At 40.2% G+C, this 57671-nt stretch carries 62 protein-coding genes and 10 tRNA genes (1 of these 72 running past the window's edge); 39 read left to right on the top strand and 33 right to left on the bottom strand.

Going from position 1 to position 57671, the window contains the following annotated elements; genetic code table 11:
• The 5 genes from HYT61_00360 to HYT61_00340 form a co-directional block, all read left to right on the top strand.
• A protein-coding gene (locus tag HYT61_00360; GenBank protein MBI2062685.1) for an ATP-dependent metallopeptidase FtsH/Yme1/Tma family protein crosses the window boundary here: on the top strand, positions 1-741 show its 3' portion. Its footprint begins 1080 nt before the window's first position; only the last 741 of its 1821 coding nucleotides appear in the window; its start codon lies off the left edge, out of view; the stop codon is at positions 739-741.
• Between the two features lie 80 nt (positions 742-821).
• Positions 822-896, top strand: a tRNA-Ile gene (locus HYT61_00355).
• A complete protein-coding gene (locus HYT61_00350; GenBank protein MBI2062684.1) occupies positions 896-1105 on the top strand; it encodes a hypothetical protein in 210 nt (69 codons plus the stop codon). Before HYT61_00355 ends, HYT61_00350 begins: the two co-directional genes overlap by 1 nt.
• A tRNA-Val gene (locus HYT61_00345) sits at positions 1096-1168 on the top strand. Before HYT61_00350 ends, HYT61_00345 begins: the two co-directional genes overlap by 10 nt.
• Before the next feature lie 230 nt (positions 1169-1398).
• Positions 1399-2079 (top strand): hypothetical protein, encoded by a 681-nt coding sequence (locus tag HYT61_00340; protein MBI2062683.1) that lies wholly within the window; start codon positions 1399-1401, stop codon positions 2077-2079.
• Between the two features lie 35 nt (positions 2080-2114).
• Here HYT61_00340 and HYT61_00335 read toward each other — a convergent pair whose 3' ends face one another.
• On the bottom strand, positions 2115-3110 hold the full coding sequence (locus HYT61_00335) for a hypothetical protein (protein MBI2062682.1): 996 nt from the start codon (positions 3108-3110) through the stop codon (positions 2115-2117).
• 77 nt (positions 3111-3187) lie between these two features.
• Here HYT61_00335 and HYT61_00330 point away from each other — a divergent pair, with 77 nt between their 5' ends.
• Entirely contained in the window at positions 3188-4072 is an 885-nt protein-coding gene (locus HYT61_00330; protein ID MBI2062681.1) for an RluA family pseudouridine synthase, read from the top strand.
• A gap of 15 nt (positions 4073-4087) precedes the next feature.
• On the opposite strand, the gene HYT61_00325 is transcribed toward HYT61_00330, so the two are convergent.
• Entirely contained in the window at positions 4088-4789 is a 702-nt protein-coding gene (locus HYT61_00325; protein MBI2062680.1) for a hypothetical protein, read from the bottom strand.
• A gap of 270 nt (positions 4790-5059) precedes the next feature.
• Between HYT61_00325 and rplS the strand changes: the two genes are divergently transcribed.
• From rplS to HYT61_00245, 16 genes are all read left to right on the top strand, one after another.
• On the top strand, positions 5060-5476 hold the full coding sequence (rplS, locus tag HYT61_00320) for a 50S ribosomal protein L19 (GenBank protein MBI2062679.1): 417 nt from the start codon (positions 5060-5062) through the stop codon (positions 5474-5476).
• A gap of 9 nt (positions 5477-5485) precedes the next feature.
• Positions 5486-5569: transfer RNA gene (locus HYT61_00315), tRNA-Leu, on the top strand.
• A 47-nt stretch (positions 5570-5616) separates the two neighbouring features.
• Positions 5617-5691: transfer RNA gene (locus tag HYT61_00310), tRNA-Val, on the top strand.
• 364 nt (positions 5692-6055) lie between these two features.
• A complete protein-coding gene (locus tag HYT61_00305) occupies positions 6056-6739 on the top strand; it encodes a hypothetical protein (protein ID MBI2062678.1) in 684 nt (227 codons plus the stop codon).
• Positions 6730-6800, top strand: a tRNA-Phe gene (locus HYT61_00300). Before HYT61_00305 ends, HYT61_00300 begins: the two co-directional genes overlap by 10 nt.
• Before the next feature lie 11 nt (positions 6801-6811).
• Positions 6812-6882: transfer RNA gene (locus HYT61_00295), tRNA-Gly, on the top strand.
• Positions 6883-7017: 135 nt separating this feature from the next.
• Positions 7018-7440 carry a CMP deaminase gene (locus HYT61_00290; protein MBI2062677.1) on the top strand — a complete coding sequence of 141 codons (423 nt, stop codon included), beginning with the start codon at positions 7018-7020 and terminating at the stop codon, positions 7438-7440.
• Positions 7441-7628: 188 nt separating this feature from the next.
• Complete coding sequence (locus HYT61_00285; GenBank protein MBI2062676.1) at positions 7629-7889, top strand: GIY-YIG nuclease family protein; 261 nt, start codon at positions 7629-7631, stop codon at positions 7887-7889.
• A gap of 128 nt (positions 7890-8017) precedes the next feature.
• Positions 8018-8368 (top strand): hypothetical protein, encoded by a 351-nt coding sequence (locus HYT61_00280; GenBank protein ID MBI2062675.1) that lies wholly within the window; start codon positions 8018-8020, stop codon positions 8366-8368.
• 140 nt (positions 8369-8508) lie between these two features.
• Positions 8509-8991, top strand: a complete 483-nt coding sequence (locus HYT61_00275; protein ID MBI2062674.1) for a hypothetical protein — start codon at positions 8509-8511, stop codon at positions 8989-8991.
• Between the two features lie 111 nt (positions 8992-9102).
• Positions 9103-9705: a 3D domain-containing protein gene (locus HYT61_00270; protein MBI2062673.1), complete on the top strand. Its 603-nt coding sequence runs from the start codon at positions 9103-9105 to the stop codon at positions 9703-9705.
• A 53-nt stretch (positions 9706-9758) separates the two neighbouring features.
• Positions 9759-9831, top strand: a tRNA-Arg gene (locus tag HYT61_00265).
• Positions 9832-9941: 110 nt separating this feature from the next.
• Complete coding sequence (locus HYT61_00260) at positions 9942-10805, top strand: hypothetical protein (protein MBI2062672.1); 864 nt, start codon at positions 9942-9944, stop codon at positions 10803-10805.
• Positions 10802-11671 (top strand): hypothetical protein, encoded by an 870-nt coding sequence (locus HYT61_00255; GenBank protein MBI2062671.1) that lies wholly within the window; start codon positions 10802-10804, stop codon positions 11669-11671. The genes HYT61_00260 and HYT61_00255 overlap by 4 nt, the downstream gene beginning before the upstream one ends.
• A 16-nt stretch (positions 11672-11687) precedes the next feature.
• The gene (locus tag HYT61_00250; protein ID MBI2062670.1) at positions 11688-12296 is read left to right on the top strand and encodes a sortase; all 609 of its coding nucleotides are present in this window, start codon (positions 11688-11690) and stop codon (positions 12294-12296) included.
• 132 nt (positions 12297-12428) lie between these two features.
• Positions 12429-12501, top strand: a tRNA-Lys gene (locus HYT61_00245).
• 5 nt (positions 12502-12506) lie between these two features.
• Here the strand turns inward: HYT61_00245 and HYT61_00240 are convergent.
• The 6 genes from HYT61_00240 to nusA all read right to left on the bottom strand — a co-directional run bounded on the left by HYT61_00240 (position 12507) and on the right by nusA (position 18258).
• Complete coding sequence (locus tag HYT61_00240; GenBank protein ID MBI2062669.1) at positions 12507-13697, bottom strand: cysteine desulfurase; 1191 nt, start codon at positions 13695-13697, stop codon at positions 12507-12509.
• A gap of 72 nt (positions 13698-13769) precedes the next feature.
• Positions 13770-14072 (bottom strand): hypothetical protein, encoded by a 303-nt coding sequence (locus HYT61_00235; GenBank protein ID MBI2062668.1) that lies wholly within the window; start codon positions 14070-14072, stop codon positions 13770-13772.
• Between the two features lie 5 nt (positions 14073-14077).
• Positions 14078-14848, bottom strand: coding sequence for a DsbA family protein (locus tag HYT61_00230; protein ID MBI2062667.1), 771 nt, complete (start codon positions 14846-14848; stop codon positions 14078-14080).
• An 88-nt stretch (positions 14849-14936) separates the two neighbouring features.
• Entirely contained in the window at positions 14937-15314 is a 378-nt protein-coding gene (locus tag HYT61_00225; GenBank protein ID MBI2062666.1) for a DoxX family membrane protein, read from the bottom strand.
• A gap of 264 nt (positions 15315-15578) precedes the next feature.
• Positions 15579-16886: a trigger factor gene (gene tig, locus HYT61_00220; GenBank protein ID MBI2062665.1), complete on the bottom strand. Its 1308-nt coding sequence runs from the start codon at positions 16884-16886 to the stop codon at positions 15579-15581.
• Positions 16887-16890: 4 nt separating this feature from the next.
• Entirely contained in the window at positions 16891-18258 is a 1368-nt protein-coding gene (gene nusA / locus HYT61_00215; GenBank protein ID MBI2062664.1) for a transcription termination/antitermination protein NusA, read from the bottom strand.
• A gap of 295 nt (positions 18259-18553) precedes the next feature.
• Here nusA and HYT61_00210 point away from each other — a divergent pair, with 295 nt between their 5' ends.
• The 5 genes from HYT61_00210 to ruvC all read left to right on the top strand — a co-directional run bounded on the left by HYT61_00210 (position 18554) and on the right by ruvC (position 23358).
• Positions 18554-20221: a type II/IV secretion system protein gene (locus HYT61_00210; GenBank protein ID MBI2062663.1), complete on the top strand. Its 1668-nt coding sequence runs from the start codon at positions 18554-18556 to the stop codon at positions 20219-20221.
• Positions 20222-20472: 251 nt separating this feature from the next.
• Entirely contained in the window at positions 20473-21501 is a 1029-nt protein-coding gene (ruvB, locus tag HYT61_00205; GenBank protein ID MBI2062662.1) for a Holliday junction branch migration DNA helicase RuvB, read from the top strand.
• A gap of 34 nt (positions 21502-21535) precedes the next feature.
• Complete coding sequence (locus HYT61_00200; protein ID MBI2062661.1) at positions 21536-22210, top strand: hypothetical protein; 675 nt, start codon at positions 21536-21538, stop codon at positions 22208-22210.
• Between the two features lie 9 nt (positions 22211-22219).
• A complete protein-coding gene (locus HYT61_00195; protein MBI2062660.1) occupies positions 22220-22753 on the top strand; it encodes a YebC/PmpR family DNA-binding transcriptional regulator in 534 nt (177 codons plus the stop codon).
• A 122-nt stretch (positions 22754-22875) separates the two neighbouring features.
• Positions 22876-23358, top strand: a complete 483-nt coding sequence (ruvC, locus tag HYT61_00190; protein MBI2062659.1) for a crossover junction endodeoxyribonuclease RuvC — start codon at positions 22876-22878, stop codon at positions 23356-23358.
• A gap of 273 nt (positions 23359-23631) precedes the next feature.
• On the opposite strand, the gene tyrS is transcribed toward ruvC, so the two are convergent.
• Entirely contained in the window at positions 23632-24825 is a 1194-nt protein-coding gene (gene tyrS, locus HYT61_00185) for a tyrosine--tRNA ligase (protein MBI2062658.1), read from the bottom strand.
• Between the two features lie 49 nt (positions 24826-24874).
• Between tyrS and HYT61_00180 the strand changes: the two genes are divergently transcribed.
• On the top strand, positions 24875-27055 hold the full coding sequence (locus HYT61_00180; protein ID MBI2062657.1) for a penicillin-binding protein: 2181 nt from the start codon (positions 24875-24877) through the stop codon (positions 27053-27055).
• Positions 27056-27063: 8 nt separating this feature from the next.
• On the opposite strand, the gene dnaN is transcribed toward HYT61_00180, so the two are convergent.
• Both dnaN and dnaA read right to left on the bottom strand, forming a co-directional pair.
• Positions 27064-28161 carry a DNA polymerase III subunit beta gene (gene dnaN, locus HYT61_00175; GenBank protein ID MBI2062656.1) on the bottom strand — a complete coding sequence of 366 codons (1098 nt, stop codon included), beginning with the start codon at positions 28159-28161 and terminating at the stop codon, positions 27064-27066.
• Between the two features lie 282 nt (positions 28162-28443).
• Positions 28444-29814, bottom strand: a complete 1371-nt coding sequence (gene dnaA / locus HYT61_00170) for a chromosomal replication initiator protein DnaA (GenBank protein ID MBI2062655.1) — start codon at positions 29812-29814, stop codon at positions 28444-28446.
• A 121-nt stretch (positions 29815-29935) separates the two neighbouring features.
• Here dnaA and rpmH point away from each other — a divergent pair, with 121 nt between their 5' ends.
• The 6 genes from rpmH to HYT61_00140 all read left to right on the top strand — a co-directional run bounded on the left by rpmH (position 29936) and on the right by HYT61_00140 (position 33719).
• The gene (gene rpmH, locus HYT61_00165) at positions 29936-30073 is read left to right on the top strand and encodes a 50S ribosomal protein L34 (protein MBI2062654.1); all 138 of its coding nucleotides are present in this window, start codon (positions 29936-29938) and stop codon (positions 30071-30073) included.
• A gap of 55 nt (positions 30074-30128) precedes the next feature.
• Entirely contained in the window at positions 30129-30464 is a 336-nt protein-coding gene (rnpA, locus tag HYT61_00160; protein ID MBI2062653.1) for a ribonuclease P protein component, read from the top strand.
• A 129-nt stretch (positions 30465-30593) separates the two neighbouring features.
• On the top strand, positions 30594-30830 hold the full coding sequence (yidD, locus tag HYT61_00155; GenBank protein ID MBI2062652.1) for a membrane protein insertion efficiency factor YidD: 237 nt from the start codon (positions 30594-30596) through the stop codon (positions 30828-30830).
• 3 nt (positions 30831-30833) lie between these two features.
• Positions 30834-31550: a membrane protein insertase YidC gene (locus tag HYT61_00150; GenBank protein ID MBI2062651.1), complete on the top strand. Its 717-nt coding sequence runs from the start codon at positions 30834-30836 to the stop codon at positions 31548-31550.
• A gap of 12 nt (positions 31551-31562) precedes the next feature.
• Positions 31563-32081: a hypothetical protein gene (locus HYT61_00145; protein MBI2062650.1), complete on the top strand. Its 519-nt coding sequence runs from the start codon at positions 31563-31565 to the stop codon at positions 32079-32081.
• Between the two features lie 192 nt (positions 32082-32273).
• Complete coding sequence (locus HYT61_00140; GenBank protein ID MBI2062649.1) at positions 32274-33719, top strand: flippase; 1446 nt, start codon at positions 32274-32276, stop codon at positions 33717-33719.
• A gap of 16 nt (positions 33720-33735) precedes the next feature.
• Here HYT61_00140 and HYT61_00135 read toward each other — a convergent pair whose 3' ends face one another.
• The 15 genes from HYT61_00135 to HYT61_00065 form a co-directional block, all read right to left on the bottom strand.
• Positions 33736-34812, bottom strand: a complete 1077-nt coding sequence (locus HYT61_00135; protein ID MBI2062648.1) for a hypothetical protein — start codon at positions 34810-34812, stop codon at positions 33736-33738.
• Between the two features lie 13 nt (positions 34813-34825).
• Positions 34826-35248 (bottom strand): hypothetical protein, encoded by a 423-nt coding sequence (locus HYT61_00130; protein MBI2062647.1) that lies wholly within the window; start codon positions 35246-35248, stop codon positions 34826-34828.
• Between the two features lie 100 nt (positions 35249-35348).
• Entirely contained in the window at positions 35349-37133 is a 1785-nt protein-coding gene (locus HYT61_00125; GenBank protein MBI2062646.1) for an ATP-binding protein, read from the bottom strand.
• 2 nt (positions 37134-37135) lie between these two features.
• Complete coding sequence (locus HYT61_00120; protein ID MBI2062645.1) at positions 37136-37777, bottom strand: hypothetical protein; 642 nt, start codon at positions 37775-37777, stop codon at positions 37136-37138.
• A gap of 11 nt (positions 37778-37788) precedes the next feature.
• Positions 37789-38076, bottom strand: a complete 288-nt coding sequence (locus HYT61_00115) for a PrgI family protein (GenBank protein ID MBI2062644.1) — start codon at positions 38074-38076, stop codon at positions 37789-37791.
• A gap of 35 nt (positions 38077-38111) precedes the next feature.
• Complete coding sequence (locus tag HYT61_00110) at positions 38112-38468, bottom strand: four helix bundle protein (protein ID MBI2062643.1); 357 nt, start codon at positions 38466-38468, stop codon at positions 38112-38114.
• An 85-nt stretch (positions 38469-38553) separates the two neighbouring features.
• Entirely contained in the window at positions 38554-39060 is a 507-nt protein-coding gene (locus tag HYT61_00105; GenBank protein MBI2062642.1) for a hypothetical protein, read from the bottom strand.
• Positions 39060-41279, bottom strand: a complete 2220-nt coding sequence (locus tag HYT61_00100) for a hypothetical protein (GenBank protein MBI2062641.1) — start codon at positions 41277-41279, stop codon at positions 39060-39062. The genes HYT61_00105 and HYT61_00100 overlap by 1 nt, the downstream gene beginning before the upstream one ends.
• Before the next feature lie 4 nt (positions 41280-41283).
• Positions 41284-42435, bottom strand: coding sequence for a hypothetical protein (locus HYT61_00095; GenBank protein ID MBI2062640.1), 1152 nt, complete (start codon positions 42433-42435; stop codon positions 41284-41286).
• Entirely contained in the window at positions 42435-43415 is a 981-nt protein-coding gene (locus HYT61_00090) for a hypothetical protein (GenBank protein MBI2062639.1), read from the bottom strand. Before HYT61_00090 ends, HYT61_00095 begins: the two co-directional genes overlap by 1 nt.
• A 13-nt stretch (positions 43416-43428) precedes the next feature.
• A complete protein-coding gene (gene lnt, locus HYT61_00085; GenBank protein MBI2062638.1) occupies positions 43429-45156 on the bottom strand; it encodes an apolipoprotein N-acyltransferase in 1728 nt (575 codons plus the stop codon).
• Positions 45157-45218: 62 nt separating this feature from the next.
• On the bottom strand, positions 45219-46082 hold the full coding sequence (gene rsmA, locus HYT61_00080; protein MBI2062637.1) for a ribosomal RNA small subunit methyltransferase A: 864 nt from the start codon (positions 46080-46082) through the stop codon (positions 45219-45221).
• The gene (locus HYT61_00075; protein MBI2062636.1) at positions 46060-48033 is read right to left on the bottom strand and encodes a UvrD-helicase domain-containing protein; all 1974 of its coding nucleotides are present in this window, start codon (positions 48031-48033) and stop codon (positions 46060-46062) included. Before HYT61_00075 ends, rsmA begins: the two co-directional genes overlap by 23 nt.
• 24 nt (positions 48034-48057) lie before the next feature.
• Positions 48058-48129: transfer RNA gene (locus HYT61_00070), tRNA-Ala, on the bottom strand.
• A 134-nt stretch (positions 48130-48263) separates the two neighbouring features.
• Positions 48264-48334 (bottom strand) — tRNA-Ile (locus HYT61_00065).
• On the opposite strand from HYT61_00065, the gene HYT61_00060 reads away from it, so the two are divergent.
• Positions 48327-48941 carry a uracil-DNA glycosylase gene (locus tag HYT61_00060; protein ID MBI2062635.1) on the top strand — a complete coding sequence of 205 codons (615 nt, stop codon included), beginning with the start codon at positions 48327-48329 and terminating at the stop codon, positions 48939-48941. The two genes, HYT61_00065 and HYT61_00060, sit on opposite strands and share 8 nt — an antisense overlap.
• Positions 48942-48952: 11 nt before the next feature.
• On the opposite strand, the gene HYT61_00055 is transcribed toward HYT61_00060, so the two are convergent.
• From HYT61_00055 to gap, 4 genes are read right to left on the bottom strand one after another with little or no spacing between them, the layout of a single operon-like run.
• Positions 48953-49939: a transketolase family protein gene (locus HYT61_00055; GenBank protein MBI2062634.1), complete on the bottom strand. Its 987-nt coding sequence runs from the start codon at positions 49937-49939 to the stop codon at positions 48953-48955.
• Between the two features lie 55 nt (positions 49940-49994).
• Positions 49995-50273: a hypothetical protein gene (locus tag HYT61_00050; GenBank protein ID MBI2062633.1), complete on the bottom strand. Its 279-nt coding sequence runs from the start codon at positions 50271-50273 to the stop codon at positions 49995-49997.
• A gap of 36 nt (positions 50274-50309) precedes the next feature.
• Positions 50310-51170 (bottom strand): transketolase, encoded by an 861-nt coding sequence (locus tag HYT61_00045; GenBank protein ID MBI2062632.1) that lies wholly within the window; start codon positions 51168-51170, stop codon positions 50310-50312.
• Complete coding sequence (gene gap, locus HYT61_00040; protein MBI2062631.1) at positions 51170-52174, bottom strand: type I glyceraldehyde-3-phosphate dehydrogenase; 1005 nt, start codon at positions 52172-52174, stop codon at positions 51170-51172. The genes HYT61_00045 and gap overlap by 1 nt, the downstream gene beginning before the upstream one ends.
• Positions 52175-52394: 220 nt before the next feature.
• On the opposite strand from gap, the gene HYT61_00035 reads away from it, so the two are divergent.
• On the top strand, positions 52395-52985 hold the full coding sequence (locus HYT61_00035; GenBank protein ID MBI2062630.1) for a hypothetical protein: 591 nt from the start codon (positions 52395-52397) through the stop codon (positions 52983-52985).
• 420 nt (positions 52986-53405) lie between these two features.
• On the opposite strand, the gene HYT61_00030 is transcribed toward HYT61_00035, so the two are convergent.
• On the bottom strand, positions 53406-53744 hold the full coding sequence (locus HYT61_00030) for a four helix bundle protein (GenBank protein ID MBI2062629.1): 339 nt from the start codon (positions 53742-53744) through the stop codon (positions 53406-53408).
• Positions 53745-53826: 82 nt separating this feature from the next.
• Here HYT61_00030 and HYT61_00025 point away from each other — a divergent pair, with 82 nt between their 5' ends.
• Positions 53827-54744 (top strand): hypothetical protein, encoded by a 918-nt coding sequence (locus tag HYT61_00025; protein ID MBI2062628.1) that lies wholly within the window; start codon positions 53827-53829, stop codon positions 54742-54744.
• Here the strand turns inward: HYT61_00025 and HYT61_00020 are convergent.
• Together HYT61_00020 and HYT61_00015 are read right to left on the bottom strand one after the other, a co-directional pair.
• Positions 54736-55332: a ribonuclease HII gene (locus HYT61_00020; protein MBI2062627.1), complete on the bottom strand. Its 597-nt coding sequence runs from the start codon at positions 55330-55332 to the stop codon at positions 54736-54738. The two genes, HYT61_00025 and HYT61_00020, sit on opposite strands and share 9 nt — an antisense overlap.
• 123 nt (positions 55333-55455) lie before the next feature.
• Entirely contained in the window at positions 55456-55983 is a 528-nt protein-coding gene (locus HYT61_00015; protein MBI2062626.1) for a TrmH family RNA methyltransferase, read from the bottom strand.
• On the opposite strand from HYT61_00015, the gene HYT61_00010 reads away from it, so the two are divergent.
• Both HYT61_00010 and HYT61_00005 read left to right on the top strand, forming a co-directional pair.
• Positions 55954-56547 carry a hypothetical protein gene (locus tag HYT61_00010; protein MBI2062625.1) on the top strand — a complete coding sequence of 198 codons (594 nt, stop codon included), beginning with the start codon at positions 55954-55956 and terminating at the stop codon, positions 56545-56547. The genes HYT61_00015 and HYT61_00010 overlap by 30 nt on opposite strands.
• 2 nt (positions 56548-56549) lie before the next feature.
• Positions 56550-57314 carry an SIMPL domain-containing protein gene (locus HYT61_00005; GenBank protein MBI2062624.1) on the top strand — a complete coding sequence of 255 codons (765 nt, stop codon included), beginning with the start codon at positions 56550-56552 and terminating at the stop codon, positions 57312-57314.
• Positions 57315-57671 lie beyond the last annotated feature (357 nt).

Here is a 57671-nt window from a genome sequence, read left to right as displayed (position 1 = left end):
AAAGTCGTCTCTGAACGCACACCGGGATTTTCAGGCGCAGACTTGGCCAATTTGCTCAATGAAGCTGCAATTTTAGCCGCTCGTAAAAACCAAAAAGAGATCACGCAAGAAAATCTTTTGCAATCAATCGAAAAAGTCATGCTCGGTCCGGAGCGAAGATCGCATGTGTTTACCAAAAAAGAAAAAGAGATAGCCGCTTATCATGAAGCCGGCCACGCTTTAGTTGCCACCGCCTTGCCGCACACCGATCCGATACATAAAGTTTCCATCGTATCGCGTGGACGAGCCGGCGGATATACACTTAAATTACCCCTCGAAGACAAACACTTGCGATCGCGTTCAGAATTTGAATCGGAATTGGCAGTGCTTTTGGGTGGTTACGCCGCAGAAAAATTAATATTTAATGAACTAACAACTGGTGCCTCAAATGATTTAAAAGTTGCTTCGGAACTTGCACGCAAAATGGTCACGCAATATGGCATGTCTGACAAATTGGGGCCAATAACTTTTGGCGAAAAAGAAGAACTGGTATTTCTCGGCAAAGAACTCGGCACCGAAAAAAATTATTCTAACGAAATTGCCTTCCAAATAGACGGTGAGGTTAAGAGTTTTATTACAAAAGGACTTAAGAAAGCCCAGGAAATAATAAACAAAAAAATGGCTACTCTTGAAAAAATAGCCAGAAAACTCATAGAAAAAGAAACTCTTGAACAAAAAGAGTTCTACGCGCTAGTCAGTTAAACGTATCAAAATTCATGGTCTTGTCTTTTTTACAATTGTCCGCAACTGTCTTTTTTGTTAGATTTGAGAATGAAATCAGCGCGGCCGTAGCTCAATGGCGGAGCAAGGTCCTTATAAGACCGAGGCTGTTGGTTCGAATCCAACCGGCCGCACCATGCAATTCAAAACAGGAATTAAAATTAGCTTCGTAGGGACAGGTGTTGAAGCGGTTGGCATGCTTCTAGATATTTTGCATCACTTTGATATAGGGATAAAATCTCCCGAAGGTCTTATCACTCCGTTCCACATAATCATATTTATTGGCTTTTTGATTAACTTCGCAGGAGTTTGCATTTCATGGTTATCAAATAAAAAGGGCGCTTAACTCAGTGGCCAGAGTGCTTCCTTTACACGGAAGAAGTCGGGGGTTCAAATCCCTCAGCGCCCACCGCTAGCAAGCAAATTTATTTGCTTGCGTGAGGATTTGAAGACCGCAGCGATGTTTTGCCGACAATTGGGAGGCAAAACCGCGAGGGACAGCCTGTGAACAAATTTTCGGAAGAAAATTTGATTCGTAGGCAAATCTCTCAGCGCCCACACTTAATTTTGTTTATTGCTTATTTTTTTTAAGCATGCTACTACTCTTTTAGATTCGAACTTTTAAATCAGGGGGCACAAATGAATCCTACAAAAAAAGCTTATGTCGACTATACTCTTGTATATCCGGATACGACATTGGCAGATTTTAAACGTTTCTGCGAAGAAGCTCTGCAGGAAGAAAATCGAACTGTTATTAGATCTGTTTGCGTTTTGCCAGATCCAAACGTAATAAAACTGTGTAAGGTGATTCTCGAAGGAAGCGGAATCTTGGTATCCGTTGTAAATGATTTTCCTCTAGGAAGAGGTGGAATATCTTTAAAACATTGCGCGGCAATTATTGCAAGTGATGCCGGAGCCAATGAAATTGATACTGTACTAAACACCGCCTTTCTCCGTGAGGGCAAATTTGCTGAAATTATTGACGAGCTCACTTGTTTAGTAGAAATATTTCCGGACGCCACTAAAGTTATCATAGAAAGCGGACATCCCTGGTATGATGAAAATAAGATAAAATTAGCGACCGAGTTGGTTGCAACCAGTAAGGCTTTTTGTGTAAAAACTTCCACAACGATGGTTGATAACGTGCCACCAGAAGTAAAAATTCAACATATCAAATGGATGCACGAAGCCGCACCCAATTTGATTAAAAAACTGTCTGGCGGTGTAAGAAAGTTAAGTCAAGTAGAACCACTCTGGGACTTTTTGCCACCTGAAAAATTAATTGTTGGCGCTTCTACGCCATTCTGGAAAAATCCTTAAACAAACAAAAAAAACGGCATTATTGCCGATTTTTATTAACTTTTTAGTATTAATACTGGTTTATTCACCAAAGCAACCATCGCTTCTAGCGCTACCTTAATGCAAACATGGACCCGCTCTTTGGCAAAATCCGAATCGATCATCTCGTCGGTTTGCAAATTATCCAAAACCGCGCAAATCGCCCCCGCCCGCCAGCCGAGTATTTCATTGGCAAGACGGAAAAGAATGCTTGTTTCCATTTCCATATTAACAATCTTCAAACCGTGGCTTTCAAAATTTGAAATTGTCTCAACAAAATCATGCTGGGTAAATAAGGTCTGTATACGACCGATTGCTCTGCCTTCAGGGCCAAAAAATCCGGGTGAGGCAAGGGTAATGCCGCCTGCAATCATTGCCAGTTCATCAATCTCGCAGGCTTTATTTTTCAACACCCAAGCGATTTCACGGTCAGCAGGAGAAACATAAGAGGACTTGATGAGCTTTCCAAGTTGAGTTTTTTGAAATTCATTTTCCAAACTTATTGCCATATTTTTTAAAAGCTGATATTGCCTATCACAATACCGGTAACAGCAATAAAAATTATCTAAATTATCCAAACCTAAACCGTAAAAAGAAATTGCTAGCGTCCCTATGGGAATTTCTTTCAATGTAGTTCCGGCAGTACCTACCCTGATGATATTTACCTTAGCGGGCGCGCCGCTCCAGCAATCTTTCACATGATCATATTCGAAAAGGGCATGTAATTCATTGAGTGCAATCTCAACATTGGCCACGCCTATACCAATAGACATAGCCGCCATTGACACGCCTTTATATATGCCTGATACAATATAAAATTCGGGGCGCTCTTTGTTGCGATGTGAAAAAGTTACTTGGTTAAAATATTTGGCAATTTCATCAACACGTCCAGCCGCTCCAACCAAGAAAATATTCAACGGGATATTATCCGAACGTTTGAGGTCTATATGATAAAGTGTCCCGTCTGGATAAAGAATCAGTTGGGAACTCTTGGCTTTTCCTTTGTGCATCATTATTCCTCTTTTACTTGTCAAAGCACAATTATTGCCGCATAATATTCTTTACTATGGAAAAGTCAACACCGAGCCTAATGGCTCGAATCAAAATTATTTACGAAAACCGCGATTTCTTAATTATTGATAAACCCGCTGGGCTTTTAACGCATCCCGTTAGAAGTCTCGCTCGCGCCAAAGGCGCGAGTCCGGAGGACCTCGGCGAGGCTACTTCTAACGGGACGCATCCCGTTAATCGCCAGGACAAAAGTGAAAGCGTGGTCGGCTGGCTCTTGGAAAAATATCCGGAAGTAGCCAGTGTATGCGACCCCTATGGCACAGGAGTCGGCTCGTCCAGCACCAGTTTGGAAGAGCCCAAACTGGTGCTGGATAAATGGACGGATTTGAGGCCAGGTATCGTTCACCGTCTAGACCGAGAAACCTCTGGGTTATTATTAGCTGCAAAAACACAATCAGCTTTTGACTATTTTAAAAAACTTTTTCAAGAACACAAAATTAAAAAAACATATCTAGCCTTAGTCTACGGCCACCTCAAAAACAAAAGCGGCGTGATAGAAACACCGCTTGCTAAACTTCCAGGCCGGACAGGCAGTACCCGACAAACCACCAAAGTCCACGGAAAACACGAACTTAAAGAAAAATCAGCTATTACCCAATACAAAGTTTTAAGTTACCACTTGCTACACACCGCGAGTTATTCTCTCTTGGAAGTTTCCCCGCAAACTGGGCGCACTCACCAAATCCGCGTTCATCTAAAATCAGTTGGCCATCCAGTTGTTTGTGATGCGCTTTATGCCGGCAAAAACAACACCTGCCCCCCGGGGCTGGGACGGTTATTTCTACATGCGCAAAAGCTGTCTTTTGTATCTCCGGCTGGTGAAGCGTTAACGGCTGAAACCGACCTTCCACAAGAATTAAATGAATTTTTATCTACTCTAGAAGTGGCTACAAAAGATTACTAAACTGTCATACTTTTATTAATGTTTATCAATCTCATCAACTATAGATTTTACCCAGCCAGAAATTTGTCTGGCCAGCATAGAACTCGCTTTTATTCTCACCCTTAATAAACCGTGATGCGCCCTTTTTGAACTTTTTTTCTTGGTTCTTTTTCTTCTGTTCTTTTGAAAATAAACACGGGGAAAATAGTCCTTGGGTAAGTCAGTAATTTGCGACCAGTAATCAATTGCTTCCGCTGCTACTTTTCCATTAATAAGAAAGATGTCAAATCCAATTTCTTCTTTTTCCAACTGACCAATATCTTGTAACCACTTCAAAAAGAATTTTATAATACTGGGATCGGAACTTGTGAAACGGACGCCTTTACGCAAATCACTTTCGTTGTTGTGCAAAAGTCTTTCTCTCCAATAAAGCACAACCCCCATCAACCAAAGTTCTCTTTTAGAAATTTTCTTTAAATCTTTAGCTGAAGAATTTTTTATTTCTTCGATTTTTTGAGAGGTTATTAAAATTTTTTTCTGGGAATTATCTCTGGCAATTTTAAGCCGTCTATTTTTTAGTTTTTGGATCTGGGATTCGCTTAATTTTATCTTCTTAAGCCACGTGGAAAGGGTAGATTTGGGTACTAAAATCTCTCTTTTAATTTCAGCATACGAAAGTCCCTTCTTACGGAGGTCGATTGCCGCGTTTTTTTGTAAGTTTTTACTAAACTGAACCACGGTGATTATTTATTACTAATATACTAGCATAGTCCATCGTAACACCCAAATTAGTTATCCCCCGTTTGATTTTCTAGACTTATACATAAATTCTTGCTATATATAACAAGGCGTTTAGACTAATAAAATTAAATTTACTTTAAAAATTGTTTTTGAAGTATTTTGGTTTATAATATAACTTATAATACAATGTAATTCTTGGTTAATTTGACTGCTGGAAGCTGACTTTTTTCTTGCAATAAAAAGTAGGTTAATATATAGTGTTTACATATGAATATACTGCATCATTTTAATTCAACTTTATCGACTAATAAAACGCTACCGGATATTCGCTCCGGTCAAACGGTTAAGGTTTACCAAAAGATAAAGGAGGGCGCGAAAACAAGGACTCAAATCTTTGAGGGTATTGTTATTGCTCAAAAACACGGCTCAGGATCTAGTGCGACAATTACTGTTCGTAAAATATCAAACGGCGTTGGCGTGGAGCGTATTTTTCCATTGCATTCCCCTGCCGTTGAAAAATTTGAAATTATTAAAACCGCAAAAGTTCGCCGAGCCAAGCTTTATTATCTTCGCCACAAAACTGCACGCGAAACCCGTAAAAAAACAAAGCTTATCGAACCAAAAGTTTCTGGCTCTAAATCCCAAAACAAAACCCGAGAAACCAGCTCAATCCAAGAATCTTAAGAAAATTATGCGCGGGTGGCGAAACTGGTAGACGCACTACCTTGAGGTGGTAGCGCTCGCAAGGGCATGGAGGTTCGAATCCTCTCCCGCGCACAGTAGAAAAACCTCAAACAAATCCTTATTTTTAAGATCTACTGTGAGGGCGGTTAGCTCAGTGGTAGAGCATCTCATTGACGTTGAGAGGGTCATAGGTCCGAATCCTATACCGCCCACCATAACAAAAACCACCGATTCGGTGGTTTTTGTTATGTCTGTGCCGCGGGTCAGCGATTGAGCTGAACTGCTTCAGCTCAATCCAGAATTTTAGACTTGCCTTGTACAAAAGTACGGCAAGTCGTTAAAAAATTCAGTAGAACTTGTCGAGCTTGGCTCGACTTGTTCGATTCAACCTCGCAGAGGTTTATTAATTAAAAAACCCACGGTGGGTTTTTTAATTAATATGGCCTGTGCCGCGGGTCAGAATCGAACTGACAACGCCTGCCTCTTCCGAAGCAATTTGGACTATATCACAACTTAAACGATCTGGATTTATTTTTTAGCTCGGTGGCAGTTATTTAAAATTTTTGATATAATATTTTTATGGGTCGAGTTCAAAGAAAAGTTAGCACTATGTGGTGTAATGATTTAGCATATGCGATCGGGCTTATTACGGCCGATGGGTGTTTGAATAAAGACAGAAGGCATATATGGTTCTCTTCTAAAGATTTACAACTCATTGAAACATTTAAAAAATCCCTACATCTAAGTAACAAAATCGGTAAATATGCCAGAGGTGGTGAAACGGAAAAAAGATACTATTGTATTACTTTTGGTGACATATATATCTACAGATTCTTAAATGATATTGACCTAACTCCGGCTAAATCTAAAACTATAAAACGTGTTAAAGTACCCCGACTTTATTTTCCTGATTTTTTGAGAGGTCTCTTTGATGGAGATGGCACTTTTTATACTTTTAGGGACAAAAGGTGGCCTAGTAGTTTCTCTTTTAAATTATCCATAGCTTCGGCAAGTTTAGATTTCCTGACTTGGCTTAAAAATAAATTAACGCAATATTATAGCGTTATGGGTTATCTACATAAAGGCTCTGGGGTATGGAATTTAGAATATGTAAAGGGAGACACTAAGAAACTTTTTTCTACAATGTATTATCCCTCTCATCGTTTGCGTCTTAATAGAAAGTATCGTAAAATAAAAGACGCGATTGAACAGGATAAATATCTAGGACTTCCCTATCTACAAAAACCAAGAAGGCCGGAGTAGCTTAATGGTAAAGCAGGCGCCTGAAGAGCGTCTGAAGGCAGTTCGATTCTGCCCTCCGGCACTAAAGAAATCGCGGGTATGGTATATCGGCATTACGCGTCCTTGCCAAGGACGAGAGAGGGGTTCAATTCCCCTTACCCGCTCAAGACGGAAAACCTAATTTTTACTTATCTATTTTTTATACAGGTAATAGCGGGTTAGAACCTATTTGTTAATTTGACACTGTTTGCTAAAAAAACTACTCTTGTCATATACGTTCTTTAATTAAGGAGGTTGTCGTGTCCGAAAAATGGGACAGACGTTTTTTAGCTCTTGCTGAACATATTGCTCAATGGAGTAAAGATCCGTCAACAAAAACTGGAGCAGTTATTGTTGATCCCAACAATAGAGTCGTGTCTATTGGGTATAATGGTTTCCCGCGTGGTGTAAATGATTTACCAGAACGGCTGGAAAATCGAGAAATTAAATACAAAATTATAGTACATTGCGAGCGGAATGCGCTGCTATTCGCACGAGAGCCAGTAGTTGGGTACCGATTATATACGTGGCCGTTTATGTCTTGTGCTCCTTGCACCGCAATGGTAATACAAGCTGGAATTGCTGAAGTTGTTGCTCCAGTTTCAGATAACTCGCGCTGGATAGAAGATTTCAAATTGGCTCAAACGCTGTTCAATTTAATTGATTTTAACCGCTTCTGCTGATAAACTAGGTATATAAAATAAGTCAGTTGATGACTGGAAATAGGTTCTAACATCATTCACTATCCCGCTCCGAGTCATACTCGGTTGCGCCCGAGGATGACGAGAACCAAGTTTGACTTGGCCATCGTCTTCTCTATATAAGTTATATATGATTTTGGCTACGAAGTCAGACTTCGCAGTGTTTAATTATGGAACGATTTTACGTTTACACCCTGCTATCCTTGAAAGACAATAAACTCTATGCTGGTTTTACTACAAATCTTAAAAACAGATTACAGCAACACGCTCGCGGTGAAGTTAAATCAACAAGAGATCGTAGGCCATTAAAACTTATTCATTACGAGTACTTTATCAACGAACAAGATGCTAAAGCCAGAGAAGTATTTCTAAAAAGTGGTTTTGGAAGGAATCAGCTCAAACAAGCCTTGAAAAGAACCCTTCTGAAATAATCCACTAAATGCTGGGTTATTTTTGTTACTCATAAAGATGGTTAGAACCCGCGCTTTTTTGGGCAGGCCTTGACATATTCAAATCGTTTGATAGTATATGCTTGCGTACATTGAAAAAGGAGAAAAATATGACAATTTTGGCAAACTTTCTTACAGCCATTGGTTTCATTGGCGGAATCTTTTTTATTTGCATTCCAACTTTAGGAATTGCCCATAACTGGGACTATTTAAGCAGGCCCGAACATAAATCTGACTTGAAAGGTTTTCTAATTATGTGGTTAATTTCTGGATTGCTGACAGGAACTTCATTTACATTTTTCTGGATTTGGCCAGAACTGTCGAAGCTAACTGGTAACGGATTTGACTGGGTTCCATATTTTTTGTTTCCGTTAATGCTTTTTCCCATAGTGTTTGTACTTATTATGACATTACGTGGCAAGATAAAGTGGGAAAAGGGCACAGGATATTACGTAGAATAAGTTTTAACAAGTTTAATTGATTTTAACCGCTTCTGCTGATAAACTAGGTATATAAAATAAGTCAGTTGATGACTGGAAATAGGTTCTAACATCATTCACTATCCCGCTCCAAAAATATGCTTTTCTCAATTTTTCAAAAAATGAGAGATGGTATCCGCAGAAAAGTCGAAACCGACGAACCGGGTCTTTACGTTGCTTTGCTATTTCCCATATTGGTCGCTTTTATTCTTACTTTTATTGGTTCTCGCATAATTGGTTATCTCATAACTTACAATGTAATCCCCCATCTCTATTTAGAACTTGAGCCGGGCCTTCAAGTCCACCACTATACTTACGGCGTTTTTATTCTTTTTTTGGCCGGGTACCTCGCTTTAATAACTAGGCATTCGGCTAGAGGAAAATTTTATGTTGCTCTCCTGCATGGTTTTGGACTTGGTTTAGCCATGGACGAATTCGGCATGTGGCTCAAATTGAGGGATGACGACATTTCACGCTGGAGTTATGATGGTTTCAATATCATAATTGGTTTGTTTTTATTCATTCTAACAGTAAAACCTGGCCTTTTAATGCTAAAAAAACTTTGGCCGATGTGGCCTTTTAGAAAATCAACCTCCTTGGACTAGACTTGACTTTGGGGTAGGTAATTTGCTATACTTACAAAATGAAGTAATAAATCCGCTATGGCGGGTTTTTTAGTTGAAAAATAGCCAAAAAGGCTGTTTTTTATTACAAAAATGAACAAAAATATAACAAAAATTAAACAAACGATGGTATTAGTGACGCTTTTAACTTTAGTGTTTTCGGTTGGTTTCCCTGTGGCCAATGCGGCCCTTTTTAACTGGACTTCTGAAGACTCAAAAGATTCAACAATTCAGATATTCAATTTTGTGACCTCTTACTTAAACGTTAATAGCGAGTTACCCAACAGCCAGAAAGAACCGGAAAATTTGCCGCTGGTTCAAAACAACTCTCTGGTTTCTATTGGCTCTCCAGTAATACAAAAAGTGATAAAATCAGTTCAGACAAAAAACACTAACCAACTGATAAGAGAAATGGTAGTTCATGCAACGGCTTACTCTTCAACCCCTGACCAAACAGATGACACACCATTTATAACGGCTTGGAACACTACGGTTCGTGACGGTATTATTGCTGCCAACTTTTTACCATTTGGCACAAAAATAAAAATTCCGGATATTTACGGCGATAAAATTTTCACAGTTGAAGACAGAATGAATCGCAGATATTGGTACAGAATAGATATTTGGTTTCCAGATCGCACAAGCGCCTTGGACTTCGGGTTGAAGCAAGTAAAAATTCACGTTCTGGAATCCTAATCTATGAAACAAAATCTTGCCGAAAGGTAAGATTTTTGTTTTAATAAAGGCAGGCGCCTGTAGCTCAATTGGAAGAGCGGCTCCCTTCGAAGGAGTAGGTTCCGGGTTCGAGCCCTGGCAGGCGCACATGCTTGACTTCATAAATAAAACATGCTATTATTATATAAATAGGGTTCCAAACCCTATTTATATTTAACTACTATCTACTAATTTATTACTATTTACTTATTATTTATATGAAAAAAATAACTTTTACTTTCCTATTAATTATCTCCATATTGCTCGGCGTTTATGTTCCCCTAGCTAACGCTGCTGAGTTTTCTTTTTCAGATAATTTTTCAGAAAATTACAATATAGATACCAGCCGTAGCAATTACAAATTTGCTAATGGCATGATAAGTGCTCCCGACAATGTTATTTCTACAAATATAGTTTCGGTACCGTTAATAAATACCTACTACAATATTGGCTCCGCCCGACTGGAGGTTTCTGATTATTCCCCCGCTGGTGGAAGAATCGTATATTTTATCAGCAACAATAACGGCAACACTTGGACTGAAACTACTAAAAATGTTTTTGTAAATTTTTCTAGTCTAGGTAACAGCGCACGCTGGATGGCGACAATAGGACGCGCAAACATCAATTCAGCTAGCCCAGAAATACATTCAATTAAACTTACCGTGCGTGAATCCGGGTCTGTGGTTTCAAGTTATTACTATGGTACCTCGGCTACAACAGACTTTGGAAATTTTGCTTTCAAGCAAAATGTAGTTCCAGATAACGAACTAAATAGCGTCCTTGGCAGACAAGTTTTTACACGCAGCGGTTTTTTAGCAACAAATTCAATCCTAAATACTACAGTAGTCCAAAATAATACAAGCAATGCCAACAATAACACCCAGGTAGCCGGTGCTTCTATAAATAAAGTTTCTGGGGTTGCCACTGGAACTACTTCCAGTTTGGTATTGTCGCTATTGATTAGTACTTTTGCTACAATTATATATATGACCTACACCCAAACCGACTTATTCAAAAACCGTGAAGCATTGGCAGTGGTCAAAAAACATCGCTCTGACAAAAACCGGTTTAATTTCTTATGATAAGAACCGGGCGGCTCAAATCCAAAGCCATGAGGATACTTTGGAAAAACAAATTCTTAGTTTGGAATTTGGCGGCCCTAATTTTCATTAAGGTATTTTTTTCTTACTCGGGTCTACAATTCGCGAGTTTGGTTGATAGTCTAGCAACATTCTCCAAAGAAGAGGTAATCAGCCAAACAAATACGCTACGCCAGAATTTAGGATTGGGCATACTAAAAGAAAACCCCGTCCTCGATGTTGCTGCACTGCAAAAATTGCAGGACATGATACAGAACCAATACTTCGCCCATTCCAGCCCGGCTGGTGTTTCACCCTGGTACTGGATGGATACTAATCAATACAAATATAACTACGCGGGAGAAAATCTAGCCATAGGATTCCTGACAGCCAAAGATACTGTAGATGCGTGGGCTAACTCGCCATCACACAGGGAAAATCTGCTCAACTCAAATTATAAAGAAATAGGCATAGCTATAGCTCCTGCAAAAATTGCAAATAGCCAAGGTTTTCTGGTGGTACAGCTTTTTGGAACACCAAAACCAACAGTACCCTCAAAAACTATCGCTCAAACAAGACCTCCTATTAAAACCCCGGATGCTACTCCAATAGCTATTTCATTATCACCAAAAGAACCTGTTATTTCCAAGATCGACAATATCAGTTCACGATTTAATAAAATAACTCAAATTTTCAATGCTACTTTCATACTTTACGCTCTGGCTGCTTTCTTATTCTCAATTGTATTGTTATCGCTTTACGGCTTAAAAAGGGCATCTGCCATAAGAACTGCGACAAGTTTCGCGATATTAATTTTGGCCGTGGCTATCCCCGTGTTACAAACGACACATACTGCTCTAATAATATAATTCATTATTTTAAACTATGAAATTACGCTTTCTAAAAGTTTTTGTAATTTTATTCGTGCTAACTTTTACCATATTAAACGGCAGATTTTTATCTGCTAACGTAAATTACTGGCTAAAAATAAATACCGAATTACCAGACTTAGTCCAATTACCACCAGCTAAAGATAAATCCCCCGTACCACTGCCAAATATGACAACATTAACTGTTGGTAAAATAGGCATTACTGCACCAATAGTTTTTAATGTCGCCAGTGACAACGATAAAATATTAAAAAATCTGGAAAACGGCGTAGTCCATTACTCGAATACCCCAAAACCCGGTCTTGATGGTGTTTCAGTGATATTGGGCCATAGTTCCGCTTATCCGTGGTATAGAGGTAAGTATGGTTCTGTGTTTGCACTTTTGGGCAAATTGGAACCGGGAGATAAATTTTCAGTTAAATATAGCGATGGCCGGACGTTCAATTTTAACGTTAAACAATCGCTCATCTTCTCCCCTTTTTCTGACGACTTGCAACTAAAACAAATAGAAAAATATCCCGGTTCGTCTTTGGTTCTTATCAGCTGCTGGCCGATAGGCACTAACTATAAGCGCATTGCGGTACAGGCAGAACTAGTTAAATAGATATAAAACTCCGCCAACTGGCGGAGTTTTATATTGAAAAAAATATATTTTTTTGTTATCCTCAACAAATAACCCAAACCATTTTGCTTCGCAAATTGATCGGGCGATTAATTTGTTTACAAATTAATTTAGCCGCCCTTAGCTCAGTTGGTAGAGCTGCTCCCTCTTAAGGAGAAGGTCGTAGGTTCGAATCCTACAGGGCGGACAATGTTAATGTTTTGACAAAGTTTTTTGGATAAGCGACGCGAGTATTTTCAGGACACTATCAATGTCCTTTTTTGTTGTTTGCCGGCCAAGAGTAATGCGGATATTTCCCTTCGCAAGCTCGTTAGATAAATCTAGCGCTTTAAGCACGTGTGACGGCTCTGTTGAAGTTGAAGTGCAAGCAGATCCTGTTGAGACCTGGATGCCTTTTTGATCAAGCGCGAGCATGAGCATCTCGCCGTCTACGTTTTTAAATGAAATATTTATATTATTAGGCAAACGTTTGATTGGGTCGCCATTGAGACGGCTATCGGGAATTGTTTTTAAGACTTGGCGTATCATATAATCGCGAAGTTTAACCAACCGCTTTCTCTCCCCAACCTTGCTTTTGTCAGCCAACTCCAACGCTTTGGCAAAACCCGCAATTAACGCCGGGTTTTCAGTGCCGGCACGAAGTCCCCTTTCTTGAGAGCCACCAACTATCTGCGGCACAAGTTCGGTACCCCGTCTGATAAAAAGACAACCAGTTCCCTTGGGACCATATATTTTAGATCCGTTTAGGGTTAATAGATCAATTCCAAGCTGGTTAACATTCAAGTTTAACGCTCCGGCCGCTTGGCAGGCATCGGTATGGAAAAAAGGTTTTAGGTTATAGGTTATAGGTTTTAGGTTTTGGCGAAAATTTCTAATAATTTTGGAAATCTCCGTAATGGGTTGTATTGTGCCGATTTCATTATTGGCATACATAATCGAAACTAGTATTGTATCTGATCGCAATGCACTGCGTAAAACTTCTGGGTCAATTAATCCGTTTTTGTCTACATCTAGATAAGTTACCTTAAACCCTTCGTTCTTATCCAAATATTCACAGGCACGCAATACGGCAGGATGTTCGATTTTGGAAGTTATAATATGCTTGCCGTATTTTTTATAAGCCCTCGCTACTCCGAATATCGCTAAATTCGCCGACTCCGTGCCTGAACCGGTAAAAATTATTTCTTCTGATTTTACTCCAAGCACCCTTGCCGTTGCTTTGCGTGAATCTTCAATAACCTCTCTCGCCTGTCGTCCAATCTCATGTACCGACGAAGCGTTACCCCAGCTCTCCCGCAAATGCTTCAAAACCACCCGTTCCACCCGCGGATCTATCGGTGTCGTCCCAGCATAATCTAAATAGATTGTTTTTCTTTTAGCCATAATAAAAGCCAGCTTTTGCTGACCCCTTATTATACAAATAAAAAACTAAAAAGCTAATCCTATATTCATAATTTAATTTTCAGAATGCTTTTTAACGATACTACCGGTGAACCCAATCTCTTTCATGATAGCAATTTCCTCTTGTTCGGTAAGACCAAGGGCGACCACCATTCCATTAATAAAAAAATGCCTACGCAAACTTTCCCGAGCCATTTCAGGTGTATCCGTATTCCCTTTGTCTTCTTGTTCTTGCAACCAATCCCTGTAAGCTAATAACACTTTTTTGTATGTTTCAAGACCCTCTCTGTATTTGTCAGAGTCAGATTTTTCCTCCAATTTGGCATGTGTTTTTTTATCTCTCTCAATATTTTCCATAATTTTTATTTTAATAACCCCTCGATGACTGCCTGAAAATTAGCAAACGGCTGGGCGCCAACGATTTTTTGGCCGTTAATGAAGGTGGTCGGTGTACCCCCCACGCCAGCCTTGCTTCCCTGGGCCATATCATCACTTACATGCTGGGCATATTTGCCGGAATTAAAACATTCGTTGAACTGGGACATATTGAGCTCAATCACCCCCGCCCATTTAACAATTTCGGGTTTGCCGAATTGTATTGTTCCTTGCCCAAGCTTCGCTTGCTCTTCAAAAACCTTATCATGAAATTCCCAAAACTTGCCTTGGTCGTTGGCACATTCGGACGCTTCCGCCGCCGGACGCGCTCCGGAATGAAAATCCAATGGATAATGCTTATAAACGAACTTGGCCTTGCCGGTATCAACGTAATCCCTTTTAATCTGGGGCAAGGTACCACTCCAAAACGACCTGCAAAACGGACACTGAAAATCGCTGAATTCCACGATGGTAACTTTTGCATCCTTATTCCCCAATACGTGATCGCCGGATCCAATTTTAACATCCACCCTTTCTGTTTTTGTGCCAGAGTCTCCAATTTGTGCCGTACCCATGCCGCCACGAGTATAAAATAATGTTCCTGAAATAATTAAAGCAGCAAGCAAAATCGCTCCGGGCAAAATAAACTGGGTATAGTTCAGTTTGGTTTCGTTTGGCTTTAGCGCATCTGCGGCTGTAATCTCGGCAACCGCCTCGCGAGAGTCCTCTGTAATTTCCGGCTTTGTTTCTGAATCCATGATGAGTTAATGCTAACAATAAACTGTAACGGGGGTCAAATCTTAATTACCGATATCGAATGTCCTTTGGACATTCGATATCCAAAAGTTAAAATCTTCTATTTCCATTTGGCCAAAACACGATTGCTATAAATCCTCCTATCATTGCGAAATCGCGGACAGTCACCTCGCTTATTCCAACAAAAATTAAAACGCTTAACAAAAACAGGATAGCCAAGACTGAAAAAAATTTGGCAAACACTCCGGTAATCAAACTCAATCCAACAAGAATTTCAAAAATACCATTAAGATAAATAAATTGCAAACCGGTAACGCTAAACTGCGCTATAAGTGTCTGAATATTCTGCGGCACCCAAGCATTAAGCCAATAGGCTGGACGAAACATCTTGTCTATACCGAACCACAAAAAAACCACAGCTAAGCCAAGTCTCAAAGCTAGATATGAATAACGAGAAGAGGTAAACATAGCGGCCTAAATCAATCTTTAACTTCTTACTATTGACATTAATAAATTATAAGTGTATAATACAGATAGTGGCTACTGGGATAGCGTGGCTTTGCAGTAACTTCAGGTCCCGCCTAGCGGGACCCTTATAAGACCTATTATATAATAAAACGGCCTTATCTCTACTGCAAGGGAAAACTGTTGGTAAACCCGATAGAAAATCGCCATCTTGGTTCCCACGAAGTTTTAGTAAACTAAAATCCCGCATTTATGCGGGATTTTAGTTTAAATAAATTTTGTGTGTTTTTCCAAAAACTCAAACACTTTTTCATTGAGTAACGCATTATGAATTTTGCTTTTCATCTGCTCCGGATCAATATTTTGTAAAATTTCCTGCCCGCCTGGTCCACCGTCGGCGCCCCCTCTTGCCATATATTGCTGGAGCACAAGTTCCAGCTCTCTGTTAATTTCGCTTTCGCTAACCTCAAAACGTTCCTCTTTGCCAACTGCCCTAACTATCAAACTTATTTTTACCTGCTCCTCCGCCTTGTTGCGCCAATCACGGCGAAGATCTTCCTGGGTCTTTTTGATGTGCGCTAAATACAACCCGAGTTCCATGCCTTTTTCATGCAATTCGTTGTCTAGCCCCTGTACCATGGAATCCAGGTGTTTTTCAACCAGCATCGACGGAACGTCAACTTTTGTTTTATCGGCTATTTCGTTCAAAATGGTCAACCTCATCCGGTCTTTTTCTTTCGCTTCTTTTTCCAGGGTCAGTCCTTGTTTTATGCTAGCCTCAAGTTCTGCAAGCATTTGAAACTGCCCTAGGCTCCTGGCAAAAGAATCATCCAGCTTCGGCACGGTTCTCTCCTCTACACGCTTAAGCACTATCTCAAAATCTAAATTCTTTCCGGCAATTGATTTCTGATAAAAATCATCCGGAATTTTGAGTGAAAAACTCTTTTTTTCACCGGTTTTTAACCCGATAATTTGGGCTTCAAAACCAGGAATAAACTTATCCTCGCCAATTACTAAAGGATGATTTTCACTTTTGCCGCCATCTATTAATGCGCCGGCATCTTTAACTAAAAAATCCACCTCCACGCGATCGCCCGTCTTGGCCGGCTTTTTTACCTCTTTTAATATAGCCCGGGAGCTGACAATTTCTTGCAATATCTTTTTAACTTCGACTTCATTCACCGAAATTAAGTTTCTTTTTACTGTCAAACCTTTGTAATCCCCCAATTTGACCTCAGGGAAAACTGTCAATCTAATCTGATATATCAATTTATCGGCTGAATTTTCTTTTATCATAAAATCTGACTGTTCCATCACGTCAAATTTCTCTTCGGATAATATTTTAGCCATAGTGGACTGGATGGCCAGGTTGAGCGCCTCTTCGCGAATTGTTTGTTCGCCTACTTTTTTTCGTATTGCTTCCTTTGACGCCTTACCCAGCCGAAACCCTTCAACTTTTACTTCTTTGGCTAGCCCTTTTTCTGCTTCTAACGCATACAAAAGCAAGTCTTCCTTATTAAGATTTACGATTAATTGGACTTGCGAATCTTTTAATTTATTAGCGGCAAAAGTCATTTAATTATTCCTCTTTTTTCTTTTTCTTGGCTTTTTTGGGTTTTTCTGACTCTTTTTTAGGTTCTTCACTTTTTTCTTGTTCGTCCTTAACTTCTACGGGTTCGGCACTTAGAACTTCGGTTTTCTGCACCTCTCCCTCTTTTTCAGCTTCAGCAACTTCAAGAGTCATCTTGGCCTGTGGCGCACGGACGTCAATTTTCCAGCCTGTAAGCTTGGCTGCCAAACGGACATTCTGACCCTTTTTACCAATTGCCAAAGAAAATTGGTCATCAGCTACCTCTACCAAAGCATGACGTTTTTGTTCGTCCAATATTTTTACGTCAATAATTTTAGCTGGTGACAAAGCATTCGAAATAAATTTTGCTGAATCATCGTTCCATTCAATAATATCAACTTTCTCACCGCCCAATTCGTTGATTACTGTCTGAACACGCACTCCCTTTTGACCAACCAGGGAACCAATAGGATCGACACCTTCCTCGTTTGATATAACTGCAATTTTTGATCTTGAGCCTGCTTCTCTGGCGATAGCTTTGATTTCCACGCTTCCAGCATCAATTTCGGGAACTTCGAACTCAAATAACTTTAATACCAATGTTGGATGAGAGCGAGATAATAGCACAACCGGTCCACGGTTGGTTTCCTCTACTCTTAGTATTAAAAACCTTAAACGCTGCCCTATCCGATAATTTTCCTGATAGAGTTGCTCAGCCGGAATAAGCAAACCGTTAGTCCTGCCCAAATCAATGTAAACCATACTACCTTCCACCCTCTGAACGACGCCGGAAACAACTTCGTTTTCTTTTTTCTTAAATTCTGCAAAAATTGCTTCCCTTTCTACCTCTCGTAGCCTCTGGATTATAACTTGCTTAGCAGTTTGGGCCGCAATCCTTCCAAAATCAGTTTTGGATTCACGTTCGATTACCACCTCATCACCCACCTTCAGCTTCTTGTTTATCTTCTTAGCTTCTTCAAGGGTAAGATATTTTTCGGGATTAAATTTTATTTTACCGTCTTCTTCAGCTTCGCCACCCTCAACAGGCTCACCCTTTTTGACATCGGTTCTTCTTTGAGAAAACTCAGCATCTTTTTGTATCCTTTGAAGCTCCACTGCTTCGGGTCGGTCTGGAACTTCACCTATTACATTACCCTCCTCATCCGCCCCTTCAACCACATATTTAATCTGGGTAATCTTAACATCGCCAGTTTCCTGGTTTAATTTTGCCCTGATAATCTGACCTTTCTCGCCATAGTCTCTTTTATAGGCTGCGGCAATTGCGGCCTCAATGGTTTCTACGACCTTATCTTCTGGTATACCTTTTTCCTCAGCAATTTGTTTAATCGCTGATATAAATTGTTTTGTATCTAGCATTTTAAAAATGGTAATGGCTAATGAAAATGCCCGCCTTTCTTGCGGACAACATCAGTCAATATCAACCTTAAATTTCATTATAGCAAGGCATCGGTCACAAGTCAACAGCTTATAGATTTTGACGGTTAATTTTTAATCCCCCGCTCGCCCCGGCCGTTTTTTTATTTAATTAAATTATTATCAACAGCTTATCACATTATCAACAATTGACCATGATTCCCGTTATTGCTAAACCAAAGGGTTACATATCTCGTATGTTGAAAACAAAATAATTTAAAAGTGTTAAAATTAATACGTGGCACAAATATCCACAAAACAAGACTTGGAAAAGGAACTGGAAGAAAAACTTTCCTCTATTCAGGTACAAAAAATTGAGGAAGAAACAAAAGCAACCGCTCAAAAATCAAGTTTGCCTTATGCTGACCTTAAAATATTTCCCATTGATACTAATGCTGTTTTAATCGTGGATGAAAAAGATGCTCGCAGCGGCCAGTTGGTAGTGCTGTCAAAAACTGGACAAAATCTTAAAATTGCCGTTTCTGACCCGCAAAACCAACAAACACAACTTATCTTAAATAAACTGAAAACACAGGGATATGCTTATGGACTGGTGATAACATCTCCGCTAAGTTTAGAAACGGCTTGGCAAAGATACCGCGAGAAAAAAGAACGGACAGAAGAAACACACGGAGTGGTCACTCTCAAAGAAAATGAACTATCAGATATAGAAAAACAAATAAAAGACATAGCTGATCTGAAAGAGCGGCTTACTGCCCTGCCGATAACTAAGGTTCTTGATATATTAATAGCCGGCGCGCTTAAGATAAAGGCTTCGGATATACATTTTGAACCAGAAGAAAAAGTAATACGCCTGCGCTATAGGCTCGACGGCGTGTTAAGCGATGTTGTTGATTTCTCCACGGAGGGCTACCCGAATATCCTTTCGCGTATTAAGTTGCTGTCTGGCTTAAAAATAAACATTCACGACTCACCGCAAGATGGACGCTTCACCGTAAGAAGAGAGGGTCAAGACATAGAAGTCAGGGTTTCAATTTTGCCGGGAAATTACGGTGAAAATATCGTCATGCGCATATTGGATCCCACGACTATCAAGCAAAAACTTGAGGATTTGGGCATGAGGGAAGACATATTGGAACAGATTAAAAAACTCCTTGAAAAAACCAGCGGTGCGATACTTACAACCGGCCCGACTGGTTCCGGCAAAACGACAACTCTTTACGCTTTCATAAAACATGTTAACAAGTCTGATGTAAAAATAATTACCATAGAAGATCCAATTGAGTACCATGTTGAAGGCGTTTCACAAACGCAAGTTGATCCAAAAGCCGGCTATACTTTTGCTGGCGGCCTGCGTTCAATCGTCCGACAAGATCCCGACGTGATACTGGTAGGCGAAATACGCGACGTGGAGACTGCGGAAATTGCCATGCAGGCGGCACTCACGGGACATTTGGTTTTTTCAACGTTGCACACTAACAACGCCTCTGGAACAATTCCACGGCTAATAGATTTGGGTGTAAGACCGATAACGATTGCCCCAGCAATTAATGCCGCAATGGCTCAAAGATTAGTCAGACGGCTTTGCCAAAAATGTAAGAAAAAAGAGAAAATCAGCAAAGAAGATTTGGAGTTGCTTAAAAAATATCTTGCTGTTTTACCAAAAAATATGGAAATACCGAAATTGAATGAATCACTGGAAATATTTTATCCTCAACAATGTCAAGAATGCAATAATACCGGCTATCAAGGCAGGGTTGGCATTTATGAATTATTTGAGATTGACGACGAAATGGAAAAACTAATTCTAACATCACCGGCGATATCAGAAGTCCACGGCTTAGCTGTGAAAAAAGGAATGATTACATTATTACAAGATGGACTATTAAAAGTACTAGACGGGACCACATCTATAGAAGAAGTTATGCGGGTTATAGGAGAATAAGACAGTTTTAGAATAGCTTCTAAACCCTTATAACCTGTAGGCAAAACCCAGACTTAAGGAAACCCGGGGTAGAGCAGTACCGAGGTATAAACCAGCCGGAGCCAAATTAACCATCTGCGAAAATGCTCCGATTGAGCCAGAAGGTTACCCAAACAGCTCAATTGCCTACAGATTATAGGGGTCAATAGCCATCAAAAATCCCTATGAACCCTATAGGGATTATATTAGTATTCTATAGATAAAAACATTTAATGTCAATCCCTCCAAAACCTAACCTAACAACTTCACATGATCAGGACGATCAGGTTTTGGATTTGGCTTTGAGACCAACACGATTTGACGAATACGTAGGTCAAGAAAATGTTAAAGAAAATCTAGCTATATTAATCGGCGCGGCCAAAAAGCGCAAAGAACCGCTTGAACATATTCTGATACATGGACCCTCCGGTCTTGGAAAAACCACTCTTGCTTATTTGATTGCCAAGGAATCTGGCGCCGGCATCCGTATAACTTCCGGTGCAGCACTGGAAAAAGCTGGAGACATCGGATCTATTCTCACAGGACTATCTGACGGCGACTTTCTGTTTATTGACGAAGTACACAGGCTAAATAAAACAGTTGAAGAGACCTTGTATCCGGCAATGGAAAACTACTGCCTTGATATAATTATCGGCAAAGGAACTTCGGCCAAAACATTACAGGTTAAGCTCCCACGTTTCACTTTGATTGCAGCCACCACGCGCATCTCGCTTCTGTCCAACCCTTTTCGTTCCCGATTCGGAGCTCACTACAAATTAGATTTTTACAATAAAGAAGAAGTGCAAAAAATACTGCGACGTTCCGCCAAATTACTAAAAATTGAGGTAGACAAGGATGCGATAGATAAAATTGCCGCCGCCTCACGATTTACGCCACGCATTGCCAACAGATTGCTTAAACGCGTACGTGACTATGCGCAGGTACAGGACTCACCTGTCTTGACTAGTGCGTTTGCAAACAAGGCTTTGGAACTACTCGGCATTGATGAGTTGGGGCTTGATGCTACAGACCGCAAGATATTAACCTTGATACACAAAAACTTCGCTGGTGGTCCGGTTGGACTCAAATCAATCGCCGCCGCTATTGCTGAAGAAGAAGATACAATTGAAGACGTCTACGAACCATATCTTATGCAAATTGGTTTCCTCGCCCGCACCTCCCGCGGCCGCATGCTCACCGACCTCGCCGCCAAACATTTGGGGCTTGCTCAAAAAAAGGACTCGCAAGGATCTTTGATTTAGTTGCAAAAATTAGATTAATTGCTATATTGCCGGCATGCGATTATTACTAGCGGCTATAACTTTTGGGGTTACAATTGGCGGATTGTTTTTGTTTGAAAATTATAAAGCCGGACCGAAGGAAGAAAATTACGCTCAAATTATTCAAAATATCCAAAATCAATATTCAACTAAAACTCCGACGCCTAAACTCGCAACCAAACCCAATAAAACTGCTACTAAAACGTACACTCCATCGCCAATTTCATCCTTTGCGACTACGCCTATACCTACTCCTTCACCAGTTGTTTCGTCAACTCCTACGCCAACCCCATTAGAACCGGCGGCTACTAACAGTGGCCTGCCCCTATCAGGGCAAGTCTCATCCCCTACACCGACACCTACCCTGACACTAACTCCACAACCTACACAACAAACTAATGAAATAATCGTCGTTTCTATAACTTCTCCGGTTAAACAAAATGACACCGCTCAACTTGATATAAAAACTGCGCCAGAAGCCAAATGTGATATTACGGTTACCCTGCCAAGCGGCAATCAATCAAACGCTAAAGGACTTGAAGATAAGCTAGCCGATAATTCCGGGACCATAACTTGGTCGTGGAAAATTAACTGGAACACAACACCGGGAACGGCAAACATAGATATAAATTGTTCCAAAAACGAACAAAGCTTCTCAAAATCACTGCAAATGGTTATTATAGAGCGATAACTTAGCAATATGTCCGGGCATTCTAAATGGAGTCAGATAAAACACAAAAAAGGAATCAGCGACCAGAAAAAGGGTCAACTTTTTAGTAAGTTGGCAAAGAAAATATCAGTTGCCGCACGTGAAGGTATGGATCCTTCCACTAATTACAAACTTCAATCTGTTATTGACGAAGCGCGAGTTCTCAATATGCCAAAGGATAATATTGAACGGGCAATAAAAAAAGCCGGCGATAAAGACACTACTGCGCTGAATGAGTTAGTAATACAAACCATGGGACCAGCCGGTATTGCTCTTATAATTATAGCTATAACTGATAATAAAAATCGGACCGTAAATGAAATCAAACACATTCTTGCGGAACATGAAATTAAAATGGTGCCAGAAAATTCACTTAACTGGATGTTTGATAAAAACTGGAACCCTCACGCTCCGATTGAAACTGCCCCCGAAATCCATCAAAAACTGGATAAACTTTTTGAAGCGCTAGACAATAATGAGGATGTGGAAAATGTGTACACAAATTTGGCTGAGCCAAATTTGTAAATTTCTAATTTCTAATTGCTCTAATTACCGAATAATAACAAATGACTAATAACTAATTGGGGATTAGATACTGGAGGTTTATTTAGATCAATTAGTAATTAGATTAATTAGAAATTTTAGTTATGCGCATATTAGGCATCGATCCCGGTACTTCACTTATTGGCTACGGCATTGTAGACGTAAGCGGCAAAAATTATAAGGCCGTTAATTTCGGCGATTTTAAAACGGGGGTAAACATAAAAAATAGCGACCGCGTCGTTGATGTCTATAATTTTTTTGACAAATTAGTTAAAAAATATAAACCTGATAAAATCGCGCTTGAAAGTTTGTTTTTCTTTAAAAACGCCAAGACGGTAATCAAGGTAAGTGAAATTAGAGGCGTGTTAATGTATACCGCCGCTAAAAACGGCATTGAAATTGCAGAATTCACCCCGCTACAGGTTAAACAAGCGGTTGCCAGCTACGGACGAGCTGAAAAAACGCAGGTGCAAAATATGGTAAAGCTGATACTTGAACTAAAGACTATCCCAAGGCCAGATGATGTTGCCGATGCTTTGGCTATTGCAATTTGTTGCGCGAATACGGTAGTATACACGGAAGTGTAGGTTTCGAACCTATACTCCTAGTTAACTTTAGCCCAATTTTGCCTATTATTTCGGGGGTTACCCATTTTGGGAAATCAGCGGACAGAAGCAAAATTCGGGAGGTCGTTATGAATGATATCAAATACAGTCTTATCGACGCCGACGAATTAGGCGTAGAGAAAGACGAAACCACCGGCGTAACCGCCGAGGGTGAAACAGCGGACGCAGAAGAAGAAGAAAAAGAGGAGATAACGCTGTAATTAGAAAAACCACCGAGCTATGCTCGGTGGTTTTTTATTTTAGTTTAAAAAACTTATGGGGTCCAACTTTTACAACATCGCCCGATTTTACTTCTTGATCCCACCGACTCACAGTTTGATCACTAATTTTTACGGCGCCCTGGTCTATCAATCTTTTACCCTCCGAACTTGAAATTACTACGCCAGCTGCCACCATCGTTTGGAGAATCGTACCGCCATTCTCGACTTCTTTGATATCTTCCGGAAGTTGCCCGTTCGAATATACTTTCTCAAAACTTTCTTCCTCTTTTTTTGCAGTCTTTTCTCCATGATACATTTTGACCACCTCAAAAGCTAACTCTTTTTTGGTAACCATCGGATTTTCTCCGCCTTTAAGACGCGATTTTATTTCACCGATTTTACCATCTGTAATTTCGGTAGCATAACTGAATAAGGGCAATATCGCTGAATCTGGCATAGCCATAATTTTGCCGAACATATTTTCCGCTGAATCGTTCAAAGAAATATATTGTCCCTCGCTTTTATTCATAATTTTCTTTCTGGTTATAGAGTCCTCCAATAACCGCGTCGTTATTACAATCTTTTCTTTGCCCAAAAAATCTTTTACCAAATCTCGTCCTACCAACATATTAAATGTCTGGTCATTCCCCCCTACCTCACCGTCTACGTTCATCACTACCGAGTCGTAGCCCTGCATCATTGGATAATCAAACTCGTGCATCCCGATTGGCTTGTTTTTTTTAAGCCGTTCCTGAAACATGTCTCTTGCAATCATTTGTTGTTGGGTAAACTTCATTGCTACTTTCAACCAATCTTTATAAAACATTTTACTATACCATTTCGAGTTATATCTAACTTTAAATGATCCTTTGGATAAAATTTTATATATCTGCCCTAAATAGGTTTTCATATTTTCTTTGACTTCTTTTTCTGTTAACGATTTTCGTACAGCTTCCTTGTCTGTGGGATCACCAATGGTTGCCGTAAAATCTCCGATTAGAATAATTATTTTGTGTCCAAATTCAGATAACTTTTTCATAATAAATGCATTTGTTGTGTGCCCCAAATGCACATCCGGCCCGGTCGGGTCTATCCCCCAATAAAAAACCAATCGCTTTCCTGCCGTCATCATTTCTGCCACCCTCTCCTTAGACGGAAAAACCGCCTCAATGTATCTTGAGTTCAAAAACTCATTTATTTTGTTTTCGTCGGTAACCGTTTTTGTCATTTAATCAAATTATATACTCATACCGGAATCTTGTAAATTTAGCTAAATTATGGCAAAATTAAGATTAATGGCTGTTGTACATAAGCACAAGTCAGCAACTATCAAAAATATTTTGGTTGGAATAATAACCCTGGCCGTGATCGGCTTGGTTTTTTCTGTGGCCGTGTTCCTTTATTACGCTGGCCAGGTTCCCGATCCTTCGGCAATTTCCGCCCGCCGCGTAAGCGAGTCCACCAAAATCTATGACCGCGCCGGCGAAACGCTTTTATACGACATTCACGGCGAAGAAAAACGCACTATTATCGCCTGGAATCAAATGCCCGAGACCATCAAAAAAGCCACTCTGCTATCCGAGGACGCTGATTTTTACAAACATAAGGGTGTGGACTTTCGAGGTATTTTGCGGGCTTTTTACAAAGATGTAATTAGTTTAAGCGCCTCGCAAGGCGGTTCTACTATTACTCAACAACTCATTAAGCTCTCTCTCCTTGGCAAAGAAAAAACCTTGCCGCGCAAGATCAAAGAAGCAGTACTATCAATCCAAGTTGAACGTAAATTCAACAAAGATGAAATATTTTGGATGTATCTAAACCAAATACCTTATGGCTCTAACGCTTATGGTATTGAAGCAGCCAGTCAGACCTTTTTTGACAAATCAGCCAAAGAATTAAGCTGGTCGGAAGCGTCTCTTCTTGCATCACTCCCTAAGGCCCCAAGTTATTACTCGCCCTATGGTAACCATTTTTCAGAACTTATCACTAGAAGAAATTACCTTTTGGAACGACTGAAAAACAGCCAAATTATTACCCAAAACGAATACGATAAAGCAGTTAAAGAAACTCCCCAAATTAAACCATTTCAAGAAAGCATTATTGCTCCGCATTTCGTTATTATGTTACGTGAATATTTGGTAAAAAAATACGGTGAAGACACTGTCCAAAATGGCGGTCTACGCGTAATCACAACCTTGGATACCAATTTACAAACAGTAGCCGAAGAAACTGTAGAAAAATACGCTAAAATAAATACCGAGAGGTATAAAGCAAACAATGCCGCGCTTGTCGCCGCAGATCCAAAAACTGGACAGATTCTTGCTATGGTCGGCTCCAAAGATTATTTTGGCAAACCCGAACCGGAAGGTTGCATTCCTGGCGATAACTGCAAGTTTGAAGGTAATTTCAATGTAGCCTTGGCTTATCGCCAACCAGGTTCTTCGTTTAAACCATTTGCTTACTCTGTGGCTTTTCTCAAAGGTTTTACCGATTCAACAATTCTATTTGATTTACCCACCGAATTTAATCCTAACTGTAATCCATCCACTTTTCAAAAAAAGAACGCCAACGGCGAGGATTGTTACAATCCTCAAAACTACGATGGCCGATTTCGCGGACCAGTAACTATGCGTCAAGCTTTGGGTCAATCGCTTAACTTGCCTTCTGTAAAAACACTTTATCTTGCTGGCACTGATGATACGATTGATTTCGCCCACCAAATGGGAATTACCACTTTAAATGATCGCTCCCGCTACGGTCTTTCTCTGGTACTTGGCGGAGGCGAAGTCAAATTAGTTGATATGGTTAATTCTTACGGAGTTTTTGCAAATGACGGAATTAGGGTTTTCCCGTCTTTCTTGCTTAAGGTTGTCGCAAGTGATGGCACAATCCTGGAAGAATACAAGAGAGAGGAAGAGCGTGTGCTCGACCCCCAAGTTGCACGGCTTATCACTGACGTTTTATCTGATAATAACGCCCGTGGACCGGTATTTGGCTACAACAGTCCCTTGCACTTCCCGGAACGTCCTGTGGCCGCTAAAACCGGCACCACACAAGAGAATCGCGATGGTTGGCTACTCGGATACACACCTTCACTTGTTGTAGGCGTTTGGACTGGCAATAACGACAATACCTCGATGACCAGAGAGGGTGCCGGTTTATCTGCAGCTGCCCCTATGTGGCACGAATTTATGGCACGTGCTTTAGTTGGTACCACACCAGAACAATTCATTAAACCAGACCCTATTACTACTGATAAAATTATGCTTAATGGCAACTATAATGGTCCCGATGGTATACATTCTATTCTTTACTATATAAATAAAAATGACCCAACTGGGCCATATCCATTAAATCTATATTCTGATTCGCAATTTTCAAATTGGGAGGATGCTGTTCAAAAATGGCTCACCAACCTCACTCCACAAGCCTCCACAACTCCGGCCATAAATCCCTAATTTTATATCTAGTTTCTTAAATTTCTCAATGGCATAATCACATAAGTATGATCTTTTTGGTTTTCACCTTTTATTACAAGCGGACCTCCATCGCCTGTAAACTCCAAAATAACGTGATCAGTAGACACTGATTTTAAACCATCTAGTAAGTAATGGTAGTTAACGGAAATTTCAAATGGCTTATTTTTAATCTCACATGCAAGATTAGCAGCTATTTCACCACGATCACTATTTTTAGCGGAAATTTCCATTAAATCTTTATCTGCTTTAATTTTAATATCAGAAATTGAAGACGAAAAAATGCTTGCCATTCTAATTGATTTTTCAAATTCGCTTTTTTGCACCTTAGCAAGTGCAACAAATTTTTCTGGTATTACTCTTTTATACTCCGGGTAGTGTCCGTCAATAAGACGAGAAATAATTTCAAAATCATCACCATAAATAAGAATTTGGTTATCGGAAACAACAAAAGATAAATCTCCTTCAATATTTTCAGCAACTCTAATTATTTCTACAACCGTATTGCGAGGTAAAATAAAAGTTTTTGCTGAACTATCTAGTAAATCAATTATTTTTTCAGAAAGACGAAAACTGTCTGTAGCTGCAAATTCTGCTTTTTTAGAAGAAATACTCACATATACTCCGCTAATTTCTGGCCTAGTTTCTGATAATGAAGCGGAATCAATAACACTCGTTAATGCTGTTTTTACTTTTTGACTATTTATTTTAAAAGACGCTTCTTTTTTAATTTGTGGAATTATAGGAAAATCTTTGGTTTCTATACCAAGTATTTGTGTTTTATAATTTTCAGAATTAATAAAAATTGTATTTTTTTTAGTTATTAAAGATAACTTTTCATCAGTTACATTATTGATAAAATCTGAAAAAACTCTTGCAGGAACAGCAATTTCTCCATTTTCGTTTATTTTTACTCCTAACCAATAATTAATTCCTATTTCTAAATTAGTTGCTGATAATTTTAATCTTCCGTTGTCAGTTTTAAGTAATATTGTATTCAATATTGGTAACGAAATATTTTTAGAAACTATTTTTTCTACTGTCCTTACTGCTGAAATAAGTCTTTTTTGATTAACCACTAGATCCATAATTTTGATTATAATTATTTAGATTTTAAAATAAATAATAATTATAATAGATGTTTATAAGTAGTAGAATTAATAATTTAACCAGTAATTATAATAGTAATCTTTATTGTAAAACCTGTGAATAATTTAGGGATATTTTATTTATAAATAGCGTATAATTTTTAATTTTATTTTTTGAGCATTTAAAAGTAGAATATTATCAATGAATTATTAATAGGTAATTAACACGCATATCAACATGTTAGTCACTAAAAATATAATAATTTTTTATCTAGTAAATAGTTAAGAATTTTCAAAAGTTTGGTAAATTCTTTCTTTTATTAAAGTTAATTCTTGTTTAGTTACTTCTTCATTTTCTTCTTCTTTTTTTATTTTCTCATAAGCATGTATTACTGTCGAATGATCACGGCCGCCTAGTTTTGAACCTATTTCAGGGAAAGATGATTTTGTTTCTTCTCGTAATAAAAACATAGCAATTTGTCTTGGCCTTACAATTTCTTTTTTTCGGCTCCTTTTGATTAGGTCAGTAATTGGTATGCTGTAGAAATCAGCGACTGATTTTAAAATTGATTGATGAGTTGTTTTGCGATAAGGAGTGTTAAGGTAGGCTGCTAAAAGTTTCTTAACTTCTTTAAAGTCAGGAACCTTATTATATATCTGGCTAAAAGCTCTTATCCTATTTAGCGCACCTTCAAGCTCACGGATATTTTTTTGGATGTTCGAAGCAATATAAGCAAGGGAGTTTTGATCAACTTCAAAATTTTTATCCTTGCATTTCATATTAAGAATCGCAAGTCGTGTCTCGTAATCAGGAATTCCAATATCAGCTATCATACCCCCTTCAAACCTAGAGCGAAGACGTTCTTCTAGTGCCGGTATTGCGCTTGGGGGTCTATCAGAAGATAAAACGATTTGTTTATTCTTGCCGTAAAGTTCATTAAAAGTAGAAAAGAAAATATCTTGGGTTCTTTCTTTGCCGGCAATAAATTGGATATCATCTATAATTAGAAGATCAAGCTTGGCATAGCGTTGTTTCATTTCTTCAATTGTTTTGTTTTTTAATGATTCTATTATGTCAGCTGTCAGCCTTTCTGAAGAAATATAGCATACTTTTTTATCTGGATAACTTAAACCTATTTGATTGCCAGTTGCTTGAAGTAAATGAGTTTTGCCCAAGCCCACCCCGCCATAGATAAAAAGCGGGTTATAGGTTTTACCTAAGTTTTTTGTAATTGCTAAGCTGGCGGCATGCGCCAATTCATTGTTACTGCCAACCACAAAAGAACCGAAAGTATAGCGTTTATTCAAGTTGGTAGTCTTGTCTATATCAGCATCTGATTTTTCATCAGTATTTTTTTCAGGAAGTAATTGAGCAAAATCTCTTTTTTGGATTGCCAAGCCTATGCGAATACCACCCACGGCGTACTTAACTTCCCTAACATCCGGCTGCAAGTTCCTTATCACTTGGAGAATCTGTTTGCCAAATTTATTTTCTAGCCATTCTTTAACAAAACCATTAGGGACACTAACTAAAACAGACCCGTTATTGTAAGCCAGTAAAGAAGTACCTTTAAACCAGGTAGTAAAATTAGCCCTAGAAAGGGACAACTCCATCTCTGTTAACACTGCTTTCCAGAGCTCTTCGTTGATCATTAAATTAAGTATAGATTAATAAAAAAACATTAAAAATATAATTTCGTTGACAATTTGTTGATGAAAAGTGAACAACCAGTATTAATTGCAAAATTAATATGCTTTGCTATAGTATAGGAATATGAAAATAACACTATATCGTCCAAAAAAGAAAAAAAGAAAGAAGACACACGGATTTTTAAAGCGCGCCAGATCTAAGAATGGAAGAAAAGTGTTGGCTCGACGTCGGCAGAAAAATAGGTACAAATTAACAGTCTAAAGACTAAGCTCTAAAGTTAATAACTTTAGTCAGCAGTCAGTAGATTTTAGTAAAATTGGCGCTAGCTCGTAAGTATCGATTAAACAGAAAAGATCTGAATTATGTTTTAAGGCAAGGGAAAACTGTAAGAAACAGTTTTTTCTTTATCCGGTTCTTAAAAAATGAGACAGGATTTCTGCGGATAGCAGTAATTGTATCTGCCAAGATTTTAAAAAGAGCAATATTAAGGAATCGTCTAAAAAGAATTTGTACAGAAATCATTCGCTCTGGACATTTTTTAGAAAAATCGTACGACCTCGTGATTACTGCTACATTAAGTATCGTAGATAAGACATCAAAAGAAATCAAGAAGGATTTAGAAGAAACAATCAAAAAGATTTTTAGTCAATAGAATTATGAATCCCGTTAGAGACACAGCAAACACTTTTTTAAAAAGGTGATGGCTAAAATATCTCAACGGGAATAAATAACAAGCTAACTGGGCACGGTTGCGACATAGTCGCAGCCTGTCTCTAACGGGATGAAAAAAATATTTTTAAAACTCATCAGTCTTTATCAAAAAACTTTATCACCTGATCACGGTCTTATATTTACCGGAAATAACATGCGTTGCCGTTTTTATCCAAGTTGCTCGCAATATACCCGCGAAGCAATAGAAAAATTTGGTTTAGGCAGGGGCTTATTAAAAGGCTTGGCTAGAATATTAAAATGCAATCCACTTTCAAAAGGCGGTATTGACTTAGTTTCTAACAATTAACACATGACAGAACTTTATAACCAACTTCTGTTCCGTCCCTTATTTAACCTCCTGATTTTTATTTACAACATTATTCCCGGAGGCGATTTCGGCTTGGCCATCATCTTACTGACATTAATCGTAAGGTTTGTTTTTTTTCCGCTTTCAATAAAAGCTCTGGTTTCACAAAAAGAATTGGGCAGATTACAACCAAAAATAAAGGAGCTTCAAGATAAGTATAAAAACGACAAACAGGCGTTAGGCCGAGCAACAATGGAATTATACAAAGAGCACAAAGTTAATCCGTTCGGCGGCTGTTTGCCAATTCTTGTCCAATTACCGGTGTTGATAGCGCTTTATAGCGCCCTGGGGTCAGGATTGAAACCAGAAAGTTTTAGCGCGCTCTATTCTTTTATTGATAATCCTGGAGCTATAAAACAAATCGCATTTGGCTTTATTGATTTAACGCATAAGAGCCCGTACCTTGCAATTTTGGCTGGAGTTATGCAATGGTTTCAGTCCAAGCAAGCGGCAAAACTGCAGGGGCCGGTGGACAAAAGTAGTCCGACAGCCGCTTTTCAGATGAATAAACAAATGTTGTATTTTTTCCCTGTTATGGTTATAATTATCGCTTGGAATTTACCAACTGGACTGGTTATTTATTGGGTTGCGGCTACCGTATTTTCTATATTTGAACAGTTGTATATAAATAGAAAATATAAAACGGCAAGTCTGCAATAATTACAAGCAAACATGAACGAAGATGTAAAAAATAAAATAATAGAAATTGTTAAAGACCTGTTGGATAAGGTTGGTTTTGAAGGAGAAGTTAAGTTGACTGAAAGTTTGACGGAGTCGGAACCAGGAATGTTGACAGAAGAAAAAAGAGGAAACTTTTCGGTGGTTTCAATTGAGTCGGATAAAGACTTAAGCATACTAATTGGCAAAAACGGCCAGAACCTTAGCGCTTTTGATCATGTTGTTCGCCTGCTCGTAAATCGTGCTTTTGCTGTTTCTACTGGTCAGCCGCCGATTAATTTTATTGTTGATATAAATGATTACAGAAAGTCCAAAACAAATTATCTTATTGAGACAGCTCGTAACATTGCCAAGCGTGTAGTTCAAACACAAAAGGCCGAAGCCTTACCGCCCATGAGTTCTTACGAGCGGCGTTTGGTGCATACCGAATTGGCTGCGTTTAAAGAAGTTCAAACCGAAAGCATCGGCCAAGAACCTCGCCGCCGCATTGTCGTTAAGCCCCTAACCCTTTAATTAAAATCTGACAAGTATTATTTACACCAGGGTATTTTTTAGAAACCAAAACCCGCCGATAAGGCGGGTTTTGTCTTTTACTTTCACAAGGCAGATTGTAAACACACATTTTCGTACGCAGATTTGTTTAGCGCGATGAGTTGTCGCTACGAAGTAATGCTGGTAATATTTTGTTAGATAAAACAAACAGCGATGTTGCAAAAGATTTCATATAATTTGGGTATCGCGACATTATCCCGCGGGATAATCGGCGGATTGAGTTTGGTTGTTGTTGGAATTTTGACGCGTTTTTTGGGGCCGGAGGGATTCGGCCAATACAGCGCGATTTTCGCTTACCTTTATATTTTTACCGCTGTTGCCGATCTCGGACTTCATACTTTTATGGTCCGAGAAATTTCGCGTATCAGTGAGCCTGGTGAAGAAAGGAAGATAGCCAGTAAAATTTTTACTCTGCGTCTTCTGACGGTAGTTTCAATAATAATTTTGGCTGATCTGTTAGTTTTTGCCTTTCCCTACCCTCTTAAAGTTAAACTCGGTGTTCTAATTGCTTCTCTTTTTTCCATCGGTTCTTCTTTGGCGCAAGTTTTAACCGGTATATTCCAGAAATATGTGCGTATTTATTTTGTTTCATTTGCCGATATTTTAGCGCGATTTGTCCAACTGGGCTCGTTGGCAATTTTAATCAAATTTGAAACTGGCCTTTTGTGGTTCGTAGCCGTTGTGGTTTTTTCGGAAACGGTTCACCTTGTCCTTATCTATGGATTTTCCAGACGCATGGTCAAGGTAAAGCCGATGATTGACTTTGTTTATTTCCGCCATGCCCTCAAGACTGCTTTCCCTATCGCGGTTTCTTTAGTGCTAGTTCTTATCTATTTCAAACTGGATACAGTTATGCTTTCAGTAATGAAGCCGGCCCAAGACGTCGGCATTTACTCTGCTGCTTACAAAGTTTTGGAGGCGGTTATATTCCTGCCGGCAATTTATATTGGTCTGGTAATGCCTCTCCTTTCCCGATTTGCGGTTAAAAACAGGCCGGAGTTCATCAAAACTTTCAAGAGCGCATTTAATGTAGTCACAATTTTCGCCCTTTATTTTTCCGTCTATATTTTTTTGATGTCTGATTGGATAGTAAGAGCAATTGGTGGAGGTGCGTTCCTTGAAGCCAGCCCGGTTCTTAAGATTTTGAGTTTTGCCATACTCTTGATATTTTTCGGCAATTTGGGTGGCAACACGATTATCGCGCTAAACTTGCAAAGAAAAGCTATGTGGATTTATTTTACCGGAGCGGTAATCAACGTCGGACTTAATTTTTTATTGATTCCCGAGTACAGCTACTTTGCCGCCGCCTCAACGACGGTAGTAACCGAGATTTTTATAACCCTTGCTATGTTTTGGTTGATTCATCGCAGTATTAAAATTACAGTCAACAAGACCTTATTTGCCAAAACTATTTTGGCCATGACCATCATAGCAGTGTTGATGTATCCTCTTACGGACAGTTTTACTAAAGCATCGCTTATTTCGTTGTTGTATTTTCCTCTATTGTTGGCATTGAGAGTTTTTACAAGAGCTGACCTTCGTGAGATTATCTCCATAAAAAAATCCCCGGAGCTACCCGAGGAAATTGAGAATTGGTAGAAACCCGTTTTGTTTATCACTGTGCCAAATGTAGCCCGTACAACTTACCGTCTTTGATATTTTTGAAGATAATATAGTCGCCAGTGCTGGTTAGAAAAAGATTTGTGGCGGAAGAGGCGTCAATGCTTTGGGAGTTAGCGATTGTCTGGGTGCCCGCATTTGCCGCTGTCGCGTCTAAGGACACGAATGAATCTACCCCGGCGCAGTAAACGGTTTTATTATCAAAACTCCAAACACATTTAGAAGCAGTATAGTTCAGATTGAGGGGCATTTCTTCTTTGGCGCCCAAATTCATAAGATACAAACCGTTTTGCCCGGTTGAAGAGTCAACATAAGAATAAACTATTTTTTGTTCGTCAGGCGACCACGCGACTTCAAGATTATTTTTTAAGTTGATTATATTTTGTAATGTTTTTCCATTTTCCGTGTCCAAAGTAAAAAGTGACGCTTGAGAACTTTCCAGAGTCGGCGGTTTAGTAAGCGCTAGTTTGTTTTCTCCCAACCATTTGATTTGCCAGTTTGTAAAACGAGTCGGAAGAACATTTTTGAATGACTCTAATTTGGGGTTGGCGATGCTGATATTACCTTCTCCCGATTCTTGGTTAAAATAAATGTAGGCGGTTTTGTTTCCTGTTTTGGATAGAACGGGGTTTTTTATGTTAATCTCATATTTTTTGGAAAAATTTGAACCGAGATCGTAGTAAATCGCGCCTGTTGAATAATTTGCCAGCAATGTCTTATCTGATCCCCAGCTGATATTGATTGCGTTGGGTTGAATTTTTGCGACAAGGGCAGAACCGGCAAGAAGGTTTTTAAATGAAGCAGAGCGTATCTCTCCATTTTTGGGCGTGTAGTACCATATTTCGCCGTTCGCTCGAATCGTTGGAAAACTTGCTTCGCCAGATGTAAGCTCAAAAAGGCCAGTCGGCTCAACGTATTTTTCTTCAGTTTGATTAAAGCGTTCAACTAGCGAATTATTTATCAAGGCTTGTTGATCTGGCAAGTCTGATTTACGGCTGAACAAATAACCGGCCAGGAAAGTGGCTGTGATGATGAGGATAAAGATAAAAGAAATCGCAAGTTTTTTTAGCATTTTTTATTTTAGCTTACTTAGGCGAAGCTGCTTTGCTTAGTTGTTGCAGTATGGGACTACGTGAGGAAATAAATGCCCATGTCAGAAATGTGGCGCGGAAAAACGGAATTGCGGCAAGTATCGGCACCTTCTCTATTATAGGTCCCCATATCCACTTTTTCCATTGTTTTCGTCCTGCTCTTGAAAATCCTAACATTGTCATCAATATAAGGTCAACGACGAATCCGACGAACCAACCAAGCGTTCCTATCGTAATAAGCTCAACTGCATCGGCAATTAAGCTTAAAACCAATGCAACCAGAAATGTTCCCCAACCCATCCGTTCTTGATTCTGTTCTTCTTCTGCTTGTTGGCGCGCCAAATCTTCTTCGCGCAGTTTTTGATAGCTGGCTCGGTCTGTTGCAAGGTCGTAATAGTATTGGTTGTCAGCGGGCATACGCAATTTCTAATTTCTAAACAATTTAGTTACTGGAATTTAAAGGATTGGGATTTATTTAAAAATTAGTAATTAGTAATTAGGAATTGAAAGAATTAGCTCAACTCTGTTGAGCTAATTCTTTCTTGGCTTCTTCTATTTCCAATATCTGTCTAGGGTCGGAAGTAATTATCTGATCTTCAGCGTAAGAAGCCACTACTCGCAACGCGACATGATTAATTCCGGCAAAAAACAGCCCGTGACCTACTCGTGACTCCAAAAGATAAAACTTTTCTGCGTCAGTAAGGTTGAACGTTTGTTTTACCAGGTCAATTGCTGCCGGGGATTGTTTTAACAGTAATTGCAGTGAAGAATTAGTCACGATTGGTTTGCCATAAGAAGAGGCCATAAAGTCCGGTATATCTTGGGAAATTGTAGTTAGACCCAGATAATATTTGCGGGCACGTTTGGCTATGTTGAACAAGAATGCCGCTCCGGCCTCGTATTTCATCAGTACCCACGCCTCGTCTACGGCCAAAATACGCTTTTTTAATTCAGTTCTAACCTGCGTCCAGATAAAATTGAGCACGAGGTACATTGCTATCGGGCGTAGCTCCTCCTCCATGTCGCGGATGCTAAAAACTATCAGCTGATTGCCCAGTTCAACGTTGGTCGGATTGTTCAGAAAACCGGCGAACGTCCCTTCCGTATATTTTTTGATCCTAATAGCCAAAGATTCAGTGCCTGCCATACTTTCAAGGATATTTTGGAAGTCTGACATCAAAGGAGGCACTATATTTTTGAAATCAGCAGTTTGCGGCGTAATGTCCTTAATCGCATAAGTTTGGTTGATGGCCTCGTCCAAAATCGCCTCTTCCTCCGCAGAAAGCGCCCCAAGCATTAACTTGAAAAGTCCCATGAGATTTATTACATGAGAGCGCAGGACATCGGCGGGGCTTTCATCTGGCAATGGCTTGGGCAAATCAAACGGATTGATATGGTGCGGTGAAGCTATGGATATTTTAATTGAAGTACCGCCTACAGTATCGGCGAGAAATTTATATTCATTTTCCGGGTCAATTACAAAAACTTGCGTCCCAAACATCAGACTTCTTAAAATCTCCAGTTTTACCGTATAGCTTTTACCGCCGCCGGATTTGCCGAATATAACCATGTTGGCGTTTTCCATGCTGAACCTGTCAAATAAAATAAGGGAATTATTGTGGGTATTTATTCCATAAAGTATTCCTTTGTCCGTGGTTAAATCGTAGGATACAAAAGGAAAAAGCGAGGAGATCGGTTCGGTATTCAGTGAATTGTGTATTTGAAGTTGGTCGTCATCAAGCGGTAGTGTGGAAAAGAATCCCTCCTTCATTCTGAATGTTGCCTGTTTGGAATAAACCAATTGGCCGTCAAGAATTGACTTGATTTTATTTTCTGTGTCATCGAGATCCTTCAGCGAGTTGCCATAAATTGTTATGTATACCCCCAACTTAAAAAACCTGTCTGTTCCTTGCTGAAGTTTGTCTCGCAGAGTTTCAATATCGCCGATAGCCGTTTCTAGCACTGGGTCCCTTACTTTACCGGACGATTGTTCCTCTATTTCCTGTGCCTGAAGCCGTCCCAAACGGTCGCGCAGTTGTTTTAACATCTGGGCAGTATCTTCTGGATGCACAAAAACAGAAACATCAAAAGGACGGTCCATATTAACTACCGGCGAGAACCAATTGGTATTTAGATATCTTGGGTAAGTTGCGACGAAAAGCGTGCGGGCAAAAGTGTCGCCTATTTGCAGATAATTAGAAGAAATATCTATGGCCGACGGAGCTAGTAAATCGTCCAGTGTTTTTACTGGCGGTTCCATTGGCTGAACGGTTGGTTGTGGTTTTTTACCGAATAAGGCCATATTTATAAGTGATGTCCGGGGTTATAATACGAGTAATAAAGGCCCATTAGTTCCTCTTTGTTCAGCACTCGCGCCTCTATGCCCAAGCCTCCGATGCCGCCCATTATAAATTGGATTCTTTGTTCAAGCTGTATTTTATAGTTTGCCAATTCTTCGTCCGTTAGTGTTTTAACAAATTTAGAAGGACTGACAATGCTTTTGAAAGCATCAAATATGCCAGTTTTTTGCCCCCCCTTGCCTATTGTTTCTGTTACATAAAGCGGGACGGAAATATAAAATTTTTTGGACATAATGTTGGCAAGCTCGGTCAGTCCTTTGATGAATCGTGTATATTCTATGCCTTGTATTTTTAATAATTCACTGGAAATACTTTGGGTTAAGGTATCAAGTGATTTCAGATAAGGCCCTATATCTAGTTTACGTGAATTTATTGCTATTTGAAGCGGAAAGTCTATGGAATTTAAGAAATTTTGAAAAGCTTGTATGATAGCCGTTTGTTCGTCGGTGGATTTTAGTTCAAAATTCATTGAGTTGACCTCAATTACCGATCGTAGAGAGCCATTTTTTAAAATAACAATGTTATCGCGAACGTCGGCGATTTCTACAAAATCTCTAGTAGATTGGTTTTTTTGGGGTGTGGCCATAATCTCGGTTTCTAATCGTTATTTTTGCGGAATTGGTACCTTTTGGGTCCAGTCAAATATGATAATGCCGTCAGTAGATATTGCGGTAATGGCATACCGTCTATCTGATAAAATGCCAAGGCAATAAACAACATGGCGATTGGTAAACTTGCAACTATTAAAAAAGTAAAATTACTAATAATGTATTGAAGTATAAAAATTATTACTGCCCCGACTGCTAGAAACAAAAACTGCTTAAATGTAAAAGGCCCGACAATCTTGGTTTCTGTTTCTATGAATTGTGGAACTTGGAATCTCATGATGCAGGTAATAGCTTATAGGTAATAGGTTATAGTTATGAATTTTCCAATTTTTTGATTAGTGAATTTAACATTCGCATTACTTCATTTAGAATTTTATTTGCTCTGGCATAATTTAAATTTTTTGTTTTTGGCAATTTATTTGCAATAACCAATTGTGTTTCAACTTCAGCGCCAGAGCCGTAAGCGTTAAGAAGAAATTGCCTAAAATCTTTTCTTGTCCCACGATACCTGCCCTCGGCGATATTAGAAGGAATTGAAACGGCAGCTCTCCTTAATTGCGAAATTAGCCCGTATATTTCTTCTTTTGGAAATTTATCCGTTAGTTCATATATTTCTATCACTAGTTCAATGGACTTTTGCCATACCACTAAGTCTCTATACGAATGAATTTTATCCACTTTTTATTTTGCGTCCTAGCCTCCTATTTCTAGAACTCATTTTTTAAGCTATTACCTATCAGCTATAACCTATAACCTATGACTTGCTTCGCAAATCTATAATATTACCACCTGATTCTGGTAATTCTTCGCCTTGATAGTGTGTCTCCGTAGGTTTAACTTGGGGAGCTGGTTGCGAAACGGGTTTTGCCGGCAATTTACCCGGAAATTTTACCATTTGTACTTTTTTAATATCTTCAAGAATCGGTGTAAAAAGTTGAGAGGCAATTTGATTAGCTATTTCTCTGGAAGTTGCCAGATCAGTTCCTAACCGCCTGGATAATTCCTGTGGCATATCTCCCACAAAGACATCTCCTATTACTATATCACGTATCAGTCTAGCAATGTCAGGACCACGTATACTTAATTGAACATGTTTTTGGGTCAAATTCATAATGAAATCCGGTACAGAAGAATCCAGCAGAAAATCAACTAAATTAGTCGGTAAGTTATCCAGTTTGTCTTGGAATAAGCCATAATTAAAACCAGGAGTTTGCATACCATCAACTGAATAAGGACTAAGTTTTAACGAATTGTACTCCATTAATAAGGTATGGGTGGACCCAATGCGGCTTTATCAAATGCTTCTCTTTTCCTTCTGTCAGCGCCTTTGCCCAACAATTCTTGCTTGAATTTGGCTTGTTTAGCGGTTGGAATATTAGGCATTATAGAATTGATGGAGTTGAAAATTTCTGGGGTCTTCATTTCTTCGGCGCTTAACCCGCGGATCAAGCCGTTTGATATATTTGTTTCTATCTGACGTTGTACATCAGTTCGTTGAGCCGGTGTTAGGTCAACGGCTGGCAAGATGCCATGTGAAGCTCTGTAATCCATTTCTTCCTTGAAGAGGGTGTTGTTGTCTTTGATTTCTTTTGCCAGGGTCCTGCCTTCTACTGTCAGTGCATCGCCGGTAGTTGGGTCTATGCCGCCAGTTAATTGCAAAATAGACCTTCTGGTGCTCCAGCTGTTAACCTCTTTCTTTTCAACCATAGTTTTTGCCGCCAATTCCATAATTTTCTTTTCAGCCCTTGTGGTGGTGGGCGTTATTACCCTGGTTACCATAGCTTCTCTGGCTGACTTATCTTTGGCAAAGTTGTCAATATTTTTCTTGACAGTTTCTGCAACTTTATCTTGGACTTCTTTCATATCTCCAGAGTAGAGTTCCAGTAGTTGTCTGGCAATAGTTTCATTCATGATTTCTCTACTTTCTGCCATGTTTAGGCCAAATTCCTTCTTTACGCCAACATCTTCCAGGTTGTTAAATATGAATTCTTTTTGAGCCGTAGTTTGCGCCATTTCATGGAACTTGCCTTTTTTCAAGGACTGGATAATCGAAGCGCCCAAAGCGTTTCTGCCACCACCAGCTTCTCTTATTGTTTTATTTATTTCACCCAAGTCACCTGCTTCTAGCCAGCCATTTTCTGCTTTGAGTTTTAGCGCAGCTATTTTTTCTGGGCCACCGGCTTTTTTAAGGCGGATATTTAATTGGTCTAGGGTGAGATTAAGCAATTGCAAGCGTTTTATTTCCTTATCTACTTCTGCCACCTTGGCTCTAGAAGCTTCTTCTGTTGCGCCCGGTACCTTACCTGGTATGCCGGCGATCCAGCCTTTTGCCGTAGCTTCCTGTATGCGAGCACGCTGGGCGCCACCGATACCAAGCATTCCTTTTTCTTGGATTTCTGCCACACGTTCCTTCAGTCCCTCTTTAGCTCCCCTGACATATGCCGCCCCGGGGGCGTATTTACGCACCCTTGATTCTATTACCCCGAAAGCCGATCTTACATAAGTCCCGCTTGCGCAAGCCAGTTTCATTGCTAAAGCTAATCCACCCACTAGAAAAATAAGGCTTAAAATATAAAAAAGAAAATCATTGATAGCACCGGGACTTCCGAAAATTTCACGAATAGGACCACCAGAAGTAGTAGGAAGTAACGCACCTATTTGGTTTTTATTCCTGACGAATATTACCGCGAATGTCATAAAAAACAGGTAATAAGGAAGAAAAAAACACCAACACAAAAAATGTTTCCACCAATTGGCCGTTTGACTTCTAAGATTAGGCAAGGCATAACCCAGCCAAGCAATCGGGGAGATAATAAGAAGAAACCAAATTGCAACAAGTCTAACTATCGAAAAAATTGCGACAGATAAAAATGCAAGAAAAACAATAATTAAAAAAATTAGAGCAAAAATGCCGCTAATTGCTACACTGGCCGTGCCGCCGAGCAAATTAACCCCGGTAGGAATAGTTGTTGCTAGTTTTTGTATACCCGAACCCTGGGCGGCGTTAACCGAAGTTTGGCCAATTTCCCTCAAAAAAACACCACTTAGTCCATTGGCAACCCCAGCAATATATTGGCCGATAGCAAGACTAAAATTTACAAGCAGAGCGGCGATTATAAATCCGGGAAGCATATCTCGCCAGGTATATTTTTTAATATCAAAAATCGTGCCGAAAGCCATGATAATCAAAGCAAGAATAAAAAACAAATTTACAAAGTTTCTGACAGTAGTCCAGCCTTGATCAACAACAAAAACTCCGCTTATTGGCTGATTTTGTAAAAAAACATCCAGTAAGTTGGCAGCCCAACCGATCGCTTTACCTACCAACTCCATCATCCATTCCTGCACACCGATAACACAATCCCTAAAAACGGCAGGACAGAGAGAAACTGCTTTTACTTCATGTTGTGGAACAAAAACCGCAAGTATTATGATTACCGCCAGTATTACGTAAAGCTTTTTATACTTCTTGTTAAGCATTTAATTATTGGATAGTGCAGTTATTGTTAACCTCCGCCATGCATGAGTTGTAAATTCCCTGATCAATTACCTCTACGCAATTTACATTTGCTGAACCGCCACTGCCGCCACTGCCCGCAGAATCTTCACTTCCGCCGCTTCCGCCGTCTCCCCCGCTGGCCGATGCGTCACAATCCAGTTTTTTAGCTTTTTGCGTGCAAGTATTTTCTCCTGCTTTGATACAGTCCTGTCTGGCTTTTTCTTGGAGCGCGGTGCCTCTCGCCGTGTCCGGGGTAAAATTATCAGGCGTGGATGCTCCGGCAAGATTGGACAACCTGTCCGTAACCCACGATGCCGCGAAAGCGATGACCTCGCTTAATTCATCGGAACTTGTCAGCCAATTAAATTCAGCCGAATTCATTTTGCCGGCAGTTTCTTTAAACATGTCAGCCGGAGTCAATACCTCGCCAAGTATTAAGCAGGTCGTATTAAGGCCTCTCAAAACACAGCCCTTGTCACCGCTTCTTTTTGATGTGAAGCCACCTCCGGAATTAGCTTCACCCTGATCGGTTTTTTCTTCAAAAACTCTTTGGCTCGTCAGTTCGTTTAGTGTGTCACTGACCACTCCCCATACGTTATTTTGCGGTTGAATCAACTGGTTCCAAGCTGTCCAGCCGCCTCCGCCGGCGAAGTCGTTTCTGAAAGCGTCAATATTGAAACCGGCTGGCAGAGTGCATCTGTTGCGCAGTTTGTAGTATTGAAGAGAGTCAATTCTGTATAAAGAAGGATTGAAACCATCTATTTTGCTTGCCCCGAAAGCGGCGCCGAGAGGATTTCTCAAATATTGGCAAATAGTGCCCGAGCCGGCGTCTATAGCATCTCCGATTATTGCCCTTGTTGCGTCCTCCCCTCTGTATTGTGCGTTGGCAAGAAAATCACGCCAGTTTTGTATAAAATTGGGGGCGTCGTCTCGGCCATTCTTGCTTATGAATTCGGTAATTGCATTATCCATCCTTCCCAAAAATGTTCTGGCAAGCACTCTGGCAACAACGTCCAAGGTGAATTCCTTGAGGACGTAAACGATGGCGCCGGCTGAGCGTGCTATTTGTGCCGGGTATAAAACCAAGAAACCGATTAGTATTATGCTAAGTATTGCTTTTGTGTGACGGTTGACCATTATTGGTTTTTCTGTGTACTCAAAAGGTCTAAAATGCTAAACAAGGGAGTGTTGGGTATCTGTAAATCCTGTGTTTGTATTAAAATTTTAAGCTCTTGAATTAACGACGAATCAATTTCTATAAAGTTATTTTGTAAATCTTGTAAGGCGGTCATAGCTAGAAGCGGATCTTCTGGTGCCTTTGTTAAAGCCAGATAGTTAAGCGAAAATTTTTGGAAAAGTTGGAGAAGACGGGAATGGAATGGAACCCAATTTTTGGGTACCGATACCGCCAAAAGCCGATTGTAGGCGCTTGAGTAAGAAAGCGAAAGATTTTTGAAGATTTCTGCGGCTTCGGAGTTGTTGCTTGTAGTCATGAAATTTGCAGCCCGGCTTAATATGTAGGGTTGTTGCATAAATGAATTGAGGAACGGACCCTCCAATAAAGAATCAACATTGTTTATGTATTCGTTTTGGTTTTGCTTGGACTCTGAAATTACGGCCAACCCGTATTCTGTCACAATTGGCGGGTTTAACGATCTGGCGGCGTCATCTATTGTTGCCAAAGTAAGGTTGTCTATGTTTTTTGCGAATTTTTCTTCTCCCAATTTCTTCGGGCTCAAATCCCCGACGTACAAACCTTCCATAACATGGTTGGTAAAGGAAACGGTGATATTGGTATTTTTATTACGTTCGCTGGCAATTTCTTGTTTAATCGGACTAAAACCTGAAACTATTTCTTCGCCATCCAAGTAACCATCGCCGTCAGTGTCGGGGTTAAATGGGTCGGTTCGATAATAGGCTTCAAGATTGTCAGGAATACCGTCGTTGTCAGAATCTATGTTTGAAGGGTCAAAAATATTAACTCCAGCGACTTGCCGGTTTATATTTGCTGTTGTCGCTGTTTGAACGCTATGCTTAAAAAACAAACCTATGCGAACAAGCAAAAATCCGGCGATTAGCAGAAGAATTCCCAAAGAAATTTTTAATTTTAACGACATCAAACAGGATGACCTAGGGTCTCCTAAATTCCCTAAACCATATTAAAAAGTTTAAACTTATCACTATTAGCAAAGATGCCAAAATTATTGGCAAATCGCCTACCTTATTATACCACGTTTTATCGGTACCAAATGCAACAAAGCCTGTTAATATCTGGGAAGTTGAGTCGGGGGCCAAATAAATGATATTTCCACGGCTGTCTATCGCATAAGATTTGCCCAAATTAGCAGCCGTTATGATAGGTTTAGCCGTTTCTGCTGCCCTAAATCTCGTGGCGGCCAGCATTTGCCTTGCAATGACTTGTTTTCCGTGGAAAATACCATAGCTTGCCATACTTGCTATTACATCCGAGTTTTGAGAAGTTTGCTTGACTAAATTCGGAGACAAAAGTTCGGAGCATATCATCGGCGCCGTTTTAAATTGACCGCGGAAATCTACAGTAGATACGTCTTTGCCGCCGATGTTGAGCTCGCGCAGGTTTTCAAATTGACTATTTGTGTTTTTAGAAAATAACCAAACCAGAAACTTCAATGGATAAGGCAAAAATTCACCGCCCGGCGTTAATAGACGCTTGTCATAATGGTTGATAATGTCGTTTTGAGTATCAAGATCAAAGACTCGTGAATAAACTTGACTATCATCAATAATTTTGCCACCGGCGATTATTAGTTTCGGTTTTGTAAAAAGGTTGTTGAAATATTCTTGGACTTGTGCCGGAGTAAGAAATAGGGCGATATTTTTAAACAGCTCACTTGTTTCCGGGAAAATAATAAGTTGGCTTTCAGGATATTCTTTGGCGACGCGATTAAGCAGTTTCAGTTGTTCCTCAAAACTTGCCAATGTTTCTTGCGAATTAGGAAATGATCTGGTGGGTTGTGCCGTTTGAATGACAGCAAAGTTTATTCCGGCGTTTTCTTGTTTCGTGGTTTGTTGTTTAATTAGTTTCGGACCAGAAATAAGCGCTATAAGAATCAGAACTACAAGGGCCATCCTTGTAACAAGGATGGCCCTTGTAGACCTTGTTTCTGCTAACTTATTTTTTAAAATTGTAAAAATCAGGTAATTTACAAAAATAATTGCAAAAGTTACTCCATAAATGCCAATGATAGATGCGAATTTTAGAGCCAAGGGGTTATTTGCTAGTGAATAAGCCAGATTGCCCAATGTCCAGTGCGGTCCGAAAAACGATCCGGAACCCGCCCAAAGAAATCCAAAGCCCCAAGAGAGGGCGTATTCAAGTAGGACAAAAAGAGCCGGTAAAGTTATTAGTAATCGGTAAGGTTTTGATTTACCAGTTACCAGTAACCCCCGAACCATCGCTTTCGGCGAGCTACGGGGCAGGCAGTTACCAGTAACTAATCCAAAGAGTCCCCAAAACATTGCCATTCCGGTCGAACTTACTAAATAAACAAGCAAGATGATGAAAAAAGAAATAGCGCGGCTCTCAATGCCAAGAGTGTCTAACGGATAAATAGACCAGAACCAGCGGAAGACAATTAAAAAGTAAATCAGTCCTGCGGCAAACCCTACCAAAAATCCACATCGTTTCCGAGTATGTTCGTATTCGGAAACGATGTGGAACAACGACCAAAAAAGTGGAACAAATCCAATCCAGGCCAACCAGCCCAAATCACTTGTGGTGAGCCAAGTCGAACCAAAGCTCCAACCCGGATAGGCAAGGGCCAAGAGCAAGCCGCTTAACGCGGCAAGCCCCGTTAGAATTAGTTTTTGTTTTGTCATTTTCCCATTTAGTAACTTCAAACAAAGACAGCCACGATTATCTTACAATTGATCCTAAAATTCTAACGGGGCAAGAGCGAGGTAGCGATATTTTGCCATTCGTCTAGAGTTAATGTTTCGGCACGTCTTTGAGTGGCGATACCTAGCGAAAGGAGCTTTGAGCTTACTATTCCCCTAGATAATTTTAATCCGCCCGACAAAGTATTTATAAGTTGTTTTCTTGTGCCGGAAAATCCCGCCTTTGATACTTTAAAAAACCTTTCTGTTTCTTCGGCCTCTGGTATTTCGGTTTTTGGCGTTAGCTTTATTATAGCAGAATCAACCTCGGGTTGCGGCCAAAAGCTTCCCTTCGAGACCATGCCAGCGATCTCCACTCTGGCATAATATTGGATTGATACCGCGAGCAAATTCGTATTCGGCGGTTTCGCAATGATTCGTTGGGCGACTTCCTTTTGTACCATCAAAACCATCAACTTGGGCAACGGCCATTCCCCAAGTACTAATCTGATCAGATGCGAAGTTAAATAGTATGGAATATTCCCTAAAAGTTTATAGCCGCGAGTTTCTAACCCGTTTTTTACGGGGTCAAATTTTAATATGTCTTCTTGGAGAATTTTGATGTTAATACGGTTTTCAAATTTTTTTTTGAGATAAATTGCCAAATTTTCATCTTTTTCTATGCCTAAAAGGCGAGCGTTTGAACCAGCTATATATTCAGTCAATGTTCCCAGCCCCGGTCCGATTTCAACAATAGTTTCACTTGGTTTGATTTCAGCAATATCTATAATTTTTTTGTAAATCCCCTCGTTTATTAAAAAATTCTGCCCAAGCGATTTTTTGGGTTTTAATCCGAGCTGATTAAGTTCATTTTTAATTTCAGTGACTAAACTCATTTGGGGATTATTAGTAATAATCAATTTTATCATCCCAATCCCTCGCATATTCAATTTGTTTAAGCGGCGAGAAACTTACCAGATGTTCCGGTATTTCAAACAAAAATCTTGATGGCGGATTGAATTGGGTGGAGCCGTATAAGGCGCGTTCTCGGCAGTAAGTTAAATACAGCCTTTCTTTGGCGCGCGTTACCCCGACATAGCAAAGCCGTCTTTCTTCTTCTAATTCAGTCGGTTCAAATAACGCGCGTGAGTGCGGGAAAATACCATCTTCCATACCTATCATGAAAACAACGGGGAATTCCAAACCTTTGGCCGAATGGACAGTCATCAAACTAATCAGATTTTTCCCTTTTTCAATTTTGTCGGTTTCCTGAATTAATGCTACTTCTTCTAAGAATTTGCCGAGACCTTCTAGCGGTTTTTCACCATCATACTTATGAGTAGCGGTAAAGATTTCCTTGACGTTTTCCCAGCGTTCTTCTCCGTCGGTTGTTTTGTCATTGATGTAAGATTCATAGCTGGTTTTTTGCAGAACATATTTAATCAGTTGGGACGGGGAGAATTCAGAAGATTTTTGTGACAATTCTTCGATGAGTTTGCCAAGCGATTTTAGGGCGGTTGTTTGTTTTTGACCGATGCCGGATTCAGAAGTAATATCTTTTACTGTTTTTAACGTGTTTTGTTTTGTCGCCTCTTTTATTTTTTGCCAGGTTGTTTGGCCTATGCCACGGCCAGGCACGTTATAAATTCTGTCCCAGCTTACAAGATCATTCGGATTGATTGCCAGCCGCAGATAAGCCAGAATATCTTTTATTTCCCGTCTTTGATAAAACTTAACCCCGCCTACAACGCGATAAGGCAAGCCGTGTTTGATCATCGCTTCTTCAACGGCGCGTGATTGTGCGTGAGTACGATACAGGACTGTGAAGTCCTGCAAGTCACGACCCTGTTTCAGGTTGCTTTTTATCATTTCAATCACATAGTCACCTTCCCGCCGCTCGTTAGCCGTTTCCTTGAGTATTATTTCCTCACCAGCGTTATTTTCAGTCCAAAGTTTTTTATGTTTTTGATTTTTGTTTTGAATGATGATGTTGTTAGCGGCGGCCAATATGTTTTGAGTAGAGCGATAGTTTTGTTCAAGCATTATAACCTTGGCTTCCGGGTAGTCTTTTTCAAAGTCTAAAATATTGCGGATGTTGGCTAGACGAAATGAGTAGATACTCTGGTAATCATCACCTATTACGAAAAGATTTCTGTGCCTTTGAGCAAGAAGATTAATCCAAATATATTGGCTGTGGTTGGTGTCTTGATATTCGTCAACGAGTATATATCGGAAAATATTTTGATATTTTTCAAGTATTTGCGGGTTTTCTTGGAAGAGCCTAACACAGAGCATGATCAGATCATCAAAATCCAAAGCGTTGTTTTTTTTGAGAGCTATTTGGTAGCCGGCATAAATAGGGGCAACGATTTTTTCAAAATACTCGCGCGCTTTACCCTCGAACTCTTCATAGTTGACCAGTTCGCTTTTAAACGCCGAAATGCGGCCAAGTATATTTTTGGGGTTAAACTTTTTGGTCTCAACTTCTAACTCTTGCATCACATTTTTGATTAAAGATAGTTGATCATCCTCGTCATAGATGACAAAGTTAGCCGTATAGCCGAGATTTTTAATTTCATGACGTAAAATTCTCAAACAAATTGAATGGAATGTCCCCATCCATGGGCTAGCTGCCGGTTGCCGTTCTGCCGGTCCTAAAAGTGAGTAAATTCTGTCTTTGATTTCCCCGGCGGCTTTGTTGGTGAATGTGATGGCGAGGATATTGTGCGCTGGTATGCTTTGTTCAATCATGTGGGCCATGCGATGTGTTAGCGCGCGAGTCTTTCCGCTACCAGCTCCGGCCAATATTAAAACCGGGCCTTCTATGGCCCGTACTGCCTCAATTTGTTTATCATTAAGATCTTTGAGAATATTTTCCACAGAAAATTTTTTATATTTTTCCTGTGGACTGGGGGGGAGTCGGACCCCCGACCTCTGCTTTGCAAAAGCAGCGTTCTACCGCTGAACTACCAGCCCGAGTACTTTTGTGCGCGCACTAGGCGGTTGAAATGAATCTGCTTCATTTCAACCCCGAATTTTAGTCCGAGCTCTGTTGAGGACGTATAAAAATTCGGTAGGACTTATCCTGCGGAGCAGGATTATGACCATTGTGGGCGCACCAGAAATCGAATCTGGGACTGGGACTTATCAGATCCCTGTTTTACCACTAAACTATGCGCCCTCTTAATATTATTGATTCCATGATAGAATATCAGAAAAATAGCACGAAATCAATGACAAAAGAGCAAAAATTACAATATATTTTTAATGCAATCAAAAAAGCTTATCCGGAAAAAAAGCTTGTTTTTAACGACGGGTCACCGGATAAAGAGGTGATGATAATCGGCGAGGCGCCTGGTAAAGATGAAGAGGTGCAGGGCAAGCCATTTGTCGGACGTGCCGGCAAGTTACTTAATGCCACACTTGAAAAACTCGGCTGGAAAAGATCAGATTTTTACGTAAGCAATATTGTGAAGTATCGACCGCAAGATGGATCAGGCGGGACGCTCACTCCAACCCCGGAGGAGATAGAAAGGTTTCGTCCAGCTCTTGAAAAAGAGATTGATATCGTAAGTCCTAAGTTGATAGTTCTGCTCGGGCGCATTTCAATGACCGGCTTAGGTATTGAGGGTAGCATGTCCATGAATCACGGAAAAATCATAAACAAAAAGATAAACGGAACCGATCGTAAAATCCTCATTGTTTATCATCCGGCAGCAATTTTGCGCAACATAAATTGGGAGCCGGTATTCAGAGAGGATTTGGCAAAAATCCGAGAGCTAATATAGAAAAAAGTCCGCTAGCGGGCTGTTTTTCTTGAGATTGCTTTTTTCACGGCTTTTTTAATTGAGTCAATTCCCATGCCAAAATGTTCAATCAGTTCGTCTGGCTTGCCGGATTCTCCGAAGCGATCATGGACACCGATGAATTCTTGGGGTACCGGATAATTGCGTGCCAAACATTCAGCAACCGCAGAACCCAGGCCACCGGTTATCTGATGTTCTTCTACGCTGACTACCGCGCCGCACTTCTTGGCGGCCGTAATTATGGTTGATTCATCAAGCGGTTTGATCGTATGCGAGTTGATGACCGTGCATTCAATACCGTCTTTGGATAATTCTTCTGCGGCGACAAGCGCGTTATAAAGTAACATGCCGCAGCCGATAATTGCAACATCTTTACCGTCACGAAACATAAGTGCTTTGCCAATTTCAAATGATGTGTCCTCGGTAGTAAAAACCGCTGACTTTTCCCTGCCGAATCTTATGTATGTCGGTTTGTTATTAAATGCTGCGGCAAAAGTTGCTTTTTGAGCCTCAATCGCGTCACAGGGTACCAGTACTACCATGTTGGGTTGGACGCGCATCAAGGCGATATCTTCAAGCGCCTGATGTGTAGCGCCGTCAGGACCAACAGAGATTCCAGCATGAGCGCCGCCGATTTTAACCGGCAGGTTATTTAGTGATATCGTAGTTCTAATTTGTTCGTTATTGCGTCCGGGAGAAAAAACAGCATAAGAAGATATAAATGGAATCTTGCCGTAATTTGCCAGTCCAGCCGCGACGGTTGCCATATTTTGTTCAGCGACTCCAAGTTCTATAAATCTTTCTGGAAATTTTTCAGCAAAACCAAGAGAACGCGTTGATTCGGTCAGGTCAGCAGACAAGATGACGATTCGCTCGTCTTTTTCTCCCGCCTCAACCAAACCTAAACCGTAACCGTCCCGGGTTGGTTTCATTTCTAACTTTGATTTGTCTGACAAATTCTCGACTAATTTAGTGTTCATGTTGGTTACCCGCCTTCGGCTACCCAAAAAGATAGCCGAAAACCGATTACCACTTTTACATATGACCATGCGTGTGTTCTCCGCCCTTGCCCTCGCAAGCCGGGCAGGACATACCGCCATGTATCATCATGGACTTTTTGCAGCAGTCGCAAAATACCGTCCCGAACAAAAGCAAGCTGAACAAAACAACCAGTTGGAAATACTGGTCGGCATCCATGCCCCAAACCATTCCGTCCGATCCGCTGACAAAAAACAAAACCGCGGCTACCCAAGCCAAAGCCATTAAAATCTTAGCAACAATATGGTGAAAACATTTACAATTTCCGTGCATCATATGACACCTCCTTTCGATTTAAAACTTATAAATTAATTATTGATGTTCCGATTGTATTTTCCCGCCAAGCGTTCTTAATTCTTCAAGAAATTTTTTGCCCTCTTCCGGTTTGGGCGGTTTGCCGTGCCAGAGATAATCAAATTCAATTTCTGAAATGCCTTTTCCAGGTATATTATGTGAAATTATTACAGTTGGTTTTTCGTATATGGCTTTGGCTTGCTCAGCGGCGTCCACTATCTCTTCAAAGTTGTGTCCGTTGATTTCAAGCACATGCCAGCCAAATGCCTCATATTTATCTTTAAGCGGTTCAAGCGGCATTATATTTTCAGTCATGCCGTCTATTTGTATGTTGTTGCGGTCAACCAGCCCGGTAAGATTTGACAATTTGTTTTTTCCGGCAAAAAGAGCTGACTCCCACAAATTGCCTGCATCATGTTCGCCATCCGACATAAAGCAATAAGTGCGGAATTTCTTTCCGTCCATGCGTGCGCCGTAGGCGATACCGCAAGATTGTCCCAAGCCGGAACCGAGCGGGCCTGAAGTTGTTTCCACGCCGGGCAATTTTTCGCGTTCAGGATGACCTTGTAGGCGTGAGCCGAATTTACGTAATGTTTTTAATTCTTCTATCGGAAAATACCCGGACATGGCCATAAGCGCATAACGAATCGGGCATATGTGTCCATTTGAAAGTATTAAGCGATCACGGTCTTCCCATTCAGGATTTTTTGGATTGTGGTTGAGAATGTGGAAATAAAAAGCTGTAAAAACGTCAGTCATACCAAGTGGTCCTGCAGTGTGACCAGAGCCTGCTTCAACAAGTTCTTCAATCAAAAGTTGCCGAGCTTTATTTGCAAGTTCTTCAAGTTCTTTTATTTTTTCTTCATGAAGATGCGGCATTACAAAATTTGCGCTACCGTAAGAACGTGTTTCAAGAGCATTGCCCCATATCCCCACTCATTATCATACCAGGAAAATATCTTTACTAAATCGCCGTCAACTACGCGGGTCAGAGCCAAATCAATAATTGAACCGTGAGGGTTGCGCAAAATATCAGATGACACAATCGGATCTTCGGTAATGGTCATTATCCCCTTCCATTGCACTTGAGATGCTGCCTCGCGGAAGATATTATTTATTTCTTCAGCCGAAGTTGGTCTGGCTGACAAAAAGGTGATATCGATAAGCGAGCCGGAAATTATCGGGACTCGAAGCGATAAGCCGTCAAATTTGCCGGTAAGGCCGGGTAAAACTCGCGCTGTGGCCGCCGCCGCTCCAGTCGTTGAGGGCACTATATTTTGCGCCGCCGCACGGGCGCGGCGGAAATCGCCCTTCTTGTCCGGGCCATCTACAAGGCCCTGTGTCGCGGTATAACCATGGACGGTTGTAAGTATTGCTTTTTGCACGCCCGGATTCGCCATCATTATAGCCATTACCGGATTAACGGCATTTGTCGTGCAGGAAGCGTTTGAGGTAATTTTGTCTAACTTTGTATTTTCAAGAAGGCCCGGCGTGGCTGTTGGAGTTATTTCATCTTTGGCCGGAGCGGTAATAATTACCCGCTTAGCGCCGGCATCCAGATGTGGCATAGCAAGTTCTCGCGAATCAAATATCCCTGTTGATTCTATAACTATATCTATGTCGAGATCTTTCCATGGAAGTTTTGCCGGGTCTTTCTCGTTAAGAATTTTGATTTCTTTGTCGTCAATAATTAGTGCACCGTCTTTATGTGTTACCTCTTTTTCATAACGGCCATAAACAGTATCGTATTTAAGTAAGTAAGCTAAATTTTCCGGTGTTCCCAAATCATTAATTGCGACAACATTCAAATCGGCATTGCCGAATGCTTGCCTGAAAAATATCCGACCTATTCTACCAAAACCGTTGATTGCGATACGAATCATTACTTAATTTTATGTGAATTTACCTAACCATGTAAACCCCTTGCATTTTATTCTATAATTTGTTATAATTAAAATGTAGTAAAATAAGGTTGGTTACCTTAAAAACCAAGGAGAACTGGTTATGGCAGAAAACATAATCGGAAACGTGTCGGGCGATGTGCTTGGCATGATAGGCGACCTGTGCAGTAAGCTAAAGCATGGATCAATTACGCCGTAGGAGTTGGATTTGTTCGTCAACCGGCGCAACCCGTTCGAGAGTCGCGGGGAAGTACTTGCCCAGTGGTCGGCACTTTACCGCGAACTTGGTATCGCAGTTGATTTCACCGGTCTCAAGATTCCGGCCAAGCGGCGGGGTTTTGACCGCTTGATCGCGGTGCCGCAAGGCATCAAGATTCAGCAGGTGTACAATGTCTGCATCGGAGCATTTCCCTGCTGGAAATGGACGAACGAAGACCTCGATTCGGTCGTGACTGAAAATGATCGCAATCCGGCCGATGGTAATTATGCCATCTGGTTGCGCGAACGTGTGGAGGCCGATGAGGAATGGAAGAACAAATCGGCAGACCAGATTTGCGAGCGCGGCATTCTCGGCATTACTCTCCTTGAGAGGTTCTTGTATGGACTCAAGTTCTTCAAGGAGACGGGGCGGCATCTGGATGTCAAGAAGGCGACGCTTTGTTCGGGTTCACGCTATCGCGGCGGCGGTGTGCCTCGCGTCAGCTTCAGCAAGTTCAGCGGCGGGGTCGGCGTGGACTGGTACGATCCGGGCGATGCCAGCGGCGCTCTGCGTGCCCGCGAGGTAGTTTCGTAGTACACTTGTAGCTTTTTCCTTTTACCCTTCGGGGCTTGGGACATGAGAAATCATGTCCCATTTTGTTTGGGTAAATTTTATAGTAAGATCATTATGGCTAATATAACCGGCTCGGCGATACCGGGTAGCGGTTTGCCATGTTAGACGAAACTACTTGCTTAATTCTGGTGAAGGTATCGGTTTAAGCCGGTTGCTTCTTAAAAAAATCCCGATCAGTTCGTGTTAACACAGATTGTTTAGCAATAAACAACCGGAGACGGGGATGGAGTTAAGCAATCAAAACGGGTTCACGCTATCGCAGCGGCAATGTACCTAACGTCAACTTCAACAAGTTCAACGGCAAGGTCAACGTAAACTGGTACAATCCAGGCAATGCCAACGACAATCTGCGTACCCGCGAGGTAGTATCAAAGGAAGCTCCTAAAAGGAGCTTCCTTGTTGAAGATACCTGATCCAGCCAGTTGTCATTTTAGATACTTGCTGTAGGTCAGATTCCAATTCAAGATATTTATCGGGTTTTATAATATCGAGTTCACCGGCAAGCCTAATTAACCTTTTTATAATCTCAATTTTTATTCTGGTCGGGAGCAAATAAGTCAACTTTGTGTTTCGGGTTGTGAAACTGGCCGAGATAACCAGTCCCAACACATCTAAAATTTGAGTTTCTATCTTGAGGTAAATACCATGCCGATCCCTTTTACCCAGCTTTGGTCCAATCAAATAAAACCTTTTGTAAAATTCACTAATTTTATGAATCAAAGAGACATTGGTTTGGTTGGTTGGGGGGGGGGTTAATAGTCATAATATTTTTGAGAAAATTATTAGCCTCGAAAATTTGTTTTTGGCTTGGCATGAGTTTAAAAGGGGCAAGACCAAAAAACAGGATGTCCAAGAATTTGAGTTTAATCTGGAAGACAATCTTTTTCAACTGCGCGAGGAACTTAGAACCGGAACCTATAAACACGCGCCGTATAGTGGATTTTACATAACCGACCCCAAACTGCGACATGTCCACAAAGCTTGCGTACGAGACAGAGTTTTGCATCATGCCATATTCAGGGTATTATGTCCGGTTTTTGAAAAATCATTTATTTTTGATTCTTACTCTTGCCGCCTAAACAAAGGAACCCACCGAGCTGTTCGACGACTTCAAAAATTCTCTCAAAAATTGAGCCGCAATAATTCCAGAAATATTTTTGCGCTCAAATGCGACGTGAAGAGATTTTTTGATTCTGTTGACCACAACATCCTGCTTGAACTAATCCAAAATAAAATTCAAGACCCGGATGCCACTCAACTGCTGCAAGAGATTATTCAGAGTTTTAAAACAAATGATGGTAAGGGTTTGCCCATAGGCAATGTTACCAGTCAATTATTTGCCAACATTTATCTTAATAAATTTGATCAATTTGTAAAACACGACTTAAAAATAAAATGCTATATTCGGTATTGCGATGACTTTGTAATTTTAAATACCAACCGCCACCGCTTGTTTCATGCTGTCAGCAGGATACAAGATTTTATTAAATTGCAACTCAAATTATCACTCCATCCTGATAAGGTTATTTTCAGGAAATACAATCAGGGCATAGACTTCTTGGGTTATGTAGTGAGGCCGTATTGTGTCACATTAAGAACCAAAACCAAAAACAGAATGTTGAGAAAAATTAATGAGAGAAACCAAGCGTCTTATTTTGGTATTCTCAAGCATTGCTCGGGGTATAAGTTGGAGGAGAAAATTACAATGTCCCTACAATAATTCAGCAACCGGCTTAAATGACCTACGATGTATTTCGCAAATACCATGTTGGGCGAGCATGGTTTTGTGTAGTTTGGTTGGGTAGCCTTTATGTTTTTCGAGGCCGTAATTTGGGTATTTGCGGGCCAAGCGGGTCATTAGGCGGTCGCGAGTTACCTTTGCGATTATTGAGGCACAGGCGATTGAGAAAACTTTGCGGTCACCTTTTATTATTGCTTGTTGAGGTAAGTCGAGACCCTTAATCGTGGTTTTACCGTCGACAAGAACAACAGTATTAGGTATTAAGTATTTAGTATTATGGGATTTTCTCGACTGCTTAATACTTAATACTAGCCCCTTAATACTTCTTTTCATTGCCACCCTTGCTGCCTGATAAATATTTATTTTGTCTATTGTTTTTGGACTGCAGGAAGCAAGCCGATATTTAATTCCCGGTTCTTTTAAGAGTTCATAATAAAATTTTTCCCGTTGGTATGGCAGAAGCTGTTTAGAGTCGCGTAACCATCGCAATTTTTTGTGGCTCTTTTCAAAGAATTTTTTTGTAAACAAAACAGCACATACATAAACCGGCCCGGCGAGGCTTGCCATGCCGACCTCGTCTATGCCGATTATATAGCGATATCCATCCGTTTAATTTCCAATTTTTAATTTTTAAATAAATCTTAATGTTTTAATTTTTAAACATTAGAAATTATTTATAAAATTATAAAATTAAAAATTATAAAATTTTATTTGATATAATGCTATTCCCGTCGCCACTGCAACGTTCAATGATTCCTTTTTGCCGTACATGGGTATTTCAATATTTTTGTCCGCGTAAGATAGGATTTTTTTATTCAAACCCCGCACTTCGTTGCCGACGATAAGAACCAATGGGAATTTCGGTTTGAATTTGAAAATATTTGTACTTTTGTCAGTCTGTTCTAGCCCGACGACTTTGAGATTTGGGTTTTGGGTCTTGAGTTTTTTAAGCAGTCGCCAAGTTTGTTTGTGGTATTCCCAGGATACAGTTTTTTCGGCGCCGAGTGACGTTTTTGTTACTTTGGCGTCATTTGGTGTTGGTGAAATTCCGCATATAAAAATTTTAGTAATTCCTGCCCCATCGGCGGTGCGGAAAATAGAGCCGACATTATAAGCACTACGTATATTGTTTAAAATTAGAAAGATTTGATTTTTTGACACGGTATGAGATATGATACTATAGAATACATGGAAAAAGAAACTTCTCCAAAACAAGATCTCTTTTTTGAGAAACTAGAAGAACAAATGAAATCACCCGAAGGATTTGAGGGAATGAAAGAATCAGAAGAAGACAGGATAACCCGTGGTTTAGAGGAACAGATGAAATCACCCGAAGGCTTGGAGGGCATTGAAATTGCTAAAGAACCACAAAAAATAGAAAGAAAAAAACGGGATCCAAGGGCAATTGAGAAAAGGCAGAAATTTTGGAAGGAATTTTGGGAATGGCAAAATCATTATTTTCCTGATAGTACAGGTTTTGAAAATGATGAAATACTCAAATATCTAAATCCAAAAGTTAAATTCGAAGATCAAAACAAATTTGATCTTTCGCTGGGATTCATAGATTATTTATTGGCCAACGCTTTCAAAGGAGCTTCAGAAAGTTTTTCTGAAAGATTGAAGGATATAGTAGAAAATTTGGACAAAATCATATTTGTTGATATCGTAACTAGCGGAAATCAATTGCGGTTGGAATTAAAATCATTAAATAAAAGTATTTATTTAATATTTGAAATGAAGTATCCTTTTAATTATAAAGCTGGCAGTCTAACTTTTAACTAATTATGATAAAACTGCAAAGGACAATATTATATTGGTCAGTTTCGGCACTTGTTGTTATATTTGCCGTTTTTTTATTAGTTAGTATTAATCAGAAACTGGATACAGCAACCACTACCAATACGGTTTCGTTTAGCGGTGAGGGCAAGGTATCGGCCAAGCCGGATATTGCCATGATTGAATTCAGCATAGTCACTGAAGCTGTGACTTCCAAAGCGGCTCAAGATGATAATTCCAATAAATCCCAAAAAGTTACCGATTTCCTTAAGAAACAGGGCATTGAAGACAAAGACGTCAAGACAACATCCTACAATATCTATCCGAAATACTCGTATCCAGGTCCGGTTATTTATAACCAAATGCCGGAAAGATCCGGTGAGCCCAAGATTATCGGATATCAAACAACACAGAGCTTCCAGGTTAAGGTCAGGGATTTTGATAAATTAAGCGGGATTGTAGATGGTTTAGTTTCGGAGGGCGTAAACAATGTTAATAATCTTGGATTTTCAGTGGAAGACCCGGAAAAATTAAAGTCCGAAGCCCGCGCCAAGGCTGTGGCTGATGCCAAGAAAAAAGCCAATGAACTAAAAAACCAAATTGGAATCCGTCTGGGCAAAATAATTAATTTTTCAGAAGGTTTTAGCGGTTATCCCGGGCCTTATTATATGGAAGCGAAAAGCGTGGGTGGCGGAGGTGTTTCCGGTCCGTCGTTTCCGACTGGAGAAAATGAAATTACGGTTAATATAACTTTGACTTATCAAATTAAATAAAAAATATAATCATAATCAAAACCCGCCTCTTGGCGGGTTTTGGGTTTAATGATCTCTTATCGTTAACCAGATTTGAAATTTTCGACATTTCGAAACGCCATTTGAATAGGTCAAAATGGCTGACCATAAATCACGCGATGGCCTCGTATCGACGAGCGAACATCGCATAATTTATAACGACACTTAATTCTATTCATCAGCCCGTAAAACGGGATTTTTTGAATAGAAAGGAGGTGATCCACGACCAGGTTCTCCTAGCCGTGCCTTGTTCATGTTTTTCCATCTCTTTCGAGTGGCATGGACTATATCTTCACCCCTCTCCACGCATGGGGAGGGGGCCGACGTGTAGTCTCTACG

The sequence above is a fragment of the Candidatus Yanofskybacteria bacterium genome, assembly GCA_016181175.1.
Classification (GTDB): domain Bacteria; phylum Patescibacteriota; class Minisyncoccia; order 2-02-FULL-40-12; family IGHO2-01-FULL-4-A; genus 2-01-FULL-44-17.
The sequence above is the reverse complement of the archived record's forward strand: the minus strand, read 5'-3'. Positions and strand labels throughout refer to the sequence as shown.

Excerpts from the sequence above, each read along its gene's own strand:
- HYT61_00350 (MBI2062684.1), top strand. The coding sequence starts at position 896 with ATGCAATTCAAAACAGGAATTAAAATTAGCTTCGTAGGGACAGGTGTT.
- HYT61_00340 (MBI2062683.1), top strand. The coding sequence starts at position 1,399 with ATGAATCCTACAAAAAAAGCTTATGTCGACTATACTCTTGTATATCCG.
- HYT61_00335 (MBI2062682.1), bottom strand. The coding sequence starts at position 3,110 with ATGATGCACAAAGGAAAAGCCAAGAGTTCCCAACTGATTCTTTATCCA.
- HYT61_00330 (MBI2062681.1), top strand. The coding sequence starts at position 3,188 with ATGGCTCGAATCAAAATTATTTACGAAAACCGCGATTTCTTAATTATT.
- rplS (MBI2062679.1), top strand. The coding sequence starts at position 5,060 with ATGAATATACTGCATCATTTTAATTCAACTTTATCGACTAATAAAACG.
- HYT61_00305 (MBI2062678.1), top strand. The coding sequence starts at position 6,056 with ATGGGTCGAGTTCAAAGAAAAGTTAGCACTATGTGGTGTAATGATTTA.
- HYT61_00285 (MBI2062676.1), top strand. The coding sequence starts at position 7,629 with ATGGAACGATTTTACGTTTACACCCTGCTATCCTTGAAAGACAATAAA.
- HYT61_00280 (MBI2062675.1), top strand. The coding sequence starts at position 8,018 with ATGACAATTTTGGCAAACTTTCTTACAGCCATTGGTTTCATTGGCGGA.
- HYT61_00275 (MBI2062674.1), top strand. The coding sequence starts at position 8,509 with ATGAGAGATGGTATCCGCAGAAAAGTCGAAACCGACGAACCGGGTCTT.
- HYT61_00270 (MBI2062673.1), top strand. The coding sequence starts at position 9,103 with ATGAACAAAAATATAACAAAAATTAAACAAACGATGGTATTAGTGACG.
- HYT61_00260 (MBI2062672.1), top strand. The coding sequence starts at position 9,942 with ATGAAAAAAATAACTTTTACTTTCCTATTAATTATCTCCATATTGCTC.
- HYT61_00255 (MBI2062671.1), top strand. The coding sequence starts at position 10,802 with ATGATAAGAACCGGGCGGCTCAAATCCAAAGCCATGAGGATACTTTGG.
- HYT61_00250 (MBI2062670.1), top strand. The coding sequence starts at position 11,688 with ATGAAATTACGCTTTCTAAAAGTTTTTGTAATTTTATTCGTGCTAACT.
- HYT61_00240 (MBI2062669.1), bottom strand. The coding sequence starts at position 13,697 with ATGGCTAAAAGAAAAACAATCTATTTAGATTATGCTGGGACGACACCG.
- HYT61_00235 (MBI2062668.1), bottom strand. The coding sequence starts at position 14,072 with ATGGAAAATATTGAGAGAGATAAAAAAACACATGCCAAATTGGAGGAA.
- HYT61_00230 (MBI2062667.1), bottom strand. The coding sequence starts at position 14,848 with ATGGATTCAGAAACAAAGCCGGAAATTACAGAGGACTCTCGCGAGGCG.
- HYT61_00225 (MBI2062666.1), bottom strand. The coding sequence starts at position 15,314 with ATGTTTACCTCTTCTCGTTATTCATATCTAGCTTTGAGACTTGGCTTA.
- tig (MBI2062665.1), bottom strand. The coding sequence starts at position 16,886 with ATGACTTTTGCCGCTAATAAATTAAAAGATTCGCAAGTCCAATTAATC.
- nusA (MBI2062664.1), bottom strand. The coding sequence starts at position 18,258 with ATGCTAGATACAAAACAATTTATATCAGCGATTAAACAAATTGCTGAG.
- ruvB (MBI2062662.1), top strand. The coding sequence starts at position 20,473 with ATGTCAATCCCTCCAAAACCTAACCTAACAACTTCACATGATCAGGAC.
- HYT61_00200 (MBI2062661.1), top strand. The coding sequence starts at position 21,536 with ATGCGATTATTACTAGCGGCTATAACTTTTGGGGTTACAATTGGCGGA.
- HYT61_00195 (MBI2062660.1), top strand. The coding sequence starts at position 22,220 with ATGTCCGGGCATTCTAAATGGAGTCAGATAAAACACAAAAAAGGAATC.
- ruvC (MBI2062659.1), top strand. The coding sequence starts at position 22,876 with ATGCGCATATTAGGCATCGATCCCGGTACTTCACTTATTGGCTACGGC.
- tyrS (MBI2062658.1), bottom strand. The coding sequence starts at position 24,825 with ATGACAAAAACGGTTACCGACGAAAACAAAATAAATGAGTTTTTGAAC.
- HYT61_00180 (MBI2062657.1), top strand. The coding sequence starts at position 24,875 with ATGGCAAAATTAAGATTAATGGCTGTTGTACATAAGCACAAGTCAGCA.
- dnaN (MBI2062656.1), bottom strand. The coding sequence starts at position 28,161 with ATGGATCTAGTGGTTAATCAAAAAAGACTTATTTCAGCAGTAAGGACA.
- dnaA (MBI2062655.1), bottom strand. The coding sequence starts at position 29,814 with ATGATCAACGAAGAGCTCTGGAAAGCAGTGTTAACAGAGATGGAGTTG.
- rpmH (MBI2062654.1), top strand. The coding sequence starts at position 29,936 with ATGAAAATAACACTATATCGTCCAAAAAAGAAAAAAAGAAAGAAGACA.
- yidD (MBI2062652.1), top strand. The coding sequence starts at position 30,594 with ATGAAAAAAATATTTTTAAAACTCATCAGTCTTTATCAAAAAACTTTA.
- HYT61_00150 (MBI2062651.1), top strand. The coding sequence starts at position 30,834 with ATGACAGAACTTTATAACCAACTTCTGTTCCGTCCCTTATTTAACCTC.
- HYT61_00145 (MBI2062650.1), top strand. The coding sequence starts at position 31,563 with ATGAACGAAGATGTAAAAAATAAAATAATAGAAATTGTTAAAGACCTG.
- HYT61_00140 (MBI2062649.1), top strand. The coding sequence starts at position 32,274 with ATGTTGCAAAAGATTTCATATAATTTGGGTATCGCGACATTATCCCGC.
- HYT61_00135 (MBI2062648.1), bottom strand. The coding sequence starts at position 34,812 with ATGCTAAAAAAACTTGCGATTTCTTTTATCTTTATCCTCATCATCACA.
- HYT61_00130 (MBI2062647.1), bottom strand. The coding sequence starts at position 35,248 with ATGCCCGCTGACAACCAATACTATTACGACCTTGCAACAGACCGAGCC.
- HYT61_00125 (MBI2062646.1), bottom strand. The coding sequence starts at position 37,133 with ATGGCCTTATTCGGTAAAAAACCACAACCAACCGTTCAGCCAATGGAA.
- HYT61_00120 (MBI2062645.1), bottom strand. The coding sequence starts at position 37,777 with ATGGCCACACCCCAAAAAAACCAATCTACTAGAGATTTTGTAGAAATC.
- HYT61_00115 (MBI2062644.1), bottom strand. The coding sequence starts at position 38,076 with ATGAGATTCCAAGTTCCACAATTCATAGAAACAGAAACCAAGATTGTC.
- HYT61_00105 (MBI2062642.1), bottom strand. The coding sequence starts at position 39,060 with ATGGAGTACAATTCGTTAAAACTTAGTCCTTATTCAGTTGATGGTATG.
- HYT61_00100 (MBI2062641.1), bottom strand. The coding sequence starts at position 41,279 with ATGCTTAACAAGAAGTATAAAAAGCTTTACGTAATACTGGCGGTAATC.
- HYT61_00095 (MBI2062640.1), bottom strand. The coding sequence starts at position 42,435 with ATGGTCAACCGTCACACAAAAGCAATACTTAGCATAATACTAATCGGT.
- HYT61_00090 (MBI2062639.1), bottom strand. The coding sequence starts at position 43,415 with ATGTCGTTAAAATTAAAAATTTCTTTGGGAATTCTTCTGCTAATCGCC.
- lnt (MBI2062638.1), bottom strand. The coding sequence starts at position 45,156 with ATGACAAAACAAAAACTAATTCTAACGGGGCTTGCCGCGTTAAGCGGC.
- rsmA (MBI2062637.1), bottom strand. The coding sequence starts at position 46,082 with ATGATAAAATTGATTATTACTAATAATCCCCAAATGAGTTTAGTCACT.
- HYT61_00060 (MBI2062635.1), top strand. The coding sequence starts at position 48,327 with ATGCGCCCTCTTAATATTATTGATTCCATGATAGAATATCAGAAAAAT.
- HYT61_00055 (MBI2062634.1), bottom strand. The coding sequence starts at position 49,939 with ATGAACACTAAATTAGTCGAGAATTTGTCAGACAAATCAAAGTTAGAA.
- HYT61_00050 (MBI2062633.1), bottom strand. The coding sequence starts at position 50,273 with ATGATGCACGGAAATTGTAAATGTTTTCACCATATTGTTGCTAAGATT.
- HYT61_00045 (MBI2062632.1), bottom strand. The coding sequence starts at position 51,170 with ATGCCGCATCTTCATGAAGAAAAAATAAAAGAACTTGAAGAACTTGCA.
- gap (MBI2062631.1), bottom strand. The coding sequence starts at position 52,174 with ATGATTCGTATCGCAATCAACGGTTTTGGTAGAATAGGTCGGATATTT.
- HYT61_00020 (MBI2062627.1), bottom strand. The coding sequence starts at position 55,332 with ATGGCAAGCCTCGCCGGGCCGGTTTATGTATGTGCTGTTTTGTTTACA.
- HYT61_00010 (MBI2062625.1), top strand. The coding sequence starts at position 55,954 with ATGGAAAAAGAAACTTCTCCAAAACAAGATCTCTTTTTTGAGAAACTA.
- HYT61_00005 (MBI2062624.1), top strand. The coding sequence starts at position 56,550 with ATGATAAAACTGCAAAGGACAATATTATATTGGTCAGTTTCGGCACTT.